Annotated in this window: 40 protein-coding genes and 2 pseudogenes; 17 read left to right on the top strand and 25 right to left on the bottom strand. The window is 67.6% G+C overall.

Translation table 11 applies throughout. The features are described 5' to 3' along the window. Nucleotides 1-105 precede the first annotated feature (105 nt). The gene (locus ACWDKQ_RS16220) at nucleotides 106-423 is read left to right on the top strand and encodes a RidA family protein (protein ID WP_450139550.1); all 318 of its coding nucleotides are present in this window, start codon (nucleotides 106-108) and stop codon (nucleotides 421-423) included. Nucleotides 424-464: 41 nt separating this feature from the next. Then, the gene (locus tag ACWDKQ_RS16215) at nucleotides 465-734 is read left to right on the top strand and encodes a hypothetical protein (RefSeq protein ID WP_450139549.1); all 270 of its coding nucleotides are present in this window, start codon (nucleotides 465-467) and stop codon (nucleotides 732-734) included. A gap of 106 nt (nucleotides 735-840) precedes the next feature. Here the strand turns inward: ACWDKQ_RS16215 and ACWDKQ_RS16210 are convergent. Then, nucleotides 841-1,077 (bottom strand): annotated as a pseudogene (locus ACWDKQ_RS16210) (RNA polymerase subunit sigma-24); the annotation flags it as partial. A 216-nt stretch (nucleotides 1,078-1,293) separates the two neighbouring features. Between ACWDKQ_RS16210 and ACWDKQ_RS16205 the strand changes: the two are divergent. From ACWDKQ_RS16205 to ACWDKQ_RS16190, 4 genes are all read left to right on the top strand, one after another. Further along, nucleotides 1,294-1,668 (top strand): translation initiation factor IF-2 N-terminal domain-containing protein, encoded by a 375-nt coding sequence (locus ACWDKQ_RS16205; RefSeq protein WP_450139548.1) that lies wholly within the window; start codon nucleotides 1,294-1,296, stop codon nucleotides 1,666-1,668. Nucleotides 1,669-1,816: 148 nt separating this feature from the next. Then, on the top strand, nucleotides 1,817-2,215 hold the full coding sequence (locus ACWDKQ_RS16200; protein WP_450139547.1) for a hypothetical protein: 399 nt from the start codon (nucleotides 1,817-1,819) through the stop codon (nucleotides 2,213-2,215). After that, entirely contained in the window at nucleotides 2,212-3,360 is a 1,149-nt protein-coding gene (locus tag ACWDKQ_RS16195) for a hypothetical protein (protein WP_450139546.1), read from the top strand. The genes ACWDKQ_RS16200 and ACWDKQ_RS16195 overlap by 4 nt, the downstream gene beginning before the upstream one ends. A gap of 216 nt (nucleotides 3,361-3,576) precedes the next feature. Further along, complete coding sequence (locus ACWDKQ_RS16190; RefSeq protein WP_450139545.1) at nucleotides 3,577-4,146, top strand: manganese efflux pump MntP; 570 nt, start codon at nucleotides 3,577-3,579, stop codon at nucleotides 4,144-4,146. An 835-nt stretch (nucleotides 4,147-4,981) separates the two neighbouring features. On the opposite strand, the gene ACWDKQ_RS16185 is transcribed toward ACWDKQ_RS16190, so the two are convergent. Then, nucleotides 4,982-5,452 (bottom strand): DoxX family protein, encoded by a 471-nt coding sequence (locus ACWDKQ_RS16185; protein ID WP_450139544.1) that lies wholly within the window; start codon nucleotides 5,450-5,452, stop codon nucleotides 4,982-4,984. Beyond that, entirely contained in the window at nucleotides 5,449-5,793 is a 345-nt protein-coding gene (locus ACWDKQ_RS16180) for a PadR family transcriptional regulator (RefSeq protein WP_450139543.1), read from the bottom strand. The genes ACWDKQ_RS16185 and ACWDKQ_RS16180 overlap by 4 nt, the downstream gene beginning before the upstream one ends. 1,212 nt (nucleotides 5,794-7,005) lie before the next feature. Here ACWDKQ_RS16180 and ACWDKQ_RS16175 point away from each other — a divergent pair. After that, a complete protein-coding gene (locus tag ACWDKQ_RS16175; protein ID WP_450139542.1) occupies nucleotides 7,006-8,052 on the top strand; it encodes a sulfite oxidase in 1,047 nt (348 codons plus the stop codon). 3 nt (nucleotides 8,053-8,055) lie between these two features. Here ACWDKQ_RS16175 and ACWDKQ_RS16170 read toward each other — a convergent pair whose 3' ends face one another. Next, complete coding sequence (locus ACWDKQ_RS16170) at nucleotides 8,056-8,268, bottom strand: hypothetical protein (protein WP_450139541.1); 213 nt, start codon at nucleotides 8,266-8,268, stop codon at nucleotides 8,056-8,058. Nucleotides 8,269-9,144: 876 nt separating this feature from the next. Between ACWDKQ_RS16170 and ACWDKQ_RS16165 the strand changes: the two genes are divergently transcribed. Then, nucleotides 9,145-10,647 carry a sugar transferase gene (locus tag ACWDKQ_RS16165; RefSeq protein ID WP_450139540.1) on the top strand — a complete coding sequence of 501 codons (1,503 nt, stop codon included), beginning with the start codon at nucleotides 9,145-9,147 and terminating at the stop codon, nucleotides 10,645-10,647. 14 nt (nucleotides 10,648-10,661) lie between these two features. On the opposite strand, the gene ACWDKQ_RS16160 is transcribed toward ACWDKQ_RS16165, so the two are convergent. Further along, on the bottom strand, nucleotides 10,662-11,783 hold the full coding sequence (locus ACWDKQ_RS16160) for a glycosyltransferase (RefSeq protein ID WP_450139539.1): 1,122 nt from the start codon (nucleotides 11,781-11,783) through the stop codon (nucleotides 10,662-10,664). 35 nt (nucleotides 11,784-11,818) lie between these two features. Further along, nucleotides 11,819-13,108 (bottom strand): O-antigen ligase family protein, encoded by a 1,290-nt coding sequence (locus ACWDKQ_RS16155; RefSeq protein ID WP_450139538.1) that lies wholly within the window; start codon nucleotides 13,106-13,108, stop codon nucleotides 11,819-11,821. Between the two features lie 209 nt (nucleotides 13,109-13,317). Between ACWDKQ_RS16155 and ACWDKQ_RS16150 the strand changes: the two genes are divergently transcribed. Both ACWDKQ_RS16150 and ACWDKQ_RS16145 read left to right on the top strand, forming a co-directional pair. Then, nucleotides 13,318-14,496, top strand: coding sequence for a DUF1972 domain-containing protein (locus tag ACWDKQ_RS16150; protein ID WP_450139537.1), 1,179 nt, complete (start codon nucleotides 13,318-13,320; stop codon nucleotides 14,494-14,496). Further along, on the top strand, nucleotides 14,493-16,151 hold the full coding sequence (locus ACWDKQ_RS16145; RefSeq protein WP_450139536.1) for a hypothetical protein: 1,659 nt from the start codon (nucleotides 14,493-14,495) through the stop codon (nucleotides 16,149-16,151). The genes ACWDKQ_RS16150 and ACWDKQ_RS16145 overlap by 4 nt, the downstream gene beginning before the upstream one ends. Before the next feature lie 42 nt (nucleotides 16,152-16,193). Here ACWDKQ_RS16145 and ACWDKQ_RS16140 read toward each other — a convergent pair whose 3' ends face one another. From ACWDKQ_RS16140 to ACWDKQ_RS16130, 3 genes are read right to left on the bottom strand one after another with little or no spacing between them, the layout of a single operon-like run. Beyond that, nucleotides 16,194-17,948, bottom strand: coding sequence for a right-handed parallel beta-helix repeat-containing protein (locus tag ACWDKQ_RS16140; protein ID WP_450139535.1), 1,755 nt, complete (start codon nucleotides 17,946-17,948; stop codon nucleotides 16,194-16,196). Then, entirely contained in the window at nucleotides 17,945-18,397 is a 453-nt protein-coding gene (locus ACWDKQ_RS16135; RefSeq protein ID WP_450139534.1) for an adenylyltransferase/cytidyltransferase family protein, read from the bottom strand. The genes ACWDKQ_RS16140 and ACWDKQ_RS16135 overlap by 4 nt, the downstream gene beginning before the upstream one ends. 2 nt (nucleotides 18,398-18,399) lie before the next feature. Continuing rightward, the gene (locus ACWDKQ_RS16130; RefSeq protein ID WP_450139533.1) at nucleotides 18,400-19,167 is read right to left on the bottom strand and encodes a CDP-alcohol phosphatidyltransferase family protein; all 768 of its coding nucleotides are present in this window, start codon (nucleotides 19,165-19,167) and stop codon (nucleotides 18,400-18,402) included. 295 nt (nucleotides 19,168-19,462) lie between these two features. Here ACWDKQ_RS16130 and ACWDKQ_RS16125 point away from each other — a divergent pair, with 295 nt between their 5' ends. Together ACWDKQ_RS16125 and ACWDKQ_RS16120 are read left to right on the top strand one after the other, a co-directional pair. Continuing rightward, nucleotides 19,463-20,965, top strand: a complete 1,503-nt coding sequence (locus ACWDKQ_RS16125; RefSeq protein WP_450139532.1) for an AAA family ATPase — start codon at nucleotides 19,463-19,465, stop codon at nucleotides 20,963-20,965. Further along, nucleotides 20,962-22,209 (top strand): hypothetical protein, encoded by a 1,248-nt coding sequence (locus ACWDKQ_RS16120; RefSeq protein ID WP_450139531.1) that lies wholly within the window; start codon nucleotides 20,962-20,964, stop codon nucleotides 22,207-22,209. Before ACWDKQ_RS16125 ends, ACWDKQ_RS16120 begins: the two co-directional genes overlap by 4 nt. 406 nt (nucleotides 22,210-22,615) lie before the next feature. Here the strand turns inward: ACWDKQ_RS16120 and ACWDKQ_RS16115 are convergent. From ACWDKQ_RS16115 to bioB, 8 genes and pseudogenes are all read right to left on the bottom strand, one after another. Next, nucleotides 22,616-22,777: pseudogene (locus ACWDKQ_RS16115) on the bottom strand (bifunctional D-altronate/D-mannonate dehydratase); the annotation flags it as partial. 354 nt (nucleotides 22,778-23,131) lie between these two features. Continuing rightward, entirely contained in the window at nucleotides 23,132-25,504 is a 2,373-nt protein-coding gene (locus ACWDKQ_RS16110) for a glycoside hydrolase family 65 protein (protein WP_450139530.1), read from the bottom strand. 20 nt (nucleotides 25,505-25,524) lie between these two features. Then, nucleotides 25,525-26,292 carry an HAD family hydrolase gene (locus tag ACWDKQ_RS16105; RefSeq protein ID WP_450139529.1) on the bottom strand — a complete coding sequence of 256 codons (768 nt, stop codon included), beginning with the start codon at nucleotides 26,290-26,292 and terminating at the stop codon, nucleotides 25,525-25,527. A gap of 312 nt (nucleotides 26,293-26,604) precedes the next feature. Beyond that, nucleotides 26,605-27,360, bottom strand: a complete 756-nt coding sequence (locus tag ACWDKQ_RS16100) for a thioesterase II family protein (RefSeq protein WP_450139528.1) — start codon at nucleotides 27,358-27,360, stop codon at nucleotides 26,605-26,607. A gap of 322 nt (nucleotides 27,361-27,682) precedes the next feature. Further along, complete coding sequence (gene bioD / locus ACWDKQ_RS16095; RefSeq protein WP_450139527.1) at nucleotides 27,683-28,363, bottom strand: dethiobiotin synthase; 681 nt, start codon at nucleotides 28,361-28,363, stop codon at nucleotides 27,683-27,685. Then, nucleotides 28,360-29,499, bottom strand: a complete 1,140-nt coding sequence (locus ACWDKQ_RS16090) for an 8-amino-7-oxononanoate synthase (protein ID WP_450139526.1) — start codon at nucleotides 29,497-29,499, stop codon at nucleotides 28,360-28,362. Before ACWDKQ_RS16090 ends, bioD begins: the two co-directional genes overlap by 4 nt. Beyond that, on the bottom strand, nucleotides 29,496-30,755 hold the full coding sequence (locus ACWDKQ_RS16085) for an adenosylmethionine--8-amino-7-oxononanoate transaminase (protein WP_450139525.1): 1,260 nt from the start codon (nucleotides 30,753-30,755) through the stop codon (nucleotides 29,496-29,498). Before ACWDKQ_RS16085 ends, ACWDKQ_RS16090 begins: the two co-directional genes overlap by 4 nt. A 1-nt stretch (nucleotide 30,756) precedes the next feature. Continuing rightward, nucleotides 30,757-31,830: a biotin synthase BioB gene (gene bioB, locus ACWDKQ_RS16080; RefSeq protein WP_450139524.1), complete on the bottom strand. Its 1,074-nt coding sequence runs from the start codon at nucleotides 31,828-31,830 to the stop codon at nucleotides 30,757-30,759. 101 nt (nucleotides 31,831-31,931) lie between these two features. Between bioB and ACWDKQ_RS16075 the strand changes: the two genes are divergently transcribed. Beyond that, a complete protein-coding gene (locus ACWDKQ_RS16075) occupies nucleotides 31,932-32,486 on the top strand; it encodes a TetR/AcrR family transcriptional regulator C-terminal domain-containing protein (RefSeq protein WP_450139523.1) in 555 nt (184 codons plus the stop codon). Nucleotides 32,487-32,725: 239 nt separating this feature from the next. On the opposite strand, the gene ACWDKQ_RS16070 is transcribed toward ACWDKQ_RS16075, so the two are convergent. The 8 genes from ACWDKQ_RS16070 to ACWDKQ_RS16035 all read right to left on the bottom strand — a co-directional run bounded on the left by ACWDKQ_RS16070 (nucleotide 32,726) and on the right by ACWDKQ_RS16035 (nucleotide 42,992). Beyond that, nucleotides 32,726-33,988 (bottom strand): nucleotide sugar dehydrogenase, encoded by a 1,263-nt coding sequence (locus ACWDKQ_RS16070; RefSeq protein WP_450139522.1) that lies wholly within the window; start codon nucleotides 33,986-33,988, stop codon nucleotides 32,726-32,728. A gap of 104 nt (nucleotides 33,989-34,092) precedes the next feature. Further along, entirely contained in the window at nucleotides 34,093-36,135 is a 2,043-nt protein-coding gene (locus tag ACWDKQ_RS16065) for a GNAT family N-acetyltransferase (RefSeq protein ID WP_450139521.1), read from the bottom strand. Continuing rightward, entirely contained in the window at nucleotides 36,132-36,737 is a 606-nt protein-coding gene (locus ACWDKQ_RS16060; protein WP_450139520.1) for a sugar transferase, read from the bottom strand. The genes ACWDKQ_RS16065 and ACWDKQ_RS16060 overlap by 4 nt, the downstream gene beginning before the upstream one ends. Nucleotides 36,738-36,819: 82 nt before the next feature. Beyond that, nucleotides 36,820-38,268: a hypothetical protein gene (locus ACWDKQ_RS16055; RefSeq protein ID WP_450139551.1), complete on the bottom strand. Its 1,449-nt coding sequence runs from the start codon at nucleotides 38,266-38,268 to the stop codon at nucleotides 36,820-36,822. Beyond that, nucleotides 38,265-39,875 carry a lipid II flippase MurJ gene (locus ACWDKQ_RS16050; RefSeq protein ID WP_450139519.1) on the bottom strand — a complete coding sequence of 537 codons (1,611 nt, stop codon included), beginning with the start codon at nucleotides 39,873-39,875 and terminating at the stop codon, nucleotides 38,265-38,267. Before ACWDKQ_RS16050 ends, ACWDKQ_RS16055 begins: the two co-directional genes overlap by 4 nt. Beyond that, the gene (locus ACWDKQ_RS16045; protein WP_450139518.1) at nucleotides 39,872-40,783 is read right to left on the bottom strand and encodes a hypothetical protein; all 912 of its coding nucleotides are present in this window, start codon (nucleotides 40,781-40,783) and stop codon (nucleotides 39,872-39,874) included. The genes ACWDKQ_RS16050 and ACWDKQ_RS16045 overlap by 4 nt, the downstream gene beginning before the upstream one ends. Nucleotides 40,784-40,785: 2 nt before the next feature. Beyond that, on the bottom strand, nucleotides 40,786-41,889 hold the full coding sequence (locus ACWDKQ_RS16040) for a DegT/DnrJ/EryC1/StrS family aminotransferase (RefSeq protein WP_450139517.1): 1,104 nt from the start codon (nucleotides 41,887-41,889) through the stop codon (nucleotides 40,786-40,788). Further along, entirely contained in the window at nucleotides 41,886-42,992 is a 1,107-nt protein-coding gene (locus ACWDKQ_RS16035) for a Gfo/Idh/MocA family protein (protein ID WP_450139516.1), read from the bottom strand. The genes ACWDKQ_RS16040 and ACWDKQ_RS16035 overlap by 4 nt, the downstream gene beginning before the upstream one ends. A 523-nt stretch (nucleotides 42,993-43,515) precedes the next feature. Here ACWDKQ_RS16035 and ACWDKQ_RS16030 point away from each other — a divergent pair. The 4 genes from ACWDKQ_RS16030 to ACWDKQ_RS16015 all read left to right on the top strand — a co-directional run. Then, complete coding sequence (locus tag ACWDKQ_RS16030) at nucleotides 43,516-44,649, top strand: chitinase (RefSeq protein ID WP_450139515.1); 1,134 nt, start codon at nucleotides 43,516-43,518, stop codon at nucleotides 44,647-44,649. A gap of 324 nt (nucleotides 44,650-44,973) precedes the next feature. Next, the gene (locus tag ACWDKQ_RS16025; protein ID WP_450139514.1) at nucleotides 44,974-46,089 is read left to right on the top strand and encodes a hypothetical protein; all 1,116 of its coding nucleotides are present in this window, start codon (nucleotides 44,974-44,976) and stop codon (nucleotides 46,087-46,089) included. Between the two features lie 24 nt (nucleotides 46,090-46,113). Then, the gene (locus tag ACWDKQ_RS16020) at nucleotides 46,114-46,395 is read left to right on the top strand and encodes a hypothetical protein (RefSeq protein ID WP_450139513.1); all 282 of its coding nucleotides are present in this window, start codon (nucleotides 46,114-46,116) and stop codon (nucleotides 46,393-46,395) included. 255 nt (nucleotides 46,396-46,650) lie between these two features. Then, on the top strand, nucleotides 46,651-47,130 hold a 480-nt coding region (locus ACWDKQ_RS16015; protein WP_450139512.1), incomplete at its 3' end, for a VOC family protein.

Raw genomic sequence — 47,130 nt, 5'->3', positions numbered from 1 at the left:
ACCCACTGGGTGAACTGGCGCCGCAAGCACCAAGCACGATCACGATGGCACCACAAACGCACCAGACTCGCCCGCGACACCAAGATCACCCAGGTCAGCTAGCGAATGGCTGCTGCCGTACTAGGAGATGGCGTCACGGTGGCTAGGGGAGTGGCTGCCGCGAGGGTTGCTGCACTCAACCTGCTGGCACGCATTCACGAGGCAGTTGGCCTGGACAACGTCGAGCAGGTGCTGAAGCTCAACGCCTGGGTCACGAGTTCGCGAGACTTCGTCGACCAGCCGTCGGTGGTCGACGGGGCGTCGCAGCTGCTGATCGACGTTTTGAGCGACGCTGGCCGCCACGCTCGAACCGCATTGCCGGCCCATGTGCTACCCAAAGGTGCACTCGTGGAACTCGACGCCACGGTCGCCATTCGCAGCTAGCGCAGTGCGAGCAGCGTCGTTGCGCTGCCAGCTTCGGCAGTGTGGCGGGCGCTAATGGGGCGGACGCGGGATGCGGCCGGAAGGACCTGCTCGAACGCGCGGTTCGCGCCGCGATCGCTCCCGAAGCGAAGATGACTGGCCTGGTGCCTGGTCCGAAAGCCAAGCCCACCGGCCGTCTGGTGCTACAAGCGCTGGCCGGGTTGCGGCTGATTCCAGCGCACGCTGGCCAGCCTGCGATCATCCCGCAGCCCACCCTTGTCCAGGCCGGGTTGCTTGACCTGCTTGCGGTCGACCCCACACAACCACCATGATCAACCAGTCGGGCGCTTCCCCGGATGGTCCCACCCTCACTCATGTGCGAAAGACCCGGCTAGCGGGCGTCGATGTCCATGGCAGCCGCGTGGTGCACCAGTCGGTCCAGCGGAAGACGTCGCGGAGGATGGACGCGACGCGTTCGGCCGGGATCATCATCGACTCGAGTACGACGAGGAAGGCCATGTTGATCGACTCGTCGAGGGTGACCCGGTCGGCCGGGGCAACGATGCTGCCGCTGTCCTGCCTGCCCGCCTGCCCACTCCGTGGTTCGGGTAGCGGCTCGGGGAGCCAATCACCCACGTAGCGTTCCCGCCGCGAACGCGCCGAGCTGAGCAGGTTGCGCAGGCGCTCGAGGATGCCGGAGTCGGTGTCCTCCTACTACTCGGGCATTGCTTCCCAGTCGGCCATGTATCAGCAGGAGAACGTTGCCAACGTTCGCAGGGACTCGATAGCGCCATTCGGACGACACATAAGTACTCTCCTGGAGTAGCCAAGCCCCCTCCGTGAATCTGGGAACGTCCACTATCGTGTTGTGAAACGAGACGCGGTGGGGGGATGGTGAAGCGCGTGGGGCTGCGGGTCCATGAGTTGGCCAGATCTCTGAGCATGTCAACTCGCAGCGTCCTGGCGCGGTTGAACGAGCTCGGTGTGCCCGCCCGCAGCGCCTCCAGTTTTGTCGATAGCGCGACAGCGACACGCGTCAACGAGTCATTCGGCCAGTACGGCGTCGCGACCGAGGCCGGTGCTGCCACTCCGCGCCAGTCGACCTGGAACGCCATAGCGGTTAAGTCATCGACGTACCTCGACACCTTGCGGAATCCGCAGCGGCTCAAACAGGCGTTTCCCGCGGTCGAGGATCATCACGTGATTCTCGCCCGTTTCGGATTCGCAATTCCTCTACTCGGTGACTGGCCGCGTGTCAAATTTTGAAGACTGTGGTTCGGCCACTGGTTTGACTGCAACAGGAAGTGACTCATCAATTCTTCGGCAGACGCAAGCTTTTCCAGAGCCTCCGCGACGACATCCGAAATCAGCGGGTCGCCGGGTTGTTCGGGCTCAGGAAGGCGGGAAGACAAGCGTGCTCTCCGAGCTGGCGCCGCACCTCTGCGGCCCCGAAACGCTCTTCATCCTATGTGCCCTCGAAAGCCTGCCATCGCCTCCCGGCGATCCGGTACCCATTGTGCTCCAAGACCTGATCGACGATCTGCGTAGCGAGCTCCGACAGCGTGAGCTAAGCACCCAGGACTCGAGCAGGCTCGCGGGAGACGACGCGAGCTTCTCGGATTTCAAACGGGCGTTCCAGGTGACCTTGCGAAAACTGGCTCGCAGCGACATCAAAGTCGTCCTCACGCTTGACGAGATCGAGTACCACACGCCGTCGGACCGAATCGGCGTCAGTGGAAGCGACACGGCCTCGGACGCCCAGCTCCTCGGGCGCAGCCTCGACGAACCCACGCCGGTACTGCAACTAATATGACAGAACTCATCCTCTCCAGCGCACAGAACCGGGCTGCGGAGATCCGCACCCGGATTAAACGCTTCAAGCTGGTCTTCATCCAGTGCGGAGCCGCGTTCGACATTCTCCGAGATCCTCTGCTCGGTGCTCTGGGTGGAACCGTGCTCGATGCTGCGGACTTCGCGGGAGCCTCGAGTCCCGTCGAACTTCCCGCAGGTCCGGTCATCCTGGACGGCATGGAGGCATTCGCACGTGACGGCAAAGTCGGCGGTGCCACGCTCGGAGCGCTCCGCGCGAAGGTCAACGAACTCCGAGAAAACGACGCGGAGATCTGCCTGGTTTCCCGCATACCGAAGGTCTCTTTCGCTCCGGTCGCGGGCAGCAGCCTGCTTGACGACGCATCCTGGCATTGCCTCCCCTTGCTCGAACCGTACGAACGCCACGAAGAGTTACGGCACATTCCGGCGTCATCGCTTCCGTCGATCGGGCTCGATCACCAATCCGATTTGAACCTCCTCCTGCGAACGGCACTTGAAGAACTCGGAGCCAATGTCCTCACGGAGCTAGATTTCGCCGTTTTCGAAGCGAATCACGGCGCCAACTTCATCACCGAAGTTGAGGCTGGTGTCGCGGAGGCGATGCGCGGCGCCGGCCTAGCCCACATCGTCGACGACGCACTGAGGTTTAACTCATCAGTGCCGTTCTGGCAGTTCAAAAACGCCGTCGCCGACGTCATCGCCACGATCGTCGGACCTCAGGCCGATCTCCCCGCGGTCTCCGAGGGGCTCTGGCAAATTGAACGCACGATCCGGAGATTGCTGCGCGAAGCCGCCATTCGCGACGCGGGTGCACAATGGCGCAAGAACCTCTTCAACGCGACCATCGCTCAGCATGTGCTCGAACGAGCACGAAACGACGTTAACGTGACTGCGTGGAGTGTCTCCGAACTACGAGACCCCATCGAATGGCTCACCCTCGGTGAACTGCTCCAGGTCGTCGAGTCGGCGAAGTTCAAGGGCCTGTCGTGGGACAGGTTGCTGTGGCGGCGTTTTAGGCAGGACGTCATGCCGATACGCAACAGAATCTCCCACCTGCGCCTGCTGAAGAAGCGTGACCGAGCGACCATACGGATGTGGGTCAACCGTATCGCTACAACACTAAATTGAGGGTCTAGCGCGACCGCCAGTTGCTCACCCCGCCTCGCCCCGCCTCGCCCCGCTTCACCCCGCCTCTGCGCCGTCGTTGGCATCGATTGCGGATGCTTGTCCGCCACGGCACCTTGAGAGCTGGCGCATCCTGAACCGGAAGGGGAGAGCGTTCATGCGGCAGGTGGTCGCAGCTGCGCGCAAGCGGGAGCGGAGGCGTTTCATGCGGGCGGCTACATGATCGGACAGATCGCGAACCTCGTTGCGCTCGGGTTCTTCCTCGGCCTGGACAATTTCCGGACGGCAGTCCTGCTTGGGCCGCTGCGGATCAGCTGGCGCCGGATGGCGCTGGTCGCCGTCAACTTCGGGTTCTGGGACGGCGTCGCCCCCCTAGTGGGCCTGCTCCTGGGGCATTACGTCGGTGAGGCCATCGGACCGGTGGCCGACTACGTGGGCCCGATCGCGCTCGGCGCATATGGGTTGTACCTGCTGCTGCGGGCGTGGCGGCACCCGATGACCGACTCCGAGCAGGAGCTGGAGCACTCGTGGGTGCTGTTCGGTCTTCCGCTGCCGCTGAGCGTGGACAACGTGCTCGCAGGCGCCAGCCTCGGATTACTCGGGTTCTCCCCGTGGCTGCCAGCCGTGCTCTTCGGCGTCATCACCGCCGTGATGTCCTTCGTCGGGCTTGTGCTGGGCCGCACCGCCTTTCGACTGGTTCGCAGGCGACTCAACATCCGCTACGAGATCGTGACCGGCATCGCCCTCATCATCGAGGCGATCGTGCTTGGTCTCTCCGCCGGCGACTGAAGCACAGCCACCGGCTCCTCACGCTCACCTACACGAACCTTCGAAGGGAATTCCAAACACCGCTGACCCCCGTTCGTGTGGGTGTCCCTGGCCTACTTGCTGGTGTTGGTGGCATCGCTGGTTCCGATGGGGCGCGCGCCATTCCGGGCCTCTGGCCGACGCTTGGGGGCGCAAGCAGTGCTACCTAGTCCTAGTTTCTGTTAGGTCCACTCGTGCTCGTGCTCGTGCTCGTGCTCGTGCTCGTGCCCGTGCCCGTGCCCGTGTGCTGCACGATCAAGGCGTTCCTGAACTAGTGGCAGGCTTGGTGCTGACCGCGCTACCGGCCGGATTCGCGCTTGCGGCCACTGCCGGCCCATGTTGCCGGACGCGTTGACCGACCGGCAGCAGTGCCTTGCCGGGAGCCTGTTGTGCCTCGTTGCACTCGCCGTGCTGCTAGCTGTTCCCCTGACCACCGGCTGGCTCGTTCCACTGCTGGCGCTTCTCGGTCCGGGCCCGGGCGTGTTCACGCCGGCGAACAATCCCGTGATCATGAAGGTGATCACGGCGCGGACCGCTGGCACCGGTGGAGGACTGGTCAACATGGCCCGCGCCCTGGGCATCGCGATAGGTGTAGCGCTGGTCGGTCTGGAGCCTCAACGTTGGGGCGGTCGGGCCGCGTTTGGCCGTGCTCGTTCTGCTGGTCGCAGCCGCTGTGGCAACGCTGACCGCAGTCGGGGTGACCAGCGGGTCCGGCCACGACCAGCCACAATAGACATCCGACGAGGTTTGGATTTGCCAGCCGAGACATCCGGGTTCGCAGTGGGCCAGTGCGTGGGGGATGTGCGGTGACCGGCTGTCAGACGGCAGAGGTGTGCCGTGGGGCGGTCAGCCAGGCGTCCAGCGACCACGTTCCCGCGCCGACGATCAGCAGGAACACCGAGCCGAACAGCTGGCTGAGTTCGGGGCGTGCCTCGTGTATGTAGCTCCACACCCCGCCATGGGCCAGGAGGGGGAACTTGGTGAAGATCTCCGCGCCGAGCATGTCGATGATCATGGGAATGGTCGCCAGCCGGGTGAGCAGCCCGAGGATGAGCAGCACACCACAGCCGATCTCAAACACCCCGTCGAGGTAGGCGAAGAATTCCGGCGCTGGTAGTGGGGTTTCCTTGGCGAACCGGCCGGGGCCGAGTTTGTCGAGAAACAGGAATTTCTGGATCCCCTCGGACAGGAAGATGCCGCCCACGACGAGCCGGATGAGGATCGTCGCGGTCGGGGCATCAGTGCTGAGCAGTCGCGTCCACCATCCCGTGCGCACCGCAGTGGTCATGACGGCGCTCCTTCCGGGTTGTCGCGATGATCTCCGGTGTGGTTGTGGCAGTCGAGGACTTCCCGTGCCAGCTCCCGCAGCGCAGTCCGATCGGCCGCTAGCGCTTCCCGTCCCGCATCGGTCGCGCGGTAGACCCGGAGCTGACGGCCTTCCACCAGTTCGTGCTCGGACACCAACAGCCCCTCTGCTTCCAGCCGATGCAACGTGGGGTACAGGGTGCCCGGGCTTACTCGGTAACCGTGACTGGCCAGCTCGCGGGCCATCCACGCGCCATGGATCGGTTCCTCGGCCGCATGGTGCAGGATGTGCAGCCGAATCGCACCGTGCAAGAACTCCCGCACCGCGCCCCCTTGGAACAGGCCGGTCTCAGGATGGCGAACCCGATATCGGCTCCCGATACTACGAGGCGGTCGAACTGCTGTGCAGCCACCGCAGGACCCGGGCGCGTGGGAAGTGAGCCTCCCCGCTCCCAGGCCATGTCGCGTGGTGGTCATGGACCGGTCCCCCTTCCGTTCCGCGTAGATATCGGTAGTCGATATCGTCTGCCGAAATCGTAAGCGGATACAAGATCGAGGACGAGGGCATCAGGTCCTTGCTGGCCCAGAATCAGCTTGTGCACCCGACACGTTCGTCGGAACGGATGGTCGGCATACGCGAGGCATGCGAGACGTCCGCCGCACACGCCGCGGACGTCACCGCCGTTCACCAACAGCGCCCATGCCGGGTTGCTACCGGTGGTGATGCGGGGCGAAGCGTTGACGCTGGGCACGTCGCCGAGGGGACAACCTTGCGACTCCAGAGTTGGCAACGAACCCGTTTCGCCATGTACGGGTACCTGATTTCGGTTCCGCACCACTGATCAAAGCGGGTCGTTGCGCCGGGAACGTGTTGCGCGTGGCTCACCGGCGCGACCAGCGCAGCTGGCCATTCCGCCTTCCAGACTGGTTGGTTCTTCGAGGGCTTCGCTCGATCGAGCGGCCGATCTCCGACCCGTGTGCGCGTTGACCACAGCAACGGTTTGCAACGCCCGACCACCCGTTCTCCTCGCCCTTCCAAGAACGGCATACTGGCTTTTCGCCCCGGCGATCCGCGAGCGGAACAAAAGCAGCGTGCAGCCGAAGGCGATGACGTGAGGCTGAAGGCCCAGGACCGAGATTCCGTGGTCTCACCGCGAAACTGGTTCGCACCCACGCAAGATAGGTGCTTTCGTTGGTCAGATGCTCACGTTTCTAGCGAACGATTCGCCCCAATGCGTGTTTCGATGGGATGTTGAGATTTTTCCGCCGACTGGTTTGGCGTGGCTCGGTGCGCGCTGCGCGCGGCGTGAGCATCTGCAGTCGGGGACCCATCGTTTGCGAAACTTTTCGCCAGGTTCCATGCTGAGTATTGGCTGAATGATCTTGTTCCTGCTGCAACGCGCGGCCTAGCAGTAAGAAGGTGACATGATGGGACGCCGGCATACGGCCAGTAATCAGTCGATATCTGAGTGGGCCGCAGCGCCAGCCACTCCGCCGACTGACCGCAAGGTCGTCAAACCGACACCGTCGGAACTGATGGAGGACACCGGCACGGGGGCGGACTACGGCACCCGGCCGGATCGGATACCGGGCTTCCTCGTGCCCAACGATCGGTTCTACATCCGCAGCCACGCGCCCACTCCTCGAGTGGACGCGGCGAGCTGGACACTTCGTATCGAGGGCAGTGGCGTACGCCAACCGGTCAGCTTCACTTATGACGAGCTGTGCGAGCGGTTCCCGTTGGTTTCCGTGATCCGCACGATCGAGTGTGCGGGAAACCGACGGGTTCTTCTCGGTGACGAGTACGGCCGCACGTTCGAGGGCACTCCGTGGGGGCGCGGTGCGATCGGCACAGCGGAGTGGACGGGTGTCCGGCTTCGGGACCTGCTGGAATCGGCCGCTCTCACGTCCGGCGCACGGGAGGTCATGCCCGAGTCGCTGGACGACATCCGGTTCCGGCGACCGTTGCCGTTGGCCAAGGCGACATCCGACGACACCGTGGTCGCGTTGGCCATGAACGGCGAGCCTCTCCCGGCTGATCACGGCTTTCCGGCCCGCGTGGTGGTGTCTGGGTGGCTCGGCGCGGCCAGCGTCAAATGGCTCTCCCGCATCGAAGTCTCCGAACAACGCCTCTACTCGCCGTGGAACACCGAGGACTACGTGCTGATCGGCTCCGACTTCCCGGCTGAGGGACCCGCGCGTGGACCGGCGATCACGACCGTTCCAGTCGCTGCGCTGGTGGAGTTGCCGTGGCCTGCACGGTTGCGGCCGGTACCACAGATGATCCGGGGACGTGCGTTCGCCGGCGAGAACGCGATCGCCGCGGTTGAGTACCGCATCGACGACGGTCCCTGGCAGCCCGCGCGGCTGAACGGCCCCGAGGTGCCGGGTGCGTGGGTTCGTTGGCAGTTCGCCTGGACTCCGCGACCCGGCGAACACACGCTTCGGGTGCGGGCCACCGATGACCACGGCACCGCCCAACCGGATGCTTCGGCGTATAACGAACTTGGATACCTCCAGCACTCCGTGCTCCCGCATCCTCTTCTCGTCGAGGCGGTTCCCACGCCGCGGACAGCCCCCTGAACCTCAGCAGGGGAAGCTCGGGCCCAACCGGTCCACAGTGTACTCGCCGAAAATCCGCTCCGGGGAGCCCGTCAACTCCTCGTCCCAGCAGTGCCCTGTCGTCCGCCGCCAGCGGGAGAAGTCGCCCGCGATCAGCTCGGCCCGTACCGCCAACTCGTGTTCGACTGCCGCTGCCCCGCGCCTAGCGTTGCGATACCAGGGACCCTCAAGATCCACGCATCACCTTTCCGGATCCGTACCGGCATAGGAAACCTACGTGCGGCGCACGTCACGGAGCCCTGCTGGCAGTGACGCTGCCCGTTAGTTCCAAAAAACCTGACCACAAGGTCGTGCGCAGCGGTGAATGGCAGTCGAATCCAGCGACGGGCCGCCCGAATCACCCACGGCAGCACCGACGATGGACTCCGAAATCACCCACCTCCTTTTTGGTCTCGGACAGGCTGGTGGCGTTCGTTGGCCGGTATTCTCATTGGCCCACCTTCGTTCGGGTGTTTTGGCTGGCCGAGCGACCCTGCTGGTTAATTTCGGCGCGGGGTTGGGGCTGTTTGGGAAGGTGCGGGTGTGAAGCGAACGGACCGTTCGTGTCGTCTATCTAGGTGAGCAGGCCGTCCACCACACACCAACAGCCCCGGGCTCACATCGGATGAACGCCGGCGAACGGGCCGTTCGTGTCGTCGTCTACCGAGGCGAACAGGCCGTCCACCGCACACCGGTTGGCGAGGCAGAACCGGAGCACTCCCGCGGTGAAACCAGCCCCTCGCGGAATTAACCAGCAGGGGCCCGAGCGCGAGTGATCCAGGGCCGCCGGTGGTGTCGCTGGTTCCGCCCGTCCACACAGGGTCAGAATTTACCCGTCGGCGGCAGGTTCTAGAGCGCTCCTGCCGGGACTGTCGAGAAGGACTGGCAGGCCGACCGCGGTTGCCAGACGAGCCCGAGCCCCGGCTGAACGCAACCCAGCGAGAAGCCTTTCCAATGCCCACGGTCGTTCACCTATCGTCCGCGAACGTGTAACGGATTCGTGATTGCCCCGATAGCTCTGACGTCCGATCGCCTACGCCGTGCGGACGTTTCTGCCAACTGGAGAGGGGTCCGATGCGCGCACCGATGTCATTGCCGGACGGGGTGGGGTCGGCGGGATTCGGCCGGGGTCCGCGGTTGAACGCGCCAGCGCCTCCGGACCATCCGCTCCCCGCACTGCCTGCGATGGTGTGGGAACGGCGGTACCGATTCGCGGTGATCGGCAGCGACGCCGTTGCGACGGCGATGGCTTCGGCAGCGGGAGGGGTCTGGGTGGCCTGGCTGGACATCGCGGTGCTGCCTCCGATGGTGTTGGCGTTGCTCACCGCGGTGGCCGTGTTGTGGGCCCTGGTCGGTTCCTGGAACATCAGGGTCCTGGGGCAAGGCCACGAGGAGTACCGGCGGCTGGGGCGAGGGATCTTCTCCGCTGGCGTCGTCCTGGCGGTCGCAGGGCTTGCGGTGCCGCCGCTGGAGGTGCGGCCGTGGGTTTTCGGTGTCTTACCGTTGCTTGCGCTTCTGGTGCTCGCGCAGCGGTACTTGCTGCGCCGCTACCTGCACAGCGCCCGCAGCGACGGCAGGTGCCTGCTACCGGTGATCGCTGCGGGCAGTAGGCACACGCTGCGCGACCTCATCGCGCGCACCCGCCAGCAACCGCACGTCGGATGGCAGATCCAAGCGCTGTGCCTCCGTCCCGAAACCGGCGAGGTGCTGGCCAGCGACGTGGATGGCGTTCCGGTGATCGGTGATGTCGAGGAGCTCGCGGAGCACGTCCGGCGCGGCGGGTACCGGGTGGTCGCCATAACCGCCGACGCCTACTGGACTCCGCGCCGCTTGCAGGAATTGGCGTGGAAGATCGAGGACACCTCCGCCGAGATGGTCGTTGCCCCGGTGCTGATGGAGGTGGCCGGTCCCCGGCTGCACGTGTCGTCGGTGCTGGGAATGCCGATGCTGAAGGTCAGCGAACCCTCCTTCACCGGTGGTCGCCGAGTCGTGAAGGCTCTCGCCGACTGGGTGAGCGCGCTGCTCCTGCTGGGCCTGGCCGGGCCGGCGATGCTGTTGATCGCCCTCGTCGTGAAGTTGTCCGATGGTGGACCGGTGATCTACCGGCAGCGCCGGACCGGACGAGGCGGCACCACGTTCACGATGCTGAAGTTCCGCACGATGGTGGTGGGCGCGGACGCGATGCGAACCGCGTTGCGCCCGGCCAACGATGCGGAAGGTCCGTTGTTCAAACTGCGCCGCGACCCGAGGGTGACCAAGGTCGGTGCTCTGCTGCGCCGGTACTCGCTCGACGAGCTGCCGCAGCTGTTCAACGTCCTCGCCGGGCACATGTCGCTGGTCGGCCCGAGGCCGCCACTGCCGGAGGAGAGCGAGACCTACGACTACGAGGTGGGGCGCCGCTTGCTGGTCAAGCCGGGGCTCACCGGGCTGTGGCAGGTCAGTGGTCGCAGCGACCTGTCGTGGGCCGAAAGCGTCCGGCTCGACCTGCGGTACGTGGAGAACTGGTCGCTGGCGATGGATGCCGTGATCCTCTGGAAGACCGTGCGCGCGGTGCTGACCAAGCAGGGCGCGTACTGACGGCCGTTGACTCGTCAGCGGCGGCGGGCGACGTCGGTTGCGATCGTGGCGATGTCGTCGTGGTAGCGCTGCGGTGAGAACACCTCCTGGGCGTGCTGGCGAGCCTGCGCTGCGGTGTCGAGAGTTCCTTGCCATTGGGCAAGCGCATCGCTGATCGCTTCGGCGAGGGCGTCGGGGTCGTCGGCGGGCACGACGCGGCCGTAGCGTCCCTGCGCGACGGTTTCCGGCAAGCCCTGCACATCGGTCACGATCACCGGGGTTCCGGCCAGCTGCGCCTCCACGGCGGTGTTGCCGAAAGGCTCGAACCGCGACGGGACCAGCGCGATGTCGGCGTCCCGGTAGGCGTCCCAGACGTCCGCGCGGAAACCGCGGATGGTGACCACCTCGGCCAGGTCGTGACGCCGCACGAGGTCCGCCAGTTGTCGCTCGTACCAGTCGTAGCCGGTGAACGCGGACCCCAATAGTTCGAGGACGACGTCGTGGCCATCGGCGCGCAAGCGGGCGATCGCACGTACCGCGACGTCGGTGCCCTTGCGCGGTGACAGTCGACCGACGAGCACGATCCGGACCGGATCGGGTTGCTGGCCGCCACGGGACGCGGCCTGCGCCGGCCCGGCAACACCGTTGTAGACCAAGCGGATCCGGTGACGCAGCCGAGGCAGCGGTCGCGTGATCACCCGAGCCGTGGCCTCGCTGTTCACCACCACCGAGGTAGCGCATAGCAGGGGAGCGGCGAGCGCGGTCCTGACCAGGCGTGGTGCGCTGTCCTCAGCCTCGTGCACGTGGGCGATCACCGATCGCCGGGTCGAGCGGGCGAGCAGGAGCCACAGCGGCACGGTCACGGTATTGACGTACACGACGTCGGGGCTGGTCCTCCGCAGCAAACGCAAAGTCGGTGCCACTGCCCGCAGGCTTTCCAGCAGCAGCCGCAGGAACCCGGCTGGGCGCAACGCCGACTTCCGCAGCACCGGGGTCGGGCACAGGACCACGTCCGCGCCTTGGTCGCGCAGTCGGTCGGCGAGCGGCCCCCGCTCCGGCAGCGCGACCACCACCCGCCAGCCCGCCTCGGTCAACGCGATGACCGATTCCAGGAATATGCGGTCGGATCCGTACAGCTCGGCACCGGGATGGACCATGAGAGCGGTTCGTCGGGCCAATGTCGCTCCAGCTCTTAGACGGGGATATTGGGTGGCTGCACCGAGGGCGAGTTCCGCGCACCTGCCATGCTCGTCCACGCAGCTAGCAGGAACAGCCAGACGCAGGCGACGTTGGCCGGAGCGCCGAGCCCTTGGGTGAACATCGAGTTGGCGAGCAAGCCCGACAACACCGCGAGGATCATGATGCGATCCAGCCGCGGCTCGGGCCGGAGGTTCCGCAGCGCGGCCGCGGCGGTGAAGATGCGTCCGAGCAACACAAGCCACACCACCGCGCCGAGCAGTCCGGCGTCGACGAGCACGTTCACCAGCCCGTTGTGCCCGCCGCCCAACCCGATCTCGTCGAGGAACAAGCCCCGCGAGGCGGTGAGACCGTGGCCGTAAAGCGGCCGTTGGAGGAATGCTTGCAACGCGTAAGCCCACAGATCCGTCCGCGAATTCAAAGACGCGAGCCGTTCGGCGGACTCACCGCGGACGAAGAAAGCCTCGATCAGCGGCCCCGTGGCGAGCCACGCGGTGATCAGCACGAGCACCAACGCCACCGTGATCTCCAGCCGCCGTCGGCCGCGCCAACGCAATCCCGCGATCACCAGGCAACCCGTGATCGCCCCGAACGCGGCCCCCCGCGTGTTGCTCCCGATCAACCCGGCGGCGCAGATCGCCAGCAGCACGAGGTAGGCGGGCAGCGGCCAGTGTGGGCCCGGCCGGGCCAACCGGTGACCGAAGGCATAAGTGACCAAGATCACCACCGCGAGTGCGAGGAACTGACCCGCGTCCACCGGATGCAGGTGCAGCCAGGTGAACCTGTCGGGCTGCGTCGGAAGCCGGGGGAACGGCACGACCACGCCGAAGACGACCGAGGCGCTGACCAGGACTGCGAAGGCGTGCGCGATGCGGTGCAGCGCATCCCGGGCGCAATGGCGGGCAATCGAACGGCTCAGCGCCAGCACGACCACGACCTGGCAGGCCCGCACGAGGGCCAGTGCGCGGTATGGCGAGTACAGCGCCGAAAGCACCAACACGGCCGCGTAGGCATAGGCCGAACAGGTGATCCAGTCGGCGCGCCGCAGCTGGGACGTGGGGCGGAAGCGCAGGAACAGAAAGCACGTCACGGCCGCGTAGACGGCGATTTCGGCCAGCACGAACAGGTCGGGCGAGCCAGAAACCGACTGGTCGTCGGCGCGAACGCGGAACTTGTATTCGCTGGCCACGATCAGTGCGAGCACGCACACGACGGGCCAACGCTCGGCGTCGTAGGCCCGGCGACGTGTGACACCATAGCGGCGTCGAATTGCATTCCAGCTCACGGCCGGTCCTCGGATCAGGGGGGTTCGGGCGCGAATGCGTCGAGGACGGGTTGCCGAATGGGTGTAACGACTACCCGCCGTAGGCATATTACAAGCTGGGCACCGAATCGAGTGATCCGCGCGGAAACAGCTGTGCGGCTCCAGGGCTGCCCGTCGTGATTCAGTGGCTGCCCTTCGACGAAACGGTAGAACGAAACATGCGGATTTCGATGATCGGAACCCGCGGCGTGCCCGCGCGTTACGGCGGCTTCGAGACGTGCGTTGAGGAGGTGGGGAGGCGGCTTGTCCAGCGTGGACACGAGGTCACGGTGTACTGCCGCAAGCTCGGCGGGCGCGGCCCCCGCCCCGAACGCCACCTCGGGATGCGGCTTGTGTACCTTCCCGCGCTGCGCCGCAAGACACTGGAAACGCTGAGCCACACGGCCCTTTCGGCGTTGCACGCGGTGGTACGGCCACCGGAGGTGGCGGTGGTGTTCAACGCCGCCAACGCACCGCTGCTGCCCCTGCTGAGGCTCCGTGCAATTCCCGCGATCACCCACGTCGACGGCTTGGAGTGGAAGCGGGCCAAGTGGGGGCCTGCGGGGTCGGCCTACTACCGCCGCGCCGAAGCGCTCGCTGTCCGCTGGTCCGACGCGCTGATCGCCGACGCCCGGGGAATCCAGGACTACTACCGCGATCGCTTCAACACCGAGACCGACTACATCCCTTACGGGGCACCGGTCCTCACCGAGGTCGGGACCGACGGCATCAAGGATCTCGGGCTCAGCCCCCGCCGCTACCACCTGGTCGTGGCCAGGTTCGAACCGGAGAACCACGTGCATGTGGCGGTCGAGGGCTACCTCCGCAGCAACGCCCGCCACCCGCTGGTCGTGGTGGGATCGGCACCCTACGCCGACGAGTACACCGCGAGCATCGCGCGAGCGGCGAAAGGCGATCCCCGGGTACGGCTGCTCGGCGCGGTGTGGGACCAGCGACTGCTGGACCAGCTCTACGGCAACGCCTTGAACTACATCCACGGTCATTCCGTCGGCGGCACCAACCCCTCGCTACTGCGCGCGATGGGCGCGGCTGCCCCGACTTCCGCCTTCGACGTGCGTTTCAACCGCGAAGTCCTCGGCTCGTTCGGCCGCTACTTCCGCGATCCAGGCGGCCTCGCGGCGTTATGCGACGCTGCGGAAGCCGACCCGGCGGGCACCTTGCTGCGCGGAAAAGAGCAGGTGGCCTCGCTCGACCGCTACACGTGGGACGGAGTAGCGCAGAAGTACGAAGAACTGGCCGCCCGCGTCCTGCGCGCCGACCGGCGCACAACCACGCCGCGCTGGCTGCCCGGCGCGCGGGCTGACGTCCCAGCGGCCGTGTCAATGCCTGAAAACAAGGAGGTCCGATGAATCGCGTGCGGAAGCTTTCGTGCGTCGCCGCAGTGGCCGTCGCCGCGTTGTCGGCGGCAGTAGTGCCGGTACCGGCAGCGATCGCCGCGGAGTTGCCGCAGCCCGTCACCGCCGGGGCGCTGCCGACGCCGCAGACCGACGGTGTGGTCTTCGCGGTCGCCATCGCGGGCAACATCGCCGTCGCCGGCGGGAAGTTCAGCAAGGCGCGCCCGGCCGGCGTGGCGCCGGGGGGACCAGGTGAGGTCACCCGCAACAACCTGCTGGCCTTCGACGTGACCACCGGCGAACTCCTGCCGTGGGCACCGGTGGTCAGCGGCAGCGTGTTCTCCGGCGCGGACCCGGGACCGTTCTGCAAGCCCGCCACCACCGGGCGGTGGATCTGCGACTCCGTGTTCCGGATCGAGGTTTCGCCGGACGGCAACAAGGTCTACGTCGGCGGTGACTTCGACAAGGTCGACGGCCAGTGGCGCTCGCGCGTGGCGGCCTTCGACGCCGCGACCGGCGCACTGGACCCGTACTTCAAGCCCCGCGTGGCCGGCCGGGTCCGCGGCCTGTCGATCACCGACGACACCGTCTATCTCGGCGGCGGCTTCAACGCCGTCGACGGCGTGCCGCGCACCCGGCTCGCCGCGGTGTCCACCGGCAGCGGCGCGCTATTGCCCTGGGCTCCTACCGCGGACCGGGAGGTTTTCGCGGTGCTGGCCGCCCCGGCCGAAGGGCGCACGGTCATCGGGGGAGCCTTCGACAACGTCAACGGCACCTACCGGCACGGACTCACCGCGGTCGACGCGGCCAGCGGTGCCCTCGTACCGTGGAAATGGGTCACGCCCTCGCCCTATGACACGATCACGGACCTGGCCACCGACGGAACGGGGACGGTCTACGTCGGTTCCTACAACTGGCTCGGAGGCAATCCCCGGTTCGAGGGCAGGGGCGCCATCGACATCGCCACCGGCAAGCCGCGCTGGATGGACGGCTGCTACGGCGACACCCAAAGCGTCGCGGTAGCGGGCGGTGTGCTCTACAGCGCCTCGCACACCCACAACTGCGCGGCCATCAACGCCGTCCCTGAGGACGGATCGATCGACTACCAACGGTTGCTCGCCGAAACGACGACCGCCACCAAAACGGCCCAGCGCAATGTCAACTACGTGCGCTCCGGCGACCCGGTTCCGGAGTTGCTGCCGTGGCTGCCCAACACCAACGGCGGACCCGCCGGTAGTCCGTGGTTGAACGGGCCGTGGGCAGTGGACACCGACGGTCGCTACGTGGTGGTCGGCGGCGAGTTCACGACGGTCAACGGTAGCGCCCAGCAGTCGCTGACCCGCTTCGCAGCCCGGGGCGTGCCCGGCGCTGTCAACAATGGGCCGCAGGTGCCGTTCCCAGCCCCGGAACTCAACCGGCGCATTGACGGCGCAATCTCCATCAGGTGGACGGGAACTTGGGACGCGCAGAACCGGGAGATCCGCTACGAGGTGATGCGCGCCGGAACCGCGAACCCGATCTACACCACCACCAGCAGCGCCTGGCCGTGGTCGGTGACGACGATGAGCTTTACCGACAACCAAGCGCCACAGGACACGGTCGAGTACTGGATCAGGTCGGTCGACGCCGACGGTGCAGTGCTCAGCACCCCGCACAGCAGCATCACCTGATCCCGAGGGGACGAGGGGACGCCTGAGTAGGCGTCCCCGCGCTCACCCGCGTGGGCCGGCGAGCACACCGATGTCGGGGTGGTCCAGCGGTGGAATGCCGAGTACCCGGGCGACATCCGGCGGCAGGGCCCGACCGGCGCGGAAACCCGGTGTGGAGGGGCGAAGCGAGTAATCGTCCCGGTCCGGATAGCGAAACGGGGCGGGCGGCGGTGCTGCCGCCAGGCTGTGCAGGTCGAGTCCCGTCCGTTCCCGCAACTGCGGCAGCGTGTTGATCGTGACGACCTCACCCGAGCCGAGCGACCAGGTGCCCAGTGGCGCCGAGCCGGCTGCCCGCAGGAAGGCGTTGCCGTCGCTGGTGGAGATGAACGGTGACGCCGGTTTGGGGTGCGGCTTGTAGTCGGCGGACTCGATGAGCGGCTCGGTGTCGTGCTGCCTGACCAGGAAGTTGTTCAGCAGCTCGGTGTTGGACGTGATCCAGGACAGGCCCAGCTCCTCGCTGTAGGGGTCCGAACTCGCGGACCGCTTGTCGTTGTACAGCCCGAGCTCGATCCCGTTGTCGACGAACGTGTTGTGCACGAGCCGGACGTGGTCGGAACTGGAGACCTTGATGCCGAGCCCGCCGTTGGAAACCACGATGTTCGACGCGATCAGCGCCCTCGCTGAAACCTCGTAGTACAGGCCGTTCACGGCGTTGCCCCGCGCGATGTTGCGGATCACAACGGCATCGGTGCACCCAAGATCGCACCACCACCCGGTGCCGAAGTTGTCCGCGAACGCGTTGTCGGACACCCACGCCCGCTTCGTGCGAGTCACCTTCGCGCCCGCCGCTCCGATGGCCTCGCCGGTCAAGGCGAAGTGTTCGTTGTTGTTGCGGGCGAAGGTGTTCGAGACCAACCGGAGCCCATCGGCCCGGTTGGCCATCAAACCGACCAGACCGTTGTCCAGGAACTGGTTGCCGATCACGTTCGCATCGGGTTGGAAAACCGCGGCGCCGCTGGAGGCGGAGGCGGCGAAGGTGTTGTTCTCCAACACCACCGACGGCGCGTTCACCACGACCATCGCGCCGCGCTGGCCGTACTCCTGGATCGATCCGTAGTGCGCGATCCCGATCCCGCGAATCGAACTGCCCGCGGCAGCCGCGCCGTCGAACTGCAGCAGCCAGTCGAACTCAGTCGCCTCCACGAACCGCCCGGCCGGGTCCTCTCCGATCACCAGTTCCTCGCGCGCGACGTCGACGTAGAACGTGCCGTCGGTGACCGAGCTCCGCTCGCCCACCTGCCGAAGTGGCCTGCCGTCGACGAAAACCATGTCCGCAAGCCCGGCCAGCGGATGCGCCGGGTCGATGATCTCGGGCAAGAAGCAGGTCCGGCACAGCGGTACGTTCCAGCCCGCGTGCAGCCAAACATCGCCGTCGCGGGACCACTGCGAGACCACCCGGCTGCCCTTGAGCCAGACGTGCTCGCGCGGATAGGGCTGGATGGACAGCTTCTTGTCGATGATGCCGACCGTCTCCCGGTACGTCCCTTCTCGCAGGACGATCGTGGCTCCGGGCTGCGCCCGGCGCACCGCCTCGCCGAGACTGCGCAGCGGTCGCGCTTCGTCGCCCTGCGCCGAGTCGTTCCCGTTGGTGGCGACGAAGAGCGCGCCGGCGGGCACCGGGTAGGCAGTCGTGGTGATCGTCGCGTGGATGGGATGCGCTGCGGCTGTGTCGTTCCCGTTCGCGCTGCAGGATGCCAGCAGCGCGGTTACGAGGGCGATTGCGGACACGAGCCGGTCGCGGCGGCGTGACCGGTTCATGTCTGCCCGGGCTCCAGCTCGCCGAGCACACCGGGCGAGGGGAGCGAGATTCGTTGCCGCAGCAAGGTGCTGGACGTGTGGGTGGTGTAGCTGAAGTAGCGGATTCGCGCCCCGACAGCGGACAGCTTGCGCTCCAACGCCTCGGCGCGTGCCGTGCCGCGCCAGTCGCTGCCCTTGAACAGCACGTCGAACCGGAGGCGTTCCCACATGCGGAACTTGTCCTCGTACTGGTCGGTGACGGCCTCGGCGACGCACCGTATGTTGCCCACGATCTCCAACCGCTCTTCGAAGGGGATGACCGGCTTGCGGCCCTTCACCTTGAGCAGGACGTCGTCGGTCACCACACCCGCCACCAGGTGGTCGCATTCCTGGCTGGCTCGCTGCAGGATGTTGAGGTGTCCGATGTGGAACATGTCGAAGGCACCGGGCGCGTATCCGATAGTGGGCATCGTCACCGCACCCGTTGCGCAGCGGTGCCGTCGAGGCGCGCCATGTCGCCGAACCACTTCGGCAGCGCAGCGGCGAGGAAGGCGGTGTTGAGCAGGAAGAGCGCGCCGTAAACCACGGAGAACGCCATCGGGGATCCCAGCAGCAGGAAAGTCAGGCACAGCACCCCGTAGTCGGTCGGCAGGACCAGCAACGACCGCAGGGTCGAAGGTGATCCCGCAGCGGGGACCGGTGCGCCGGAACCGGAGTTGTGGCCTCGGCGCAACTGGTCGTTGAGGATCATCGCGAAGAACATGACGGTCTCGACCGCGGCGTAACCGAGCGGGACCAGCAGAAAACCGCTGGGGACGTCGAAGAACCGGAACGCGCAGACGAGCACGGCCAGATGCAGGGTGGCGATCTTCGCGCTGTCGATCACGTGGTCCAGCCACTCGCCCGCGATGCTGCTGGTGCCCCGCAACCGGGCGAGTTGGCCATCGGCCGAGTCCAGCGCGTACCCGACGACCAGCGCCAGCCCCACCGCGATGCCCAGCGGCCACGACGGTGCCGCGGTGGCGACGGCGGCGATGCCGGCGAAGGTGAACAGCGCGCTGACGGCGGTGACCTGGTTCGGTGTCGCCTTGAGCAGGAAGGCGGCCGCCGCGAGGTAGCCACCCGCCTTGCGGTTGACGAACCGCGAGTAGGCCGGCGCTCCCTTGGCCGGCTTCTGCGCGGACGGCAACCGGCGCAACGCCGCCGTGAAGCCGGATTTCGGCATGTCGGTGGTGGTCATCGAAGCCTTTCGTTCCTCCACAACACGTGCGGAAATCACTGGGTGGGCCAAGCGCGGCGCCGCCGGACGGAGAAACTTGACAGGCGATCACCATCGTCTGAATACTGAAAATATCGATGGTTTTCCTCCCAGGTAGCCGGACCGGTTGACTTGGCCCATCGGCCGAGAATTTCCCAGCGGTTCCGATCACTGCGCTCACGGCGGTATTCGCCGCAGGGGCCCGGTGCGTTACCGATGGGCGTCGGCCTGCCCGGAGGAATCCCCCTTTTTGGCACACAGAGCGGAATGACGGTCGATGGACGACGCCCACCCGGCACCGACGATCTTCGGTGCGTTGTGGCGGTATCGCTGGATCTCGCTGGTGATCGTGGCAGCGGCGGTGCTGATCAGCCTCCTGGTCCCACTGGTAGCGGGCGACGGCCGCAGCGCCCAAGCGCGCATCGTGCTCAAGGCTCCCGACCAGACCGGCGTCCTCGGGATCGAGATGGCCAGCGAGTCCAGCTTCCTCCGATACGTCAAGCAGCGGGCCTTGTTCGTCACCTCCGACGAGGTGCTCGACGACGCACGTGTCCGGCTCGGCGGCGAGGAGACCGTGCTGCAGTTGCGCGCCGCCATCACCGCGGACGCCTCCTCGAGCGGTGAGTCTATCGAGATCAACGTCGACGGGCCGGGTTTCGAGCGTTCCGTGCTGATCGCCAACGCCGTCATCGCCGCCTACCAGGACCGCTCCAGGGCAGAGGTGGTCGCCACCACGGACAAGGCGTTGGAGACGTTGAACGCGCAACGCGCGGCGATCGTGGCCGAGGCCGGCGCCCGCCCGCCGAGCAGCCCCATCGGCTCGGCCGCCGGCTCGACGCTCAGCGATCTGGACAAGCAGATCACCCGGATCCAGGTGGTGGCCTCGCAGTTCGCCGACGGCGTGTCGTTCGTGGATGTCGCGTCGCCGGAGGGCACGAGTCCTTGGCGCGGAATCCTGCGCGATCTCGCCGTCGGCACGGCCGTCGGCCTGATGTTCGCTGCCGCGCTGGCCTGGTTCCGCGCCGATCGCGATCACCGGGTGCGCGATGCCGACGACCTCACCCGCGTCGTCGACGAACCGGTGCTGGGCGAGATCGAGACGCTGCCCGCCCAGGCCGTCCTGGCGCTACGCAGACCGGGTGTCCCGCCGCTGCGCTCCTACCAGCTGGTGGCCTCCGGTCTGCGGTCGACGGTGGGCAGGGGAGTCGTGTTGGTCACGGGCCCGTCCGGCGGTGAGGGAGCGACGACGACCACGATGCAGATCGCCAGCGCTGCCGCCCGGGACGGCCTGCAGGTGCTGGTGGTCGACGCTGCGATCCGCTCCCGCGACCTGTCTCAGATGCTGGGGCTGGCCGACTGGCCTGGGCTGACCTCGATCGCTACCGGGGACGCGTCGCTGGCCCAGTCGGCGCACCCGGTGCACCTGGGCAACGGGGTCGGGTTCAGCGTGGTGCCCGCGGGGCACGCACAGCCCTACTCCCGGGAGCAGCTGCGTTCCGGACTGCTGCAGCGAGTGATCGCGGAGATGCGGTCGCGCTACGACCTGGTGTTGGTGGACCTGCCCACGCTGATCTCCCAGCCAGAGACGACGTCGCTGATCAGCGCCTCGGACGGGGTGGTGGTGACGGTGCGGCGGGACGGCGATCTCGGTTCGCTGCGCAGGTTGCGCGAACAGTTGCAGCTGTTCGGCGGAACGATCACCGGGTACGTGCTGACATTCGCCGGGGCGGCCCCGGCCGGGCGCGCCGCCGAATCTCCCGCCCCGCAACCATCCCGATGACCACGACCGGTGCGCGTGCGCCGAAACGGCGCCTCGTCGCGAAGGTCGCTGCCCCGGTGTTGTCGCAGGGCATCATCGCGGGCACGAGTCTGGTGCTCCAGGTGCTGGCCGCCCGCACGCTGGGGCTCGCCGAGTTCGGATCCTTCGTGCTGCTGCTGGCGTTGCTGGTGACGGCGATCGCGCTGTACACGGGCTGGGTGGGGGACTCGCTGGCGGTCCTCGACCGGCACGACCCCCGCACCCGGGCCAGCATCGTCAGCAGCGCACTCGCGGGCTGGCTGCTGTGCTTCGCCGTCGCAGTCGGCGCGGCCCTGCTGCTGCGCGACGGCGAACCAGCTACCGCACTTGCCTTCGGGATGATGGCAGTGCTGCGACTGGCCGCCGAAACGGTGCGGCGGTTGCTCATGGCCAGATTGCAGTTCTGGCACCTCGTGGGCAACGACCTCGTGCACGTCACCGGGACGATGCTCGCGCTCGCACCAGCCGCGGTGGCCGGGGTCTCGCTGCCGGCGCTGTTCCTGTCGATGGCCGCGGGAGCGGCCGCAGCGGTGTTCGTGGGCGTTGTGCAGCTGCCCGCAGCGGAATTGCGGCGGCTGCGGGTTGGAGCCGCCGGTCTGCCCGCGGTGATGTCGTTCGCCGCCTGGAGATCCTTGCAGGCCGCCTTGCGTCCGGCCGCACTCCTCGGTTCACGCGCCCTGGTCGCGCTGCTGGTGTCCACGGCCGCGGTGGGGGTGCTCGAAGCGGGTCGCCTCGTCGTCGCACCGCTGCAGGTCGTGATCAACGGCGCGGGCAGTTTCCTGCTGTCGAACTTCGTAGCCAAGATGGGGCAGGACGCCGTCGCCGCGCAACGGCTCGTCCACCGCGCGACGTGGCTGCTGATCACCGGCACCGGAGTCGGCGGCGTCGCGCTGACGTTGCTCGCCAACCCCCTGGGCACCTTGCTGACCGGTCAAGCCGTGGATCCCCTGCTGGTACTCGGGTGGGTCGCGTACTTGATGGTCTGGGCAGCGGGCCTGCCCCATGTCACCGAGGTGATCGCCCGGCGCATGTCACGCCAAATCTTCTTCGTCCGGCTCGCGGATTCGGCGCTGGGCATCGTGCTGGTCGTGGTCGTAACGGTCCTGTCGGGCTCCGTGATCGCCGTCCCATGGCTCATGGCGTGCGGGGGAATCTACTCGGCATGGCACGTGCGACGCCTGGCGATCCGCTCACGATGCGAACCGTGCGAAGCACGAACCGCCTAACCAGAATGGAACGCGGGACCAATCCAGGGGCGACGGCACTTGCGTTCAAGCGCTCTCGGGTTCGCGGGCCTCGCTGCGTCGGACCCCGGAGGGACGACCTCGGGCATCCCGGTGTTTCTGCGGTGAGTACCTCCTTTAGAGTGGCCGCGTTCTCGACGGCATTCGAGTCGGCCAAGCTGGTCGAGGAGGAAGAATTTCTCGTGCTGTGCTTCGAGAGAAGCAGCTTGTCCACATCAGACGTTGAAGCAAGGACTTACGCCCTGCCAATTGTCAACGTAATAGCGCGCTGAGGGGCTTGCGGCAAGACCCGCGAGCGAGCCCAGCGCGTCGTACCCGACTCGGCTGTGATCCAGGTGCAGGGCGACACGTCGAGCCGGGCCAGCTTAATGGCCACATTGGACTCCGCCCAGAGCGCGGTGCCCACGGCCGCGATCGCGGTCATCGTCACCGGGCCGCGCCGCCAGTAAGCGCCGCGGTAGAGGTACTGCCAGATGTCCTCGATGCGGGCGGGGTCGCGGCCGATGAGCAGCGGGACGACATGGTCCGCCACCGCAGCGCCGAGCGTCATCGATCTCCTGGCCGCCGGAACGGGACTCCTGGTCGTGGCCCTTTCAGATCGCCTACCTGCCGACCTTGTACTCGGCATTCAATCGCCGGGAAACCGAGGTGACCTTGCTGGGGGCGCGGGCGGATCTCCGCCGTGGGGACCGGGGCTGCTGGCCCGCACCAGGTACGGCATCCAGCCCGAAGCTGGCGGGTCAACTACGAGTCCACCGCGTACGCGCTGGCGTCGGCGACCGACGCCGCGCACGCGGATGCAACTCGCGCGGCGCGTGCGACGGAGAAGGTCGGTTTCCATTGCCGACAACGAGCCGGCATCGGGCAGCATCGTCGGCCCTCCGGCGTCGTCGCGGGACGGGTCTCAGCCGCCGGGAGCCGGTTGGAGCCGGCGGCGGGCCGGAGCGCGCCCGGCGGGCTGGCGCGGCGGTGGGTACTCCGGCGGCGGTGGTACAGGCATGGTGATCGGCTGGCCCTGGGTGAGCAGGATCGGGCGGCCGTGGTGCGATGTCTGAACCGGCTCGCCGTGGCTCAGCGCGTAGGTCGCCTCGTCGCGGTGGATGGTGACGCAGATCCGACTGCCGGCGAAGCACAACCGGAACGAGATGCAGCTGAGTTCGGGCGGCAGCCGGGGCGCGAAGCTCAGCTCGCCACCGTGGTCCCGCAATCCGCCGAACCCGGCGACCACAGCGATCCACGCACCTGCCAGCGCGGCGATGTGCAGGCCCTGGTGCACGTTCTGGTAGATGTCGTGCAGATCCGCCAGGGCTGCCTCGGCGAAGTAGTCGTAGGCCAGTTCGAGGTGACCCACCTCGGCGGTGAGCACCGCCTGCACGGAGGAGGACAGCGATGAGTCCCGCACGGTCAGCGCCTCGTAGTACGCCACGTTCCTGGCCTTCTCCTCCAGGGTGAAGGCGTCCCCGCGCAGCCACATGGCCAACACCAGGTCCGCTTGCTTGACCACTTGCTTGCGGTAGAGGTCGAAGTACGGGTAGTGCAGCAGGAGCGGGTAGTCCTCCGGGGGCGTGTTCGCGAAGTTCCAAGGGGCGTGCTTGGTGAACCCCTCGGACTGCGGGTGCACCTCGAGCACTTCGTCGTAGGGCAGCACCACCCGGTCGGCCGCGTCCCGCCAGCGGGCCGTCTCCTCCTCGTCCACACCCAGCGCGCTGGACAGTTCTGGGTGCAGCTCGCAGTGGGTAGCCGCCTCGTGCAGGTTCCGCTGCGCCATCAGGTTGGTGTAGACGTTGTTGTCGACGACGGCGGTGTACTCGTCGGGGCCGGTGACCCCGTCGATGCGGAACCGGCCGTGCGCGTCGTGGTGTCCCAGCGACGTCCACAGCCGTGCCGTTTCCACCAGGAGTTCCAGCCCGGCGGATGCCTCGAAGTCCCTGTCCCCTGTTGCCGCGAGGTAGCGGGCGGTGGCGTCGGCGATGTCCGCGTTGATGTGGAACGCCGCTGTACCGGCCGGCCAGTAGCCGGAGCATTCGTCGCCGTCGATCGAGCGCCACGGGAACGCGGCGCCGGTCTGGCCGAGCTGAGCGGCCCGGGTCCGAGCCTTGTCCAATGTGGAGTGGCGCCATTGCAGTGCGTTGCGGGCGGCATCCGGGACGGTGTAGGTCAGCAGCGGTAGCACGAACGACTCGGTGTCCCAGAACGCGTGCCCGTCATAGCCGGGGCCGGTGAGCCCCTTCGCCGGGATCGCCCTGGTCTCCCCGCGGGCACCGGCCTGCAGCACGTGGAACAGCGCGAACCGGACCGCCTGCTGCAGCTCCGCGTCGCCTTCGACCTCCACGTCCGAGGCCTCCCAGAAGTCGTCCAGATAGGCGCGCTGCTCGTCGAGCAGGCCCTGCCAGCCGCTCTGCCTGGCGCCGGCCAACGCGGCCTCCACCTGGGCTCGCAGGGCTTGCGGGGACCGCTGGCTGGACCAGCCGTACGCGACGTACTTGGTCAGCGCGAGCTTCTGCCCCTGGGGCACCTCGGCGGCCGCGGTCAGCCGGGCCAGGTCGCCCTCCGTCCAATTCTCCGTCCACACCGGACCGGGAGCGTCCACCTCGTGGTCCATCGCCGCGGCCATCCGCAGGCCGGACCGGCGGGTGTGGTGGCCCAGCACGGCGCGGCTGCCCTCGCCCACGGCGAAGTCCGAGATCAACGCGCTCTCCAGGACAGCGGCCACTCGCGGATCGTCGACGTCCCGCTCGATCGGTTCGTTGGCCAGCAACTCGGACTGCACCACGAGCGGCGCGAGCCCGTCCAACGGTTCGACCTCGTAGTGGATCGCGGCGATGGCGCGCTGGGTGAACGAGACCAGACGCTCCGAGGTGATGCGCACGTGCCGACCGGTGGGCGACACCCACTCGGTGTCGCGGCGCAGCGTCCCCGACCGGAAGTCGAGCACGCGTTCGTGGTGCGGGGCCGAGCCGTAGCGCATGTCCACCGGTTCATCCTCGACCAGCAACCGGATGATCTTGCCGTCCGTCACGTCGACCACGGTCTGCCCGTCCTCCGGGTAGCCATACCCGGCCTCGGCGTACGGCAGCGGTCGGCGCTCGTAGAAGCCGTTGAGGTAGGTACCGGGCAGGCCGCGCGGCTCGCCCTCCTCGAACGAGCCGCGGAATCCGATGTGGCCGTTGGACAGGGCGAAGGTGGATTCGGTGCGGCGCAGGGCGTCCAGGTCCAGCCACCGCCACCGCAGCTCCCACGGGGCCACGTCGTAACCCGGTAGTCGAGGAGTCGTCATTTCGCCCACCACCTCGTACTTCAGCGGTCCACCAAAAGGTCGGCCAGGTCCGGCACCACGACGTCGGCGCCATGCGCCCGCAACTCGTCCGCATGATGGGTGCGGTCCACGCCGACCACCCACCCGAACCCGCCGGCCCGGCCGGCCTGCACACCCGCCAGCGCATCCTCGAAGACCGCCGCCTCGGCCGGTGCGACGCCGAGCGCCCGGGCCCCGGCCAAAAACGCGTCCGGCTCAGGCTTGCCGCGCAGCTTCTGCTCGGTGATCACCAGGCCGTCGATCCGCGCCTGCACGAAGCGGCTCAGGCCCGCCGCCTCCAGCACCGACGCGCCGTTCTCCGAGGAGGTGACCACGCCGATGGCGAGGCCGGCGCCACGCGCCGCCTCCAGGTAGCGCACCGACCCCGGATACGGGGTCACGCCGTGTGCTCGGATGATCGTTTGCAGCGTCTCGTTCTTCCGGTTGCCCAGACCGTGGATCGTTTCCGAGGTCGGTGGGGCGTCGCGAGGCCCTTCTGGCAGGGAAATGCCGCGAGAAGCGAGGAACTGGCGCACGCCGTCCGCCCGCGGGCGCCCGTCCACGTGCTCCAGGTAGTCGTGTTCGGTGAACGGCGAAAAGCGCTCGCCCTCCCGCTCCAGCAGGAACGAGTCGAACGTCTGCTTCCAGGCCGCCGTGTGCTGCGCGGCGGTGCTGGTGAGCACGCCGTCGAGGTCGAAGAGGCAGGCCGTGATCCTCTCCGGCGCCACACAGATCTGCTGCGCGGCGTGGTCCCGCCCGGACCGGTCCATGCTCGAAGGTTTTTCCGCACGCGCAGGACTCCAAACGTCGACCGTCGGTGCCCGGCGCTGCGCGCGGCTGTGGTCCCGCCGGGCACGAGTCAGAATCCGACGGCGATCAGCCCCCGAGCACCGGGGCCTGGCCTCGCCCAATTTCTGGCCGTTGATCAGCCGATGCGTCCACTTCGGACCGGCGGTCGGCGCGGACCCGGCCATCGGATTTGATACCGCGGCGGCCGGGTCCAGGCACCGCTCAACGGCCTTCTACGGAGGACGAGCCGGGCTCATTCCACAACGGCCTCTTGCGGCGTCCATAGCGGCGGGTCAGCGCTTCGCGCCAGCCGTGAGGATGTGGTCGGAAATGGCCTTGACGATGACGGACTTGTGCTCGTTGAGGTAGAAGTGCCCGCCGGGGAAGATCTGGAGGAAGAACTCGCCGGTCGTGTGCCCGGCCCACGCCTGGGCTTCCGAGGCGGTCACCTTCGGGTCCGCATCCCCGATGAACGCGATCACCGGGCAGGTCACGTCGGAGCCCGGTTCGTACCGGTAGGTCTCCACGGCCCGGTAGTCGTTGCGGAGGGAGGGCAGGATCATGCGTGCAACCTCGTCGTCGATCAGCTGCGATTCGGTGCCGCCGAGTTCCACGACTTCGCGGAGCAGCTCCTGGTCGCTTCTGCGGTGCATCGCTTCCTCGCGGTGGCAGGAGGGCGCGCGCCTGCCCGAGGCGAACAGCCCTGCCGGAACCACGCCGATCCGCTCCAACCGGCGCGCCACCTCGAACGCCAAGGTCGCGCCCATGCTGTGCCCGAAGAAGGTCAGCGGCCGATCAGCCCACTCCAGCAGCACCGCCGTGACGCGCTCGGCCAACACGGCCAGGTCGTCGACCAACGGGTCGTGGCGGCGGTCCTGGCGACCGGGGTACTGGATGGCGAGCACTTCGACGGAAGGCGGCATCGCCGCCGAGACCGGGTGGAAGTAGGTCGCCGACCCACCCGCGTGCGGCAAGCACACCAGTCGGTGCCCGGCGGTAGGCCGCGGGTGGAACCGCCGGATCCACGGGCTGTCCTCTCGGTTGGTCATGATCTCCCTCGTCACGGAATGGTCGTCAGAGCCGGACCGCCGCGAACCCCGACGGTGAGTGCAGTGGCGACGCCGCGGGCCGCCCCGGCTCTGGAACCACCGCCCGACGGCATCGCGCGCACGTCCGGAGTGAAATGTTGCCAGCCATCGGCCGAACAGTGAACCACCAACCTACCGACATCGATCGCCCGCCCACACCGATCAACAGAGATTGGCCGGGGGTGTTGCGAAGTTTCTGGGAGTCGGCGGCGTTTCTGGTGCGAAAACGCGTCGAATAACCGCCTGCGACGCGGTCGCGCAGCCGGCCCGTCGCGCACAAGTCCTATGCGGACGTGCGGGCATCCGAACTGGCCAGCCAGGAGCCGACCTGCGTCTGGAAGTGTTCCGGGTCGAGACCGCCGATGCCGTCCGGGAGGGCGGCCACGATCGGCACTCCGGTGACGCGGGGTAGCTCGGCGAGGTTGCACTCCTCGGCCAGGCCGAGCGCTTTCGGCACCGCGCCGAGCACCAGCCCCGCCGGTTCCAGGCCTCGTGAACGAAGGGTGTTCACGGTGAGTTCGGTGTGGTTGAGGGTTCCGAGTCCGACGCGGGTCACGACGTACACCTGCACCGGGTGATCCCGGGCGAGTTCGACGGCGAGGTCCGGCAGGGTGCCCCCGTCGGCGTCGAGGCGGACCAGGATGCCGCCCGCACCCTCGACGATCACGGTGTCGTGGGTCCGGGCGAGTTGGCGAACGCCGGCGGTGTGCTCGCTGATCGGTGGGATCTCGATGCCGCGCAGTCGGGCGGCCGTGTCCGGCGCGAGCGGGTCTTCGAGCCGGGTGAACTCGGCGACCTCGCAGCCGGTCAGGCGTGCCACGACGGAGATGTCGGGTTCGTCGGTGCCGATGCCGGTCTGCACGGGCTTCACGACGATTGTTCCCGGTCCGGAGCGGACCGCGAGCGCCGCGGTGGCCACGGTCTTGCCGACTCCGGTGTCGGTGCCGGTGACGATGATGATCATGGTTGCTGTCCGTGGTCGTCGATGACGCGGGTCAGCACGTCCACTGCGTGCGCCCAGCGTTTGTCGTCGAGGCCGACGTGGGTGGTGATCCGCAGCCGGGAGATCCCGTCCGGCACCGACGGCGGCCGGAAGCACCCCACCCGGACCCCCGCCGAGAGGGCTGCGGCCTGCGCGGCGGTGGCGACCTGCGGGGACCGCATCGGCACCGAGAGCACAGCGCCGGCCGACCGCCGCACGCCGAGCCGGTCGGCCAGCTCACCACCACGCTCGTGGATCCGCGACGGGAAATCCGGCTGCTGGCGCAGCAGGCGCAGGGAGGTCAACGCGCCGGCGGCGGGAGCCGGTGCCAGCCCGGTGTCGAAGATGAACGGGCGGGCGCGGTTGGTGAGGTGGTCGATCAGCGCAGCGGAGCCGAGCACCACACCACCCATGGCGCCGAGCGATTTCGACAGCGTTGCGGTCATCACCACGTGCGGGTGGTCGGCCATGCCATGGGCGTGCACCAGCCCTCGGCCGCCGTAACCGACCACGCCTAGCCCGTGCGCCTCGTCGACGACGAGGAGCGCGTCGTGGTCGGCGCAGGCCGCAGCCAAGCCCGCGAGCGGGGCGGCGTCGCCGAGCACGGAGAAGACGGACTCGGTCAGCACGATCGCTGGCCTGCCACCGGCTGCGACCAGCGCGGCCCGGACTGCGGCAACGTCGTTGTGCGGGACCACCTCGATCGCCGCGCGAGACAGCCGCGCGGCGTCGATCAGCGAGGCGTGCACGTGCGCGTCAGAGACGATCAGTGACTGCTTGTCCGCGAGCACGGTCACTGCGGAAAGGTTGGCGTGGTATCCGGTCGAGAAGACCAGCGCCGCCTCGCGACCGGTGAACTGGGCGAGTTCGCGCTCCAGGTCGGCGTGCAGCGTAGTGGTGCCGGTCACCAGCCGGGAGGCGCCCGCCCCGGCGCCCCAGGTGAGGGCGGCGTCGGCGGACGCCCGTCGTACCTCGGGGTGGCTGCTCAACCCCAGGTAGTCGTTGTTTGCGAGGTCGATGACGTCGTCGTCGGCCGCCCGCGGCCGCAGCGTGCGCTGCAGGCCGGAGTCCTCACGCACGACCCGCTGTTCGGCGAACCACTCCGCCCAGGTGTTCATCCGACCTCCGCAGCGGCGGCGATCGCAGCGCAGATGGCGGCGATGTCATCGTCGGTGCACACGTAGGGCGGCATGGTGTAGATCAGGTCGCGGAACGGACGCAGCCACACGCCTTGGGCCAGGGCGGCTTCGGTCGCCTTGACCACGTCTACCGCGTGGTCGAGCTGGACCACGCCGACCGCGCCGAGGGTGCGCACATCGAGGGCGTCGATCGCGTGCAGCGCCTGCAACCCGGTGTTGATCCGTCGCACGTCTCGCGCCCAGTCGCCGCTGGCCAGCAGGTCAAGGCTGGCCGAGGCGACCGCGCAGGCCAGCGGGTTTCCCATGAACGTGGGGCCGTGCATGAGAACGCCGGAATCGCTGGCGGACAGGCCGCAGGCGACCTCCGCCGTGCAAACTGCGGCGGCCAGCGACAGGTAGCCGCCGGTGAGCGCCTTGCCGACGCACAACACGTCCGGCGTCACGCCCGCGGCTTCGGCAGCGAAAAATGTGCCAGTGCGGCCGAACCCGGTGGCGATCTCGTCGAAGACCAGTACCAGCCCGTGCTCGTCGGCGATCTCGCGGAAGGCCGTCAGGCAGTCGGCGGGGTAGGGGTGCATGCCGCCGGCACCCTGCAGGAGCGGCTCCACGATCAGCCCGGCGAGCCGGTCTTCGTGCTCTGCCGCGAGCGACCGGAAGCCCGCCGCCCAGGCGTCGACGTCGCCGTCGAGTCGGGGCGGACGTTCGCCGAACACCTGCTCCGGCAGCACGCCCGACCACATCGCGTGCATGCCGCCGGCGGGATCGCACACGCTCATGCAGTCGAAGGTGTCGCCGTGGTAGCCGCCGCGGACGGTGAGGAACCGGGTCCGCTCCGGCCGGCCGACACCGCGCTGGTACTGCAGCGCCATCTTCATCGCCACCTCGACGCTCACCGACCCGGAGTCGGCCAGGAAGACGTGGTCGAGACCGGCGGGCGTGAGGTCGATCAGGCGCCGGGCCAGCTCGACCGCAGGCTCATGGGTGAGCCCGCCGAACATCACGTGCGACATCTGGTCGAGCTGGCGGCGCACCGCCTCGTCGAGCACGGGGTGCCGGTAGCCGTGGATGGCCGACCACCACGACGCCATCCCGTCGACCACCTCGCCGACGCCATCGAGAGTGATCCGGCTGCCCGAGGCGCCGGTGACCAGACGGGTCGGCGTCGGGGCGGTCATCGATGTGTACGGGTGCCACAGGTACTCGCGGTCGAAGGCGAGCAGTGCTTCCGGGGTCATCTCAGGCGTTGGGGAGGACGTCGGTGCCCGCGCCGCGGCGCCGGATGGCTGGATCGATCGGCTCCGCCCCCTCGGCCTGCTGGGCGAGGTCCTCTTCGGAGCCCAGGACGACGAAGCCGTTGTCCCGGATCATCTCGAGGTCGGCTTTGGCGTCCTGGCCCTCTGAGGTGAGGTAGTCGCCGAGGAAGATCGAGTTGGCGACCTGCAGCGCGATCGACTGCAGCGAACGCAGGTGCATCTCGCGGCCGCCAGCGACCCGGATCTCCTTGTCCGGGCAGACGAAGCGCGCCATCGCGAGGATCTTCACGCAGCGAGTGGGGGAGAGCTCCCAGGTGTTCTCGAACGGGGTTCCGTGAAACGGCATCAGGAAGTTGACCGGGATCGAGTCGGAGCCCAGCTCCCTGAGCGCGAACAGCGCCTCGACCAGCTGATCGTCGGTTTCACCCAGGCCGGCGATCAGGCCGGAGCAGGGGGAGATCCCCGCACCTTTCGCCTTCGCCACGGTGTCCACCCGGTCGGCGTAGGTGTGGGTTCCGACGATGTTGGCGTGGTTGCTCTCGGCGGTGTTGATGTTGTGGTTGTAGGCGTCCACCCCGGCGTCCTTGAGGCGCTCGGCCTGACCGTCATCGAGCAGGCCCAGGCAGGCGCAGACCTCGACGTCGGGGTACTCCTCCTTCAGCGCAACGACCATCTCGGAGACCTTGTCGATGTCCCGAGTGGACGGTCCGCGGCCGGAGGAGACCAGGCACACCCGGCTGGCGCCGCCCCTGAGTCCGGCACCGGCCTGCGTGAGGGTTTCGTCCTTGGACAGCCACGAGTACTTGAGGATGGGGGCGTCGGAACCGAGCGCCTGCGAACAGTAGTTGCAGTTCTCCGGGCACAGGCCCGATTTGAGGTTCACCAGGTAGTTGACCTTCACCGTGTTGCCGAAGTGCGCACGTCGCAGCCGACCGGCGGCGGCCACGACGGACATCAGTTCGGCGTCGTCGGCGCGCAGCACCGAGCGGGCGTCTTCGGGCGTGGCCGGGGTCCCGGCGAGGATCGCATCGGCGAGGTGCTGGAAGGTGGCGCTCATCGCTTCTCCGGTGTCGGCTGGTGGAGCAACCTGAACAGTGTTCACCTGAACGCTGTTCAGGCTAGACTGGCTGGGTAGATCGGTCAACGGGAAGGATCCGTGTGCGTTATCACCGGGGCGACGTCGTGGACCGCGCGATCGCGGTCCTCGACGAGTACGGACTGGAGTCGCTTACGATGCGCCGACTGGCCGCCGAGCTCGGTGTGCAACCGAGCGCGCTCTACCACCACGTGCCGAACAAGCAGACACTGCTGGCAGCGGTCGCCGACGAAATCCTGATCCGGGGCAGGCGACCCCGCCGCGCCCGGAAGTGGGACCGGCGCGTGGTCGAGGTCTGCGCCGAGCTCCGGGACGCGATGCTCGCCTACCGGGACGGTGCCGAGGTGGTCGTCACGGCATACACCTTCGGCCTCGGCGCCAGCGAGCCCGCCAGCCAGTTGCAGGAAGCACTTCGGGACGGCGGCCTGCCCGACGACCTGGTCGACGTCGGCACCCGCGCCCTCTTGCACCTCGTCTTCGGCCACACCGTGGAGGAGCAGATGGCGCTGCAAGCCGCTAGCGCCGGCGCGATCGACCGGGCGCCCGGGGGACCGGCTGACTTCGAGCGGGGACTCGAATTGGTGCTCGACGGCCTCCGGTCCAAGGTCAACGGCTAACCACGCCACGAGGCGATAGCGCAACCGCGCACCTCGGGTGCCGGTCGATGCCGTGCTGCGGCACGGGTCACTGGCTGCCGGATGCCTGGCCTGCGATGCGGCACCATTCGGCCAGGGCGGCGAGCATGTCCTGCAAGGCTTGCTCGGGTGGGAAATGTCCGCAGCCGCGTAGGACGACGCTCAAGCTCCGCCCGCTGCTGGAAAAAGACGCGTGACGAACCTCCGCTTCTGCTTGCAGGTCAAAGCCGTTCCACCTGCGGAGAGCGGAGCCGGTTGCGGGTGTCCAGCACGCGGTCGGCGTAGCGCTCCAGCAGCGCCCAGTCGAGCATGTCGTGGTCGGTTAGCACGATGATCAGGTCGGACTGGGAGATCTGGTCGGCATCGAAGCCCACCAGTCGCACGTGTGGCGGAACTTCGTCCGGGTCGATGAGGGGGTCGACCGCGCGAAGGTCGGCGCCGAGCCGGTCGAGGCGCTCGGCCACGGCCATCGACGGGGAGTTCCGTGCGTCGCCGGAGTTCGCCTTGTAGGTCATCCCGATCAGCAAGACGGCGCTGCTGTTCACGGATTTCCGGCGCCGGTTCAGGTGTTCCGTGGCGCGTGCGACGACATGGTCCGGCATGTGCTTGTTGACATCGTTGGCGACGTCGACCAATCGGAACTCCTGTCCCAGGCAACGCCGCACCTGCCAAGACAGGTAGGAGGCGTCGATCGGCAGGCAGTGCCCGCCGACCCCGGGCCCGGGCGAGAAGCGCATGAACCCGAACGGTTTGCTGGCCGCCGCATCGAGGACCGACCACACGTCCACCCCGAGTCCACGCGAGAACACCGCGAGTTCGTTGACCAACGCGATATTGATGTGCCGGAAGGTGTTCTCCAGAAGCTTTGCCATCTCCGCCTCCCGAGTTCCTGGCACCGCAACGGTCACATCCACCAGCTGGTCGTAGAAGTCGCGGACGGCACGCAGCGATTTCGGGTTCACGCCGGACACGATCTTGGGCGTGTTGTGGAACTTCCAGGTCGGGTTGCTCGGGTCGATGCGTTCCGGGCTGTAACCAACGTGAAAGTCGGTTCCTGCGCGCAGTCCTGAGCCGGTCTCCAGGATCGGCACGAAGATTTCCTCCGTGGTTCCGGGGTAGGTCGTGGACTCGAGCACTACGCAGCAGCCGGGCGTGATGTGCGTGGACAACGCACGGGCGGCGTCTTCCACGTAACGCAGATCCGGTGCGCCGTCGTGCAGTGGAGTGGGAACGCAGACCGAAGCGAAGTCGAACCCGCGCAGCTCGGCGCGGTCGGTGGTCGGTAGGTACCGGCCCGTCGCCAGAGCCGCCGCGAGTCGCTCGTCGTCCACGTCGTCGATGAAGGACTTGGCCCGCTGGAGCAGATCGATGCGGTCCTCGTCGACGTCAAGACCGACGACGTCGAATCCCGCCTCGCAGGCGCGCATGGCGACGGGAAGACCCACGTAGCCCTGGCCTACGATGACGACTCGTGCACCGGGCATTCCGGTCACTTCTTCAGGGTTTTTCCCGCATCCCTGCGCTCGCGGAAATGCAACGGCACGCTTCGTGTTCGGGGTTGTTCGGTCATCTCGCTGCATGAGGGCTCCTAGCAGAAGTACCGGTAGAGCAGGGAACCGGCTTTCCCGGTGATGTCATCGGAGACGGATTCGTCGGTGAACAAACCCGTGATCCCGCTGAGCAGATCGTCCACTTCGGACCGAGTAGTCGGTGACTCGCCTGGCGAGCGCAAGGCCACGACCTGCTTCTCGTCGTCGGCGTACTTCCGCTTGAAGTGCAGCAGCCCCGGCTGGTCGAGGTCGCTAACACCCCAGTCGACCAGCCGCAGCCCGCGCTCCACGGCCCAGCCGATCGCGGCCCAGTAGATCGCATCGTTGGGGCGCAGTCGTAGCCGGTCCTGCAATGACGAACCGAACTTGAAGTGCAGCACGCCGTTGCACTGCAGGAACACGGCAGCGGCGACGGGTTCGTCGCCCACGCGCGCTGTCATGGTCACGACCGAGTCGTCGGAATGGAACTGCTCCCAGATGTTCTCGAAGAACTCCATCGGCTGGGCCAGCATTCGGTACTTGTGCTTGCGCAGCCGGACCTGCATCCGGTGAAAGTTCCGCAGCGCTTCCACCCCGGTGTCGGCGCTGATCCGGACGCCGTTGCGCTCGGCTGCGGCTATGTTGCGGCGGGCGGTGGCGGAGATCCGTTGGTGGAGTTCGGGCAGGGGAGCGTCCAATCGTGTCGCGTGCCAGGCGAGCCGACCGGATTCCCGCAGCCGCGGATCCCGCACCGGGGCTTCGCAACGCAAACACCGCAACGCGATTGGCACGCCCTGGTCGACGACCCCGTTGGTGAGCTGGTGCCAGACCGTCTCGTTGGGGGCGAAGGGGTCCGCCCAGTCGGAGAACGGGAGGCTGCAAAGCCGTTCTCCGCGGATGTCCCGCACGCGGACCCAGGCAAAGCCGCCGACTACCGCTCCCGATGCGTCCACCGCGATGCGAGCTTCAGGGGTGAAACCGTAGGTCTGGCACACCGCCTCCAGCCACGGCTGGGATGTGAATATGCTGCCCTGCGGCCCAGCGGCGAGTTCGGCCCAGCGCGAGTCTTTCCGCGGGTCGACGGTGACGATCTCGGGTGTGGCGCTGCGCATCAAGGCCGCCTTCGCAAGCGTTCGGGAGAGCTGGAACGGCGGCGGCTCCCGCAGCGTTCCCACCGCCGTGGACCGAGCTGCTAGCAGGTCATCGACGGTGATTTCGCCGAGTTCCCGGTGCAGTACCAGGCCGCGCCGGCCGAGTTCGGTCGCGAGCTGTCGCTGGTGGTCGTCGATGGCCTCGCCGAACCGGCGCTGCCTGGTGACCACCACCGGCGCCTTCCCCGCGTCGAAGGCCAGCAGCACGGATCCGGTGCCGGAGTGGCTGATCACCACGTCGGCCGACGAAAGCGCCTCCGCGAGCTGGGTGATCGGCAGGTACGGCTTGGTTTGGATCGGAAGGTCGTCCACCGGCGCCGGACCGGTTTGCCAAAGCACCTCGACCGGCAGGCCGGTCGCGCGGTGCAGCGCACCCTCCGGCTCGAGCAGCGGCACCAGCGATTCGATCATCCGGCGGAATGGGTACGCCGATGCGCCGACCGTTACCACCACGCGCAACCGGTCTCCCAGCGGGCGGTCTGCCGTCGTCGCCCGGTAGACGTCGAACTGGCTGCCGCCGTGGCGCCAGCCGCGACTAGCGGCGTGCGGGTACTGGGTGTAGACGCGGACCCGGGGAACCCAGCGCAGCAGTCTGCCGGTCAATGACGGGCTGTTCACCCGCGCGGCGCTTTCAACGTAGTGGCACTCGACGCCGCGCGCGGCCAGGTAGGGCAGGAAACCGAGTGCGATGCCGGAACCGGTGGAGATGGCTCGGGTGATGTCCCGGGCACGCCACAGCCGGTGCGCGATCGGCAGGCACCTCAGCACTCCCGGCACGCTGCGGCATCCGACCGGCGGAACGTAAACGACGTCCCGATCCGCCAGCATCGACGTGCTCTGCTCGTTGCGGCTGGTCACCCACACCGCCGGGCCGTCCGCGGGAATCCGCTCGGACAGACTGTGCAACTGGGCCAGGTGACCGCCCGTGGTCGCCACGAAGAGCGTCGTCATCGGGCACCGTCCCCGCGCAGCATCGACGGCAGAGTTCGGGCCAGGATGCCGAGGTCGGTCTGCAAGCTGCGGGACCGCACGTAGACAAGGTCCAGCCGAAGCATGTCCAAGGTGCCCATGGTGCTGCGGCCGCTGACCTGCCACAGCCCGGTCAGCCCGGGTTTGACCGCGCTGCGTTCGGCGAACTCCGGCGGGAACATCCCAGCCTCCCACTCCAGGCATGGACGTGGGCCCACCAGCGCCATGTCGCCGCGCAGCACGTTGAGCAGCTGCGGCAACTCGTCGAGGCTGGTACGCCGCAGCCAAGAACCAACCGCGGTGACGCGCGGATCGCGGTCCAGCTTGAAACTGCCGTCGGCGGAGGTGTCCTCGCCGCGCAGCTCCCGTGCGATCATTTCGCGCAGCGGTTCCTCGCTGCACCCCAGTCGCATGGTGCGGAACTTGTAGAGCGTGAACGGCTTTCCGGCCCGCCCGACCCGGCGTTGCCGGAACAGCGCCGGGCCTCGGCTGGTGAGGCGGATGATGCCGGCGACGATGAGCATCGGCAGCGCGAGCACGGCCAACCCGACGGCTGCACCGACGACTTCGATTCCGCGCAACACGCACCGCTCCCACCGAGGTCGCCGACCGCCCGGCGCCAACGGTTCCGGTGGGCGCTCCGCCCGCACCGTCCGCGTTGGTCTCCTAGGCTGTGCGAGACCGATCGCGAGCAGGATCTTGAGTGCTGTGCTCGTCATCACCAAGCCTCCCAGACATGATCGCCAGCAGAACGAACAGCAGATCGCCAAACCCGCGGACCACCAGGTGGATGTCGATCAGCGACAGAACCAGGACCATCCACCAAGCGATCTCCAGCGCTGCCGCGCACGCCCCTACCGCGCCCGGACGCGGGGCCAACCGGCGGGCCTCCCGCAGCACCGCAACCGATAGCCAGCCGAACGCGACCAGCAGCGCAATCCCGCCGGCCCAGAGGAACTGCAGGTAACCGGATTCGAGGTAGATCACGTCCCGCCAGGTCTCCGGGGCAATGAGCACCGAGTTCGGCGAGATACCGAGGACGAAGCGTCCTTCCGCCAACTGCGGCAGGTAGAAGGTGGTGAGGTTGTCCCACCGGCCGAGCCAGCTGCGGGGCACGGCGTAACCCTGCGTGAAGTCCGCCATGCGGCCCAGGAACGCGGGCGCGCCGACGAGTGCGGCGATCCCCACGATCGGCAGGAACCTGGCAACTTGGCGCCGGGCCTGGGGGTAACGGCGCAGGATCAGCACCCCGCCCACGAGTGCGGAGATCCAGGTCGAGAACTGCCCGCTTGCGAGGACACCGGCACCGAGCAGGACGCCGAGCCCGATCCGTTCCCACTTGCCGAGGATTCCGCGAGTGCCGCAGTAGAGCAGGAGTGCCAACCCGACCATGATGTAATCGCCGGTCGCGATCGAGGACGCCAGAGTCGCCGTGCCGCGGTCGCTGGCCTCGTTCGCGCTCGCATGCCAGAACTCGCTCAGCAACGTCAGCACGGGTTCGACACCCAGCGTCTGCAAGATCGCCACTATCGACAACCCAGCGGTCGGCCAGACCACCAGGCGGATGCAGCGAAGCCGCTGTTGTTCGGTGCGCACGGCCAACCGGACGAGCAGGAACAGCACCGCGAGTTTGCCCACCGGCAGCAGCGCCACTAGATCGGAGCCGTGAGGTTCGTTGCCGCGCAACATCATCGACGCGATCGGCCAGACGGTGCTGAACACCACGAAACCGGCCAGCGCAACGTCCAGCCGCCGCAGGCGCAGCGAGACCGGGTCACCGCGTAGCAGCCGCAGCCAGCCACCGGCGCACGCCCCGGCCACCAGCACGGCGAACATCGCCTCGTTCGGTCGCGCTCCCGGGATCAGCGTGCCCCGGTCGATACCCGCGAGAAACGGCAAGGTCAGCAGGTAGGCGTAGGCCGCGAACGCGGGTCGGTACGCGGCTGCGGCGAATAGGGCCGCAGCCACCAGTGATCCGGCGACCAGCGGCCCGGCCACCGCGATGGACAGTCCCGCCAGCGATGCGCACAAGACCGCCTGGGCGATCAGCAGCGTTTCCGTGCGGTCCGCAATCCTGCCGGAGATCTCGTCGCGTCGGGGCAGCAACACGTTCATGGGCACCGTCCGATCCAGCTGAGGCGCACCGCGCCGGCGTAGACCGCGATGGCCGCCAGTCCGCACGCGCCGAGCGCGATTACGTACCAGGCCCGGCTGGTCTCGCCGATGCTCAGAAACCAGCGGCCGAAGGCGACGATCGGCACCATCGAGATGCAGGCGAGGAAAGCCCTCGCGATCTGCGCGCGGTCAATCCAGCGTTCGGGTCGCAACGTCGCTCGCAGACCGAGGAGCACGGTCACCGCTCCGGCCAACTCACCCGCCAGCAGGCCCGCGCACAGCACCACCAAGCGGGATTGATCGTCCGGCACGAGCAGCGACGTGACGGTGACGGTGAGCGACGCGGCCAGCAGTGCGTAGCTGGCCAGCCGGGGGCAGCGGGTGTTCAGCCGCGCGAACAGCGCATCGAGGCCGACCATGTGCACGCTCGCCGCGAACTGGGCGACTGCGATCACACCGAGGCAGGCCGCGAGCTGGTCGATGAGCTTGTCCGAGTGCAACTGCCCGTTCGCCAGCATGCTCGCCACCGGATGGGCGAGCACGGTGAGCAGGAGCAACGGAGGCAGGCTGGTGATCGACGCGAGCGTAAGTGCTTGTCGCCACGACGCGGCGAAACCGCTGTGGTCGTCACGTGCAACTGCGGCTGACATCCCGGGCAGCACGACGGTCGACACTGCGCGTGCCCCCAACGCGGTCGGGACCTGCATGACCGTGTAGGCGCTCTGCACCACGATGACTCCACCAGGCACAGTCGACGCGACGGCCAAAAGCACGTACAGCGCGACCGACCGCGTGAGGGGCAGGCTGATCGAACTGCGCAGCCTCCGCAGGACTGACGCCACCACCGGGTCCGATCGCCACTGCAACGACGGGCGCACCGGCAGCCCCGCCCGGGACGCCCCGAACAACTGGAGGCAAGCGTGCACCGCCACAGCGAGGGTGCTGCCCAGCCCGAGAACGACCAGGGGACCAGCCGAAACCTCCGCGACATCCAGCCCCGTGCCCCAGTGCAAACCCACCACGACTACGGCGGCGATGAGCACCACGTTCTCCGCTGCGGGAGCCACGGCTGCCAGCGCAAAGCGCTCGCGGGCCTGCTGAGCAGCGGCTCCCAGCGCTGCCGCCGTGTAGAGCATGACCTGGGGCGCGACCAGCAAGACGAGCACTGTCGTCGTCTGCTCGGCCTGCTCCCGGAGCGTGGGTTGCGGGATCCCGAGGCTCAGGCACCACCCGAGCACCGGCGCGGCGAGCGCCACGAGTCCGGCCAGCACCGCTGCGGCGATCAGCAGGAATCCGCTGACCCGACCGAGCAGCCTGGTTGCCACCTCTGGTCCCCCGCACGCGAGCACCTGCACCACGGTTGGGACGATCACCAAAGCGAGCGCGGGCCCCGCGATCACGCTGTAGGTCAGGTTGGGAACCATGTTCGTGGCGACGAACGCGTTCGCGAAATAGGTCGGGCCGAGCACCGCGCCAACCACGACGACCCGGACCAACCCGGTCAGTCGGCTGATAAGGATTCCGCCGGAGACGACGGCAGAACGCCGCACCGTTGCCCTGACGGCTGGCCGGGACTGGTCGGCGCGCAGCGCGGAGCGGGCACTCACCGGTTGCTCCACCGGCGTACCAGGAGCGCAGCGGTGATGGCTGCGACCAGGAGTCCGGTGAGCGCTCCGGCTGCCGTGGCGAACATGGGACGGGGGCTGACGGAGTCGGTCACGGAGTAGGCCGGCACCACGACCTTGGGTTCGGAACGCGCGAGTTCGGTCATGCTGAGCTGGTCGAGCTGCGACTGCAACTGCTGCTCGCGTTGCTGCAGGCTTTGCACCAGCGCCTCGGCGGAGGCCGGCGAGGGCGAGCCGGGTTCTGCGCGCCCTCCCGAGGCCTGCGCGTTTGCCTCGACGAGACGCGTCCGGACATCGGCGAGCTGCCCGCGCACATAACCTTCCACTCCGGACTCGCTGTTGGTCCGCGCGATGTCCCGGTAGCGGTCGACGATCTCCCGGGCCCGGCGCAAGGCGACGTCTGGGGTGCCGGCCCTTGCCTCCACCTGCAGGACCTCGCTGCTGTCCAGCAGCGACATGGTCACCGTCTTCTCCAAGTCCTCCACCGGAAGCTGCTCCTGGGCGGCCACTGGACCGAGCACCTGCCTGCTGCGCAGCAGCACCAGTTGGGTCGTCAGACTCCGGTCCTCGCGCAGGAAACCGGTCGACTTCTCCTCGCTGATCTGGAAGAGGATCTGCGCGCGCGCCGCGTACACCGGCGGCCACACCAGTGCCCCGATGAATGCGGTGCCAGCGCCGATCAGCACGATCAGCAGGGACACGCCGAGCAGTCGCCGCTTGTTGGCCAGCAGTGCGGACCACGCGCGGTTTTCCGGCGCGGGCGGCGGTGTCCGCGGGTCTTCCTGAGCGCCGAGGAGCGGACCGATGGGCGCGGCACGGGTTGTCACCGCTGCGGCGTCCAAGCGCTGCGCGTTGACCGACTCGCCGTTGGAGTGCTGGGTTTCGGTCAAGGTCAGACACCTCGCAATGCATCGCAAACCCGAACGACGTCGCCGTCCTCGAGCGTCGGGGAGATGGGCAGGGACAAGATCTGCGTGGCCGCCTCCTCGGCGACGGGAATCCGTTCGTCGCATCCGGCGAAAGCCGGTTGCCGGTGGCAAGGAACCGGGTAGTGCACACCCCACCCCACGCCGGCCGCGGATAGCGCCGCACCCGCCTGTTCCCGCCGCAACGTCCGCACCACCGCGAGGTGGTGCACGTGCTCGGCTGCGGGGTCCACGGCGACTGGCTGGAAGGACGCCGGCAGCGATTCCCGGTACCGGCGAATCAGTTCGCGCCGGCGCGCGTTGTCCGAGTCCAGCCGCGGGAGTTTCAAGGACAGCGCCGCGGCCTGGATGCTGTCGAGCCTGCTGTTGCGGCCTATCAGGTCATGGCGGTGCCGGTCGTGCGCCGCTCGACCGTGGTTCGCAAGACGCCGCACCCGGTCGGCCAACTCGACGTCGCTGGTGACGACGGCGCCGCCGTCGCCCAGCGCCCCGAGGTTCTTCCCGGGATAGAAGCTGAAAGCGGCGGCGCGTCCGACACTTCCGGCGGGGTGTCCGCCGTAGCGCGCTCCGTGCGCCTGTGCCGCGTCCTCGATGAACGCGAGACCGCAGCGGTCAGCGAGCGAGCTCAGCGCTGGTACATCGACCATTTGGCCGAACAGGTGGACCCCGATGATCGCAGCAGTACGTCGGTTCACCGCTGCGGCGGCCGCTGCGGGATCGATCAGCAGGGTGTCGGGGCGAACATCGACGAATACCGGCCGCGCGCCGGTCGCACGCACCGCTTCCGCGGTGGCGACGAAGGTGTTCGCCGCAACGATGACATCGTCGCCGCCTCCGATGCCCGACGCGGTCAAGATCAGCTCGATGGCGTCGGTGCCGTTGGCCACGCCGACGCAAAAGCGCGACTCGCAGTACGCGGCGAACTGCGTCTCGAACCGCTCTACTTCCGGCCCACCGACGAATCGGCCGTGTTGGAGGACCGCCTTCCACGCCACTTCCAGGTCCGTCTGCAGGTCGGCGTTGATGTCCACGAGGTCCAGGAAGGGGACCGCACCGGTGTTCCGGTTCATTGCACTGCCTCTCCGTAAGCCGCCGGCTCTGCGAGCAGCCGCGCGGCTTCCACGTCATCGGGGGAGCGCTGGGCCGGAACGTCCAGCACCCGCACCGGCCGACCGGTGACCTCTGCCAGGTCCGACGCGCTGAGCACCCGGACGATCTCCAGGCCGCTGCGACCGGAGGTGTTGGGGGTTCGACCGGTGCGCGCGCAGTCGATGAAGTGGGTGTCCTGCACGAGCAGCGGCTCGCGGAACACCACGTGCGGCGAGACGATGTCGCCGGATCGGTAGGTGATCGGCATCGCGTGCGCGTCCGCTGGATCGTCGAGGCCGTGCGAGTCGACGCCGATGTCGTAGACGCGGATCCGGTCCTCATCGGAAGTGTCGTCGTAGACCGCCATCTTCTGGTCGCCGACGACCGTCACGCGGCGGACCTTCTGCGGATTGAGCCAGCTGACGTGGACGAAGGCGTAGGTCCCGGACTTCTCCAGCTCCAGGCGCACGTGCGCCACGTCCGCGTGTCGTCCGTCGACGTGGTGATGGGCCCACGTGGTGACCGACGCGGGAGTTTCGTCCATCAGGAACGCGATGATCGAGAGGTCGTGCGGTGCGAGGTCCCAGATGACGTTCACATCGCGTTGGTAAAGGCCGAGGTTCAGCCGCGCGGTGTCGATGTAGAGCACGCGTCCCAGATCGCCGGAATCGATGATCTCCTTGAGCTTCCACACGGCGGCGTTGTATTCGAAGGTGTGGCCGGCCATGAGCACCACGCCACGTTCGGCAGCGGTATCGACGAGTCTTCGGGCGTCCTCGATCGAGGTCGCCAGCGGCTTTTCGACGAGGGTGTGCTTTCCTGCGAGCACGGACCGCAGCGCGATCTGTGCGTGCGAGCACGGCGGAGTTGCCACCACCACCGCGTGCACGCTGGGGAGGACCTCGTCCAAGGCGCGTGCCGTGCCCGCCGCCGGGAAGTTGAGGTGGGCCTCGGCCAGCCGCCCAAGATCCTGGTCGACGACCACCACCTCCACGCCGGGCAACGTGCTGAGAACGCGTACGTGCTTGGAGCCCCAGTAGCCGTAACCCACTACTGCAACGCGCATGCTGTCCGTTCGAGCCATTAAAGCCTCCAGAAACCGGTTGGTGCGCAACAGGGATCCGGTAAGCCATCGTTGGACTTCAGGTGGAAACCCGCTTGCTTGGCAATACCAAAGTGGATGCTTCGCCGATTCGTCGCACAGCGTCAGCGCGACTCTGCCTATCCACGAGGGGCGGACCTCGGGAGTGGGAACCAGTGCCGTCACCTGCGCGCCTGACGGCGGGCGCGCAAGGTGACCACGATGGAGAAAGGCGAGCGATCTTCGTGGAAAGGTGCGGGTATCCTGTGTGGACGAGAAAGATCTTTTTCTCCGCAGCTGAAAAACGCAGCCGGATCGAGTGACGACGAGCTGTCACTGGCAAAATCATAAGCGGAGGAATGGGATCGAGGCGTCAGGTAAATCCGTAGATCAGTACCGGAAGATCGAATTTTCCTGGATTTCGCGTCGGCGGCGCCTGTCGTGCAGTTGATCGCGATCTGGCGCGGCTGCCCACTGGTAATCGAAAGCCGCGCGGCACGATCACCGACGTTGCCGATGTGAAGGCTTGCTGGGCCCGCGCGACACGCACTCGTTCGACATCGAGTTCGACTTCCGGGGACGCGCTTGCTGGCTTATTCGTGGAACCACCACCGAACGAGTACACGATTATCGGACCATCCATGTGGTGAAGCGGCAGGCGGCTCTCGCGGCGGCACGGGAGAATCGGCCCATGCCGAAGATGCGAGCGCTTTTCATCGCCCTCATGATCGGTTGGGCATTCGTCGCATGCGGAACGCACAGCCATAACGTCTCCCGGAGTACGGCCGCGGTGACTTCATCGCCATATCTCTTCTTCGGGTGGGGCAACCCCCCTGACCCGGTTGCGGTGATGAAGGAAACCGGCGTCAAGGCGTTCACGCTTGCTTTCATCCTCTCCGGTAATGGCTGCGATCCCGCATGGGACGGCGAAAGGCCGCTGGACGGCGACGATGCCGCTCAGATCAAGAGAATCCGGGATGCGGGCGGTGATGTCGTCGTCTCCATGGGGGGCAGCGCCCAGGAGGGGCGAAAGCTGGGCGAGGTCTGCCCGAACGAGCAAGCCCTGGCGAACGCGTACCAGAAGGTCATCGACGCCTACCGGCTCAAAGCGATCGACATCGACATCGAGAAGGGCGAGTTCGAATCCCCTGAAGCGCAAGACCGCGAACTCGGCGCACTGAAGATCCTCAAGCAGCGCAACCCCGAGCTCAAGACGATCATGGTGTTTCCCACGGAACGCTCCGGTCCGGACGAGGTCGGCAAGCGGCTCATCCGACGAGCGCACGAGCTTGGCGCCAACGTCGACGTCTTCACGAGCATGCCGTTCAACTTCGGGGGTACCGACATGACCCGCAACACGATCTCGGCCACCGAAGGGCTCGTGTCGGAGATCGCCAGTACCTTCGCAATACCGAAAGAAGAGGCGTACCAGAAGGCCGGCATCTCGTCCAAGAACGGTGGAATCGAGGAAACCGTGCGGTTGGCGGACTTCCACAACTTCCTGGACTACGCCAACGGCCACCGCATTGGCCGATTCACCTTCTGGGCGGTCAACCGCGACCGTCCCGGTGACCCGAGCCATGATGCCGGCAGCGGGATTGCCCAGCGCGACTGGGACTTCACCCGGGTCGTAGCGCGTTACCGCTCCACGCAGCCCTGATCGGCCCACGAGAACAACAGAACTGATTCTGCCCGTGTCACGAAGACTTGCTGATTGAACGGTCCGGGAGGTCGGATGATGTCTGTGCTCCGCCTGCACACCGCCTTGCGCCCGCGCGTGGTCTCTGCCGTCACACGCGGCGTTGTGGAGCCCGTTCTCCGGGCACCCTACCTGAGCACCGCCCGGTGGTTGCCGGAGTTTTTCGCGTGGCCTGAGCAAAAGCGGCGAGCTTGGCAACGGGATCGGTTGCAAGCTGTCTTGCGGCACGCGCGGGACCAGGTGCCGTACTACCGCGACTTGCTGGCCGGGCGGGACGTGGATGGGGTGGACCTCACCGAACTCCCCGTGATCGACAAGGCGATGATGCGGCCGTGCATGGACAACTTCTTGAGCCAGGGCTGGCGAAACATCCCGCACATCGCCAAGAAAACCGGTGGTAGTACCGGCGACCCGTTCCAGTACCCCCTCGACAAGCGCGCATGGGTGCACATCTACGGAGCGAACCTGTACTTCTGGGAAAGCACCGGCTACCGCTACGGAGAGCGCCTGGTAATGGTGAGTTCCCCGCCCTCATTGCAGTCCGCGAGCGAGGGCTTGAAGACTCGCTTGCGCTCTGCATTGGAGGGGCGCGTGATCTCCGCAGCGGGATGCCACATCGACCCGGAGACGAGCCTAAAACGGGCACTCGCCGCCGGGCGCGCGCGGGGAGCGCTCTGGTACGGATACGCGAGCCATATCGCAGCGATGGCCGACGCCGTACTGGAAGCGCGTGTACGCGTGCCGGCGCCGAAGGTGATCGTCACGACGGCTGAGCTTTTGTTCCCGACCTGGCGCGAGCGCATCGAGCAAGCCTTCGAGGCGCCACTGCGCGACCAGTACGGGTGCAACGACGGCGGCATCATGTCGCAAGGATGTTCGCACGATCGGCTTCACATCGCCGAGAACGTATCGATCGTCGAGATCCTCGACGACTCCGGCCGCCGGTGCCGACCGGGTGAGGAGGGCGACGTGGTCGTGACGAACCTGCACGCCCGGACACTGCCCTTCCTGCGGTACCGGATAGGGGACCGGGCCGTACTCGGCGCGGGGACATGCCGGTGTGGCACGGAAGGCACTTTCCTGGAGAGGGTCGTCGGTCGGCATGGTGACAGCTTGCAATTGCCAGGCGGCAAGCAAGTTTCCATGCACCCGCTCGGGAAATGCTTCTTCGATGCCCGCCACGTGCGTCGTTACCAGTTCGTCCAGCCGGAGCCAGGCCGCATCCAGGTGCGTCTCGAGGTCGAACCGGGTTTCGACGCGGACGAGCGTTCAATGATACTCGGCGAAGTTAGACGCGTGGTGGGCAGCGTGGTCGAGGTCGACCTGACGACCGACGAGCCGATGGAAATCACTCGGGGCGGCAAGCACCGCGTAGTCGTGCGGGCCTTCGACACGGCGTGACCTCGTTGCGCGCTGGCCCCTGCCGTGCGCCGCATCGTCCTCATCGACGCCCCCGCCGTAGTCGGCTGGCAGCAGTGGCGCGAGATCGAAGAACGCTACGCCCTGGGGCTCGTCAAATCCGTCCTGCACGCCATCGCTGAGCAGGCCAGGTTACCCACCGACCGTGCCGACCTGTTCGCACACATGCTGCTGGCCTCGATGAACGAAATCGCCCCCCTGATAGCCAGAGCAGACGGCGACGAACATGTCATTCAACAAGGCGAAGCCGCCGCCGACGAGCTCTTGTCCCGTCACCTGAACGCCTGACCGCCACGCAAGCGGCATGCGGCCGGATGGCCGATTCGTTCAATACTTCTCTGCGCCGCCAGCATGTACTGGCCCGTGGGCAGGATCGGTCGGCGAGGTGGAACCTCATCCGTCGTTGCAACCTTGCGGGGGAGGATTACCTGGCACCTCAGCGGTCGGCCTGAGCGCCCGCGGCCGTCGAGCCGACAACTCCGCAGGCTGCCCGCCGCGACGAACAACACAAGCACCCGTTGGAACCGAGCAGAGGAGTTCGGCATGAAGGCGAACATCGGGGCAATCACCCTCGGTGTGCAGGACCTGGAGCGCTCGCTGCGCTTCTACCGGGACGGACTCGGGTGGTCCTCGCCCGGGGTCATCGGCACCGAGTACATCGGCGACCACGACAATCCCGGCGGTGCAGTCGCCATGTTCACACTGGAGAACGGACTCATCCTGTCGCTGTACGCGCGCGACGATCTGGCGAAGGACGCCGACGTCCCGATCGAACGGGTATCCGGCTCGCCGATGAGCCTGGGCTACTTCGTCGACAGTCGCGAGGAAGTGGACAGGGTCCTCGAGCGGGTGCGGGAAGCAGGCGGCAGCGTCGTCCGCGCGCCACTGGAACGTCCGTGGGGAATCTACGCAGGCTACTTCGACGACCCCGACGGGCACCTGTGGGAGGTGGTCCAGGCATCCTGCTCACCCAGCGCGCGATGGACTCCGCCGCGCCGCCGAAGCACTACACCGACTTCCGCA

The sequence above is a fragment of the Saccharopolyspora sp. NPDC000995 genome, from assembly GCF_053599315.1.
Note: the sequence above shows the minus strand (reverse complement) of the source record. Positions and strands in the feature narration are given on the sequence as shown.

Bases quoted from the DNA above. Each gene is read 5' to 3' on its own strand.
- ACWDKQ_RS16220 (WP_450139550.1), top strand. From the start codon at position 106: ATGGCTGCTGCCGTACTAGGAGATGGCGTCACGGTGGCTAGGGGAGTG.
- ACWDKQ_RS16205 (WP_450139548.1), top strand. From the start codon at position 1,294: ATGGTGAAGCGCGTGGGGCTGCGGGTCCATGAGTTGGCCAGATCTCTG.
- ACWDKQ_RS16195 (WP_450139546.1), top strand. From the start codon at position 2,212: ATGACAGAACTCATCCTCTCCAGCGCACAGAACCGGGCTGCGGAGATC.
- ACWDKQ_RS16190 (WP_450139545.1), top strand. From the start codon at position 3,577: ATGATCGGACAGATCGCGAACCTCGTTGCGCTCGGGTTCTTCCTCGGC.
- ACWDKQ_RS16185 (WP_450139544.1), bottom strand. From the start codon at position 5,452: ATGACCACTGCGGTGCGCACGGGATGGTGGACGCGACTGCTCAGCACT.
- ACWDKQ_RS16175 (WP_450139542.1), top strand. From the start codon at position 7,006: ATGGAGGACACCGGCACGGGGGCGGACTACGGCACCCGGCCGGATCGG.
- ACWDKQ_RS16165 (WP_450139540.1), top strand. From the start codon at position 9,145: ATGCGCGCACCGATGTCATTGCCGGACGGGGTGGGGTCGGCGGGATTC.
- ACWDKQ_RS16160 (WP_450139539.1), bottom strand. From the start codon at position 11,783: ATGGTCCATCCCGGTGCCGAGCTGTACGGATCCGACCGCATATTCCTG.
- ACWDKQ_RS16150 (WP_450139537.1), top strand. From the start codon at position 13,318: ATGATCGGAACCCGCGGCGTGCCCGCGCGTTACGGCGGCTTCGAGACG.
- ACWDKQ_RS16145 (WP_450139536.1), top strand. From the start codon at position 14,493: ATGAATCGCGTGCGGAAGCTTTCGTGCGTCGCCGCAGTGGCCGTCGCC.
- ACWDKQ_RS16140 (WP_450139535.1), bottom strand. From the start codon at position 17,948: ATGAACCGGTCACGCCGCCGCGACCGGCTCGTGTCCGCAATCGCCCTC.
- ACWDKQ_RS16135 (WP_450139534.1), bottom strand. From the start codon at position 18,397: ATGCCCACTATCGGATACGCGCCCGGTGCCTTCGACATGTTCCACATC.
- ACWDKQ_RS16130 (WP_450139533.1), bottom strand. From the start codon at position 19,167: ATGACCACCACCGACATGCCGAAATCCGGCTTCACGGCGGCGTTGCGC.
- ACWDKQ_RS16125 (WP_450139532.1), top strand. From the start codon at position 19,463: ATGGACGACGCCCACCCGGCACCGACGATCTTCGGTGCGTTGTGGCGG.
- ACWDKQ_RS16120 (WP_450139531.1), top strand. From the start codon at position 20,962: ATGACCACGACCGGTGCGCGTGCGCCGAAACGGCGCCTCGTCGCGAAG.
- ACWDKQ_RS16110 (WP_450139530.1), bottom strand. From the start codon at position 25,504: ATGACGACTCCTCGACTACCGGGTTACGACGTGGCCCCGTGGGAGCTG.
- ACWDKQ_RS16105 (WP_450139529.1), bottom strand. From the start codon at position 26,292: ATGGACCGGTCCGGGCGGGACCACGCCGCGCAGCAGATCTGTGTGGCG.
- ACWDKQ_RS16100 (WP_450139528.1), bottom strand. From the start codon at position 27,360: ATGACCAACCGAGAGGACAGCCCGTGGATCCGGCGGTTCCACCCGCGG.
- bioD (WP_450139527.1), bottom strand. From the start codon at position 28,363: ATGATCATCATCGTCACCGGCACCGACACCGGAGTCGGCAAGACCGTG.
- ACWDKQ_RS16090 (WP_450139526.1), bottom strand. From the start codon at position 29,499: ATGAACACCTGGGCGGAGTGGTTCGCCGAACAGCGGGTCGTGCGTGAG.
- ACWDKQ_RS16085 (WP_450139525.1), bottom strand. From the start codon at position 30,755: ATGACCCCGGAAGCACTGCTCGCCTTCGACCGCGAGTACCTGTGGCAC.
- bioB (WP_450139524.1), bottom strand. From the start codon at position 31,830: ATGAGCGCCACCTTCCAGCACCTCGCCGATGCGATCCTCGCCGGGACC.
- ACWDKQ_RS16070 (WP_450139522.1), bottom strand. From the start codon at position 33,988: ATGCCCGGTGCACGAGTCGTCATCGTAGGCCAGGGCTACGTGGGTCTT.
- ACWDKQ_RS16065 (WP_450139521.1), bottom strand. From the start codon at position 36,135: ATGACGACGCTCTTCGTGGCGACCACGGGCGGTCACCTGGCCCAGTTG.
- ACWDKQ_RS16055 (WP_450139551.1), bottom strand. From the start codon at position 38,268: ATGAACGTGTTGCTGCCCCGACGCGACGAGATCTCCGGCAGGATTGCG.
- ACWDKQ_RS16040 (WP_450139517.1), bottom strand. From the start codon at position 41,889: ATGAACCGGAACACCGGTGCGGTCCCCTTCCTGGACCTCGTGGACATC.
- ACWDKQ_RS16035 (WP_450139516.1), bottom strand. From the start codon at position 42,992: ATGGCTCGAACGGACAGCATGCGCGTTGCAGTAGTGGGTTACGGCTAC.